Below are 56,832 nucleotides of genomic sequence, written 5' to 3' on the forward strand. Positions count from 1 at the left end.
TACGAGAAAGCCTCTCAAGAATCCTTCTTTTGCGGCTTGGCAATAGCCAATCAACTTATCTGCGATTCCCCTGCCCTTGTGGGGAGGGTCGCTGCGCAGCAGCGGGGTGGAGGTGCGGCGCCGACCGACCCGGACCTTCGGTCCGACCTCCCCACAGAGGGGCCCACAAGGGGAGGTAGGGGGCGCTGCCCGACTTATTATTCCGGCACTTTCCTGACAGCACCTTTGTCGGCGCTGGTGGCGAAGGCGGCGTAGGCGCGCAGCGCCGTCGTCACCTTGCGCTTGCGCTTTTCCTCAGGCTTCCAGGCATCCGCGCCCTTGGCCGCCATAGCCTTGCGGCGGGCGTCGAGCTCGGCCTCGCTGACGGCGAGATGGATCTTGCGGTTCGGGATGTCGATCTCGATCGTGTCGCCTTCCTGAACCAGGCCGATCAGCCCGCCCTCGGCGGCTTCCGGCGAGACGTGGCCGATCGAAAGGCCCGAGGTGCCGCCGGAGAAGCGGCCGTCGGTGATCAGCGCGCAGGCCTTGCCGAGGCCCTTCGACTTCAGATAGCTGGTCGGGTAGAGCATCTCCTGCATGCCGGGGCCGCCGCGCGGCCCCTCATAGCGGATGACGACGATGTCGCCCGCCTTGATGTCGTTGCCCAGGATCGCCTTGACGGAAGCGTCCTGGCTTTCGAAGACGCGGGCCGGACCGGTGAATTTCAGGATCGACTCGTCGACGCCGGCCGTCTTCACAATGCAGCCGTCGAGCGCCAGATTGCCCTTCAACACGGCGAGGCCGCCATCCTTCGAGAACGGCGTCTTGGCCGAGCGAATGACGCCCGTCTCGCGGTTCGTGTCGAGATCCTCCCAGCGGCGATCCTGGCTGAAGGCGACCTGCGTCGGCACGCCGCCGGGCGCGGCGCGGAAGAACTCGCGCACATTCTCTGCGGAAGTGCGGGCGATGTCCCAATGCTCGAGCGCTTCGCCCAGCGTTGCGGTGTGGACTGTCGGCAGATCGCGGTTGATCAGCCCGGCCTGGTCGAGTTGGCCGAGGATCGCCATGATGCCGCCGGCGCGGTGAACATCCTCCATGTGCACGTCGGACTTGGCCGGCGCCACCTTGCAAAGCACCGGCACTTTGCGCGACAGCCGGTCGATATCCTCCATGGTGAAGTCCACCTCGCCCTCATGTGCGGCAGCCAGAATGTGCAGCACCGTGTTGGTCGATCCGCCCATGGCGATGTCGAGGGCCATGGCATTCTCGAAGGCGCCCTTGGAGGCGATGCTTCGCGGCAGCGCGCTGTCGTCCTCCTGCTCGTAATAGCGCTGCGCGAGATCGACGATCAGATGGCCGGCCTCGACGAACAGCCGCTTGCGATCGGCATGGGTGGCCAAAGTCGAGCCGTTGCCGGGCAGCGAGAGACCCAACGCTTCGGTCAGGCAGTTCATCGAGTTGGCCGTGAACATGCCCGAGCAGGAGCCGCAGGTCGGGCAGGCCGAGCGCTCGATCACCTTGACGTCCTCATCTGAAATTCGGTCGTCGGCCGCGGCCACCATGGCGTCGACGAGGTCGAGCGCCTGCGCCTTGCCGCCCAGCACCACCTTGCCGGCTTCCATCGGGCCGCCGGAGACGAAAACGGTCGGGATGTTGAGGCGCAGCGAGGCCATCAGCATGCCGGGCGTGATCTTGTCGCAGTTGGAGATGCAGACCATGGCGTCGGCGCAGTGCGCATTGACCATGTATTCGACGGAATCGGCGATCAGCTCGCGCGACGGCAGCGAATAGAGCATGCCGTCGTGACCCATGGCGATGCCGTCATCGACGGCGATGGTGTTGAACTCCTTGGCGACGCCGCCGGCCTTCTCGATCTCGCGCGCGACGAGCTGGCCGAGATCCTTCAGGTGCACATGGCCCGGCACGAACTGGGTGAAGGAATTGACCACCGCAATGATCGGCTTGCCGAAATCACTGTCCTTCATGCCGGTGGCACGCCACAGGCCACGGGCGCCTGCCATGTTGCGGCCATGGGTGGTGGTGCGGGAACGGTAGGCGGGCATCGGTATTCCTTGCTGGCTGGCCGCGCTCAAACGTGGCGCGGCGGCGCTGTATTTCAGTCGGCAGCGGTTATAGCGGCCAAGGTCCGGCCTTGCCACAATTTTGCGCTGCGCCACGATTCTTCAGGAAATTTGAAAAATGCTGTCGGATCGCGCCGCGCCGAGCCGTCCTTGAGGCAGACGGTACGAAAGCCGCGCCAAATCGCCGGCGCGCCGTTGATAATGAGCCAACCTGAACAAGTCGGAGGAGCAAGATATGCAGAAGATCACCACCTTCCTTTGGTTCGACGGCCAAGCCGAGGAGGCCATGAACCACTATGTCGCCATCTTCAAGAATTCGAAGGTGCTTAGCGTCACGCGCTGGCCCAAGGGCCATCCCCAGGAAGGCCAGGTTCTGGTCGCCTCGTTCGAGCTCGACGGGGTGCAGTTCCAAGCCCTCAACGGGGGGCCGCAATACAAGTTCACCGAGGCGATGTCGCTGTCGATCGACTGCAAAACGCAGGAAGAAGTCGATTATTTCTGGGCCAGACTCACCGAAGGCGGCGGCGAACCGGGACGCTGCAGCTGGCTGAAGGACAAGTTCGGCGTTTCCTGGCAGGTCGTGCCGGAGCAGTTGCCGCGTCTGCTTCAGGACCCCGACAGAGCGAAGGCCGGGCGCGTGATGTCGGCGATGATGCAGATGGGCAAGATCGACATCGCCACGATCGAGGAAGCGGCGAAGGGGTGATTGCGCGTGAGTAGTGAACGGTGAATGGCGACTGGTGAGAATGCACGACTACTATTCACTATTCACTATCCACTATTCACCACAATCACGCCGCCTTGTCGCGGACCTGATAGTCCTTGACCGCGGCGAAGCGGATCGCTTTCCAGCGCTCGGCCTCGTAGTTGAGCGAGAAGGCGTGCTGGGCGAGGAAGACAGGATCGTTGTCGAGGTCGCGGGCGATGTCGCCGCGATGCGCCTCGATAAAGCGCTGGACATCCGCCCTGTCGTCGGCCGAGATCCAGCGGCAGACGGAGAAGCGCGACATCTCGAAATCCACCGGCAGCGTGTATTCGATGTTAAGCCGCTCCTTCAGCACATCGAGCTGCAGCGCGCCGACAACGCCGACGATGGCCGGCGAGCCGTCCTCAGGCGAGAACAGCTGCACGACGCCCTCCTCGGCCATCTGATGCAGCGCTTCCTTCAGCTTCTTGGCTTTCATCGCATCGCCGAGGCGGACACGGCGCAGGATTTCCGGCGCGAAGTTCGGCACGCCGCGGAACAGGATCTCCTCGCCCTCGGTCAGCGTGTCGCCGATGCGCAGCGTGCCGTGATTGGGTATGCCGACGACGTCGCCGGCGAAGGCCTCGTCGGCGGTGACGCGGGTGCGGGCGAAGAAGAATTGCGGCGCCGAGAGGCTCATCGGTTTGCCGGTGCGCACCAGCTTGGCCTTCATGCCGCGCTCCAGCTTGCCGGAGCAGACGCGGACGAACGCGATGCGGTCGCGATGGTTGGGGTCCATGTTGGCCTGGATCTTGAAGACGAAGGAGGTCATCTTCCCCTCCGTCGCCTCGACCGTGCGTTCATCGGCTGCCTGGGCCCGCGGCGGCGGCCCGTAGGCGCCGAGCGCCTCGATCAGGTCGCGCACTCCATAATTGCGCAGCGCCGAGCCGAAATAGACCGGCGTCAGATGGCCTTCGCGGAAGGCGTCTATGTCGAGAGGTCTGCACGCTTCCCGCGCGAGCTCCAGTTCCTCGATGAAGTCGTTGCGCTCGTTTTCCGGCAAAAGCCCGGCGACGCGATTGGAATCCGGGCCGTTTACGGGCGTGCGCTCCTTCTCGTCATCGCTCCGGCGCACCGCGTTCTGCGCCAGGTGATAGGTGCCCGAAAAGGTCTTGCCGCGGCCGATCGGCCAGGTAACCGGTGCTGTGTCCAGCGCCAGCTTCTGCTCGATCTCGTCGAGGATTTCGAACGGATCGCGGCTCTCGCGGTCCATCTTGTTGACAAAGGTGATGATCGGGATGTCGCGCAGCCGGCAGACCTCGAACAGTTTCAGCGTGCGCGGCTCGATGCCCTTGGCGGCGTCGATGACCATGACGGCCGAATCCACCGCAGAGAGCGTGCGGTAGGTGTCGTCGGCGAAATCCTCATGGCCGGGCGTGTCGAGCAGGTTGAAGACGTTGTCGTCATATTCGAAGGTCATCACCGAGGTGACGACCGAGATGCCGCGCTCGCGCTCGATCTTCATCCAGTCGGACCGGGTCTGGATGCGATCTTTCTTGGCCTTGACCTCGCCGGCAAGCTGGATGGCGCCGCCGAACAGAAGCAGCTTTTCGGTGAGCGTAGTCTTGCCGGCATCGGGGTGGGCGATGATCGCGAAAGTGCGGCGGCGCGAAACCGCCTGTTCGATGTCTTCTGCCAATTTTTGGAATCCTGTCTGTGGCGCGGGCTTCTAGCAGCGCATTTTGGGCGTGTCGACAGTTTCGGGCAGACCGGCACGGCCGAACAGCGTAGTCGATGTGGCCTGACAGAATCTTAGGCCGTTCAGGTTCGCTCGCGATGACGGTCCTGGCGGCCCAACCGGGTAGCTAAACGTATCTCCGCCCCCTCGATGCCGATGTCGCGCAGCAGATAGTCCGGCAATTCGTCCAGCGTGGCCCGACCCCTGCGATTTCGCAGGATGCGCGCAAGCACGCCTCCGCCGGAACGGCAGGTTTCGAAGATTCAACGAGGAACCGTCCGAGCGCGGAGTGGTTGGCCGCAAGCTCCTGTCCAAGGATGGTCATGGTTTATCCTCCTCTGTTTGAACGATGGAATCGGGAGGGCCAGACCTGCCCTCCCGAAGGTTTGGCCGACAGAAGATCAGGATCGATCGTGCTCGCAGCTGGCCTGCAGGCACTTCACGATCGGTCGCCCCGTCAGGCGGCGGCGTATGCCGTCGTCGGATCGAACAGGCGCTTCACCTGCGTGATCTTGGTGGCCGGGAAGCCGCTCATCTTGGCGTGGCGCTGAATGATCGCCTCGTCCTTGGCGAGGTAGACGCAGAAGGTCTTGTCATCCGCGACGAAGGATTCGACCCACTGAATGTCCGGGCCGAGCTCGGCGAGAACGGCGTTCGAGGCCTTGGAGGCGTCGCGAAGCTGCTCGCGCTCGAAGGTGCCGACCTTGGGAATTTCACGTTCGATGATGTATTTCTGCATTTCGCAATCTCCTTGATCTTGGGTTCAAATGCCTCCGGACGCTCGACCAGATTCGGTGCCGGTGACATCCCCGGGGCCGCTGGCTAAACTGCAGCTTGGCTCGCCGGGCAGACGGAGAATTGCGCAAGAGGCGGCCGACAGTCCTTACGCCGTCCTTATCTTCTTCCGATCCTTTGCCTAGTGCCGTTACAGGATTGCTGCCGATGGGAACTTATTGCTTCGGCGACTTCGAGCTTAATCAGGACGCTCGCTCCCTTCGTCTCGCCGGAAGCGAGATCGAGGTGCAGCCCCTGGTCTTCGATTTCCTCGCCATCCTGCTGCGGCACCGGGACCGGGCCATGAGCAAAGACGAATTGCTTGAAACGCTATGGCCGAGCGTGACAGTGACGGAAGCTTCGTTGCAGCGCGTGGCAAGCCTTGCCCGCGGCGTTCTTCGCCAGGGCGGCATGGAAACGGCGCTGCGCAACCTGCCCCGCTTCGGCTACCGGATTTGCCTCGACCTGCCGCCCATTTCGGCGAACGGGCCGGCCGGCGCGGGCGGCAAGCTTTCGAGCCCCGGTTCACCGGTTCTGTCGGCACGCGAAGCTGTTGCTGTCAGAAAATGGCACGAGGCCGCAGCCTGCTTCACCGAAGCGGATGCCGCTGGCGAGCTGCTGACGGCCGATCTCGAGGAATGGGCACTTGCGCTGGAGTGCATGGGGCGCCCGGCTGAAGCCATCCCGCTTCTGGCGCGCGCGGTGACTGCCTACGGCGTGGCCGGCGAGCGCTTGCGAGCGGCGTCCCCGGCAATCGGCCTGGCCAGGGTTCATCTGGAGAGAGGGGAACTTGCCGTCGCCAAGGGCTGGCACAAGCGGGCGGCGCAGCTGATCGATGGCGCAACCGACAGCAGGGAGCACGGCCTGTGGTGCTGGATGGGAGCGCGCATCATGGGCGCGGAAGCCGAGCCGGAGCAGGCGCTTGCGCTTGCCGAACAGGCTTTCGCGGTTGGCAGGGATCTCGAAGATCCGGTCGTGGAGTCGCTCGGGCTGATCTATCGCGGCTTTTTCAAGCTCTGCCTCGGTGAAACCAAATCCGGCCAGGAGGACCAGGATTTCGCCGCCGCGCTCGGCCTCTCCAGCGACGTGGACCCGGTCGTCGGCGGCATTCTCTACTGCAACATACTTTGGGCCTGCCGGAATTTTGGCGACTGGGCGAGGGCCAACCAATGGACCCTCGGTTATGAGGACTGGTGCAAGGGACATGGGCTTGAGGATCTGTCGGGCTCCTGCCGGCTGCATCGCGCCGAAGTGCTCGGCGTTCACGGCACGCTGAAGGAGGCTGAGGCGCTGGTACGCGCCGCGCTCGACCAGCTCGCCGTCGACGCCCCCTGGGCGACGGGCGATGCGCTGCGTGTCTTGGGTGACATTCATCTGGCTGCCGGAGATCTCACGGAGGCGGAAACAGCCTATCGGGCGTCCCATGCCGCCGGCTGGGATCCGCAGCCCGGCCTGGCGCTGCTGCAGCTGGAACAAGGCCAGGCCGAGGCCGCCTTCAGCGCTCTCGAGCGCTCCCTGGTCGGAAACGGCTGGCCGACGCTGCAGCGGCGAGGCATGGTCCTTGCCACTCTCGCCAAGGTGGCGGCGCGCACCAATCGTCTCGAGCGTGCAAAAGAAGTCATCACCGAGCTGGAGAGCCAGCCGCAGCGCTGGCCGATGGCCTCCATCCGGGCGCTGACCGCCGAGGCCAAGGCTGAACTTTTCATACGGGAAGGCCGCCTCACCGAGGCTGTTCGGGAGCTGCAGACCGCATGCTCGCGCTGGAGCGAGGTCGGCTCGCCGGTCAATGTCGCCGATGCGAGGCTTGCGCTCGCGGCGCTGCTCATTCAGCTCGGCGATCGTTCCGGCGCGGAGCTGGAACTCGGCACAGCGTTGGCGTTAGCGAAGAAGGTCGACTCTTCACGGCTCACGCGGCGCTGCGAAGAGCTGAAGGGCCTGGTTGTCGGGACGCAGAAGATAGCGGTGGGCGGCGCTTAGCCGCTTCTCGCTTGAGGTCTGGCCGGCGCGATGGCATGACGGGGAAATCTCCTCTGAAGGTTATGGCATGAGCAGCGCGAAACAAGTCATCGTCATCGGCGCCGGCATCATCGGCGCATCGATCGCCTGGCATCTGGCAAAGGCCGGAGCGCGGGTGACGGTCGTCTCGACAAGCGGCGCCGGCGGCGTCGCGACGCCCAATTCCTTCGCCTGGATCAACGCAAGCTGGGGCAACCCGGAGACCTATTTCCGGCTGCGTATCCGGGCGATGAACGAATGGAAACGCTTGGCGAATGATCTGCCGGGCCTGCCGCTTGCCTGGTGCGGCGGCCTGTGCTGGGACCTGCCGGCGGACAAGCTCAAAGCCTATGCGGCCGAACATGCGTCCTGGGGCTACGGCATCGAGCGGGTCGGCCGCGAGCAGGCGGCGCGGATCGAGCCCAACCTGACCGAGCTTCCCGATTTTGCGCTTCATGTCGCCGAGGAAGGCGTGGCCGAGCCGGTGGCGACCGCAACGGCGCTGCTGGCGGACGCAGAACGGCGCGGCGCGCGGCTCATTACGGGGACTGTCGATAGACTGACTCTATCGGGCGGCAGGCTCACCGGCGTCGTCGTTGCGGGTGAAACCATCGCCGCCGACGAGGTGGTGATCGCCGCCGGCGCCGGCGCTCCGGCGATCGCCGCGACGGCAGGCGTCCAGTTGCCGATCAAGACGCCGCCCGGTCTGATCGTGCATTCGCGACCCTACAGGAAGCTCCTCAACGGCCCGGTGCTGGCCGAGAGGCTGCATATGCGGCAGACGGCCGATGGCCGGATCATCGCCGGCTCGGATTTTGGCGGCGGCGATCCGGGCGAGAACCCGGAGGCAACCGCGCTTGAGCTTTTCGAAGCGGTGAAAGCGATGCTGCGCGGCGCCGACGGGCTGGAGTACGATTTCCACACAGTCGGCTATCGTCCTACTCCGATCGATGGTTTCCCAATTGTTAGCCGCGCCGACGGCGTAGGCGGCGTCTATGCCGCCGTCACCCATTCCGGCATCACGCTGGCACCCGCCATCGGCCTGTTTGCGGCCCGCGAAATCGTCGATGGCGAGCGCGATCCATTGCTCGCGCCTTATGCGCTGTCGCGCTTCGCTCAGTAGCCCGGCGGCCGGCGAAACCCGTCGGTCAGCGGCGCGATCGCCGCAGCGACGCCGAGCAGTCTCGCCTCCGACCAGCGCTTGCCGACCAGTTGCAGGCCGATGGGCAACCCGTTGCTGTCCTGCCCGCCTGGTATCGCCAGCGCCGGATGGCCGGAATAATTGAAGACCGCGCCATAGGCCGGCAGCATCCAATAGCTCTCGTCCTTGCCGTCGACCTTCAGCGGGCTGCCTGGCTTGCAGTGCGGAAAGGCCGTTGTCATGGCGACCGGGCAAAGCAAGGCATCACAGCTTTCGAAGAACCGCTCCCAAGCAAGAATCGACCGGTCGCGGCGAGCGAGCGCCGCGAACCAGCGCGACACCGGCGCAGGCTGTTCCGGCGGTTCCGGTTGCGCTGCCTCCAGCATCATGCCGATCAACTTGCCGCCCTCGGTGAGATCATCATGCAGGTCGAGCTTCGGCAGTTTGGCTTCCTCGACGTGCGCGCCGGCGGAAGCCAGCCTAGCAGCCAATCTCTCGACCGCGGCGCCGATCTCGGCGGCCACCGGAAAGCCGCGGAAGGTGCCGGCGAAGGCGATGCGCAGCGATTTCAGCTCGAGCCTCGGTATGGGATCAACCGGCACCGGCGCCAGATCGGTATCGCCGCCGTCCGGACCGGCAATGATCCGGTAAATCAGCGCCAGGTCCTCCAGATTGCGAGCAATCGGCCCAACACAGGACATCAAGCGGACGCTGCGCGGAATGCCGCCCGGATCGGGAAAAGCGCCGGCCAGCGAGACGCGATGCTCGGTCGGCTTCAGGCCGTAGACGCCGCAAAAGGCGGCGGGCAAGCGGATGGAATTCTGCATGTCGGTGCCGACCTCGAAGGGCATCATGCCCGTCGCGACCGCAGCCGCAGCGCCGCCGCTGGAGCCGCCCGCTGTGCGCGACGGATCCCAAGGGTTGCCGGTGCGGCCGAACAGCGGATTGTCAGATTGCCAGTCGCCCAGCATGGTGGCGACATTGGTTTTGCCGACCAGCACGCCGCCGGCTCTCTTTAGCCTGGCAACCACAGGGCTGTCCTGCTTGGGAACGTTGTCGGCAAATGGCGGGAAGCCGACCGTCGTCTTCATGCCAGCGGTCTCGTGCGCATCCTTCAGCGTGAACGGCACGCCGTGCAGCGGGCCGAGCGCGGCGCTGCGGGCCAGTGCCGCATCGGCTTCTCGGGCACGCTGAAGCGCGCCTTCCCGATCGAGGAGGACGACGGCGTTCAGAGCTTCGTTATGCCGGTCGATCTGCGCCAGATGCGCGTCGAGCGCCTCCACGGCCGAGATTCTCCGGCGGGCAATTGCTGCCGCGAGTTCGGTAGTCGAGGAAAATCCGATGTCCATGGTGCTGCACTCCGGCTGCTTGCCGCGCTGCGCCTTGAACATGGCGGATGAGACCGCGGCTTCAAGCCGAATTCAGCATTGTTAGGACAGCGGTGCTTGATCGAAATTGCGCCCACCTGTGGTCAGGGCGGCGCTGTCCCGCGACCTTCGCTACGTTTGGAGCTAGACGGCCAACGCGAACTTAGCAACGGTCGGCGCGAACGGCCGGATGTTTGTGCCGTCCCTTGTCATGGTGACAAAGCTCGACGGCGGGATCGCCTGCCATTCGCCGCCGTCGCGGTCGAACGGTTCGGAGACGATGCAGCGGCCGGCGCGGCTCGCGAATGCGCCGGTATAGAGCGTTGGCGCCTGGCCGTCGGTGGCGTAGCGCACGGCGTAGAGCGCCTCGCCATCGGAAAATGCCGCTGTCAGCTTCAGGGAGGGTTCGAGACCGGCGCGGCGCGAAGCCTCGAGAACGCGGCTGGTGGCGCGGGCTACCGCGCCTTGCGGGTCGGCGGACAGGCCTTCGTCGAGCATCAGCAGGAAGAAGAGTTCGGAATCAGTCGTCCCTTCGCGCTGGTCGAAGACAGCATCCGACAGCGAATTCTCAAGCGCGCGGCGGATCTTCTCGAAGCCGCCGATCTGGCCGTTATGCATGAACGACCAGCGGCTGGAGACGAAGGGATGGCAGTTCATGCGGCTGGTCGCGCCGCCGGTGGAGGCGCGCACATGGGCGAGGAACAGGCCTGATTTGATCTGCCGGCAGAGGCTTTTCAGATTGGGGTCCGACCAGGCCGGCAGGATGTCGCGGTAAAGGCCGGGCTCGGGACGATCGCCATACCAGGCGAGGCCAAAACCGTCGCCATTGGTCGGCGATTTGGCCTCCTGGGCGCAGTGGCTCTGGGCAATCAGCGAGTGGCAGGGCGCCGTGATGATGTCTTCGAGGAAGACCGCTTCACCAAGATAGGCCGCCCACCGGCACATCGCATTCCACCACTTATCAGGCGCGATCCATCAGAGCCTGAGGCTCCTTCACCGCGTGTGAGCTTCTGTTATTCGTGCGCTCATAGAGCTCACGGACGATTCGGCTGGCGGTAGTCTCGAACAGAAATGGCAAGAAAGCGTGAACGAGGGCGGCGCCCGCGGCCATCGACAGGCGGGAGCAGAACCAGGCGGCGAAGGCCATGTGGCCGAAATAGGTTTCGCCAACCTTGGCCGGGTGAGACGTAAAGAGCGCCGAAAACCGCGTCGTCATGGTGATCCCTCCTGCCGGGATGAGCCCCGATATTGTGTATCCTGCCACGAGTTGAAGGTTCATCGATCCCAAATTGTCCTTGTGTCTAGCCCTATTTTGGGACATTTATCCCAAGAATGGCATATGATATCGACGAAACTGATCGGAGATTGCTGGCCGAACTGCAGCGCGACGGCACGCTTTCCGTCGACCAGTTGTCGGAGCGCGTGGCCTTGTCCCGCAACCCCTGCTGGCGGCGCGTGAAGCGGCTGGAGGAGGAGGGCGTCATTACTGGGCGCGTGGCGCTGGTCGATGCCGACAAGCTTGGACTCGGGCTTTCGGTGTTCATCCTGATCCGCACGTCGAACCACGACCCGGACTGGCTGCAAAATTTCCGGGCGGCGGTGACGGGCTTTGCGGAGATCACCGGCGTCTACCGCATGTCGGGCGACCTCGACTATGTGCTGAGAGCCCGCGTCGCCGACGTGAAAGCCTATGACAGGCTCTATCAGCGGCTGATCGCCAAGGTGCCGCTGTCGGACGTCTCCGCTTCCTTCGTCATGGAGGAGATCAAGGAGACGACCGTCGTTCCGGTGGAGTTGCGCTGACGCGGAACCGCATTGAAAGAAAGGCGTTGATAGCGTCGCGGCCGGGTTGACCGAATCGGCAGCCGCGCCGATAGGAATGGGCTCATGCGCACGGCTGTCTATCCTTCCTCCGTCATCGGCCCCACCGTCGGTTTCGTCAGGCTTCCGCATGGCGAGGGCTTGCCGCTGCCGGCCTATGAAAGCGCGGGCGCGGCCGGGATGGACCTGCGAGCCGCGGTGCCGGAAGACCGGCCGCTGCTCATCCTGCCCGGAAAACGCGCGCTGGTGCCGACCGGGCTGATCGTGGAAATCCCGGAAGGCATGGAAGGCCAGGTGCGGCCGCGCTCCGGCCTCGCCTTCAAACATGGACTGACCGTGCTCAACACGCCCGGCACCATCGACAGCGATTACCGCGGCGAGGTGAAAGTGCTGCTCGTCAATCTTGGCGATGAGGACTTCGCGGTGACGCGCGGCATGCGGATCGCGCAGATCGTGTTTGCGGCAGTCACGCAGGTGGCCGGCGAAGAACGGGCGCTCGCCGGCGGCACGGCGCGCGGCGCCGGCGGTTTCGGATCGACCGGCACCGCCTAGATGCACGTCCCAAAACTGGTCATCTTCGATTGCGACGGGGTTCTGGTCGACACCGAGAACCTTGCCAATCGGCGCCTCGCCGACTGGCTTTGTGAACCGGGCTTTCAAACCACATTCGAATATTGCCGCAAGACCTTCTCGGGCCGCAGCATGGCCTCGGTGCAGAAAGAGATCGAAGAGGCGACCGAGGCCCGGCTCGGCGCCGACTTCGTCGAACGCTGGAACGCCGGCCTGCCGGATCTATTCGCGCATGGCGTCGAGGCGATCCCTCACGTGCGCGATTTCATCGAAAAGGTGCGCGCCGCCGGTATTGCCTATTGCGTCGCCTCGTCGGCGCGGGTTTCGAAGATGCATATCACGCTCGGGCAGACCGGCTTGTTGCCGCTGTTCGAGCACGCCATGTTTTCCTCGACCATGGTCGGGCGCGGCAAGCCGTTCCCGGACCTCTTCCTGCATGCGGCAAAGACGATGGGCTTCGCGCCGGTCGACTGCATCGTCATCGAGGACAGCGTCGCCGGCACCCAGGCCGGCATTGCCGCCGGCATGCGCGTGTTTTCCTATCACGCCGATCCATTCTCGGACCGCGACGGGCTGGCGGACGCCGGCGGGATCCTGTTCGACGACATGCGGGACCTCGCAGGACTGGTGCCGATCCTTTGATCGGACACTGGAGCGGTTCCGCTTTCGTCGAATTGCCGACCCGCTCTATGATTTAGTTTACGCAATTCCGGACGGAAAACTGGTTCACATTCTTCCTGGAATTGCTCCGGGCTGTGCGGCGAAATCTTCCGTGCTAGCGTGCAGCCGTCAAACAGCCGGCGGCTCCCACCCCATGAAATTCACCCTGCTTCGCCTCGCCCTCGCTCTTGTGCTTCTGTTATGGTTTTGGGGCCCGGCGAGCGCGGAAAATGTCAGCTTTCCGGACTTTGCCAGCGCCATCCCGGGCCACAAGGACGTCACCTATCTCGATCTGGCCAGGATGGTCATCCCCGATCTGGCGTTGAACGCCGATGGCTTCTACCACGGCGGCTTGCCGATCGAAATGCGCCATGTCGCCGGTCCGGACAGCGGTGGCTCGCCGCCTGAGACATCAAGCCTGCCCAATGCTGCGGTGCTGGCCATCAAGGCCGGCGGCAAGGACCGGCTGACCATGTTGTTCGATCTCGGCGACTCTCCCGACAGCGCCGAGGGCTATGCGATGCTGGCGCTCTACGATCTGACCGGCGGCAAGCCGGCGCTGCTCGACGCGGTCAATGTCGCCGTCGATCGCAGCACCTATTTTCGCGAACCGAACAAACTGTCGGTCAGCGCCGGTGACGATATCCTCATGACCATGAGCACGCATTTCAATTCGAGCCAGGGCTATGTGATCACGCCGTTGATCATGGTGCGCAACGACAAGTTCGAACTGATCGACATGATCTACACGTTCGATGAAAGGCTATGCACCTACAGCCGCAAGCAGGACATCGCTTTTAAGGCCATTGCCGGTGGCCGGCCGCATGCAGCCATCAAGGTGACGGTGACCGATGCCACGATACCAAGCGGCGAAAGCTGCGACGATGCGGCGCCCGAGGCGTCCTCGAAAGACATTTCAGTCATCTATCATTGGGATAAGAAAGCGTCGCGCTACGTGGCGGGTTCAGACGCCCTCAAAAGGTTGTCAGCAGAGAACGAGAAACGCTTCTGAGCCGATCGCATTCGTTTGCCCGAGCGGGGCGACCGCGATAAATTCCCCGCACGACCCATGATTGAGGACCCGCCATGGACAAGGGCAAGATTTTTCGCGATCTGCACGCCTCGACGTTCGTCATGCCCAATCCCTGGGATGTCGGCACGACCAAGCTTCTGGCTTCCTTCGCCTTCAAAGCGCTGGCCACGACCAGCGCCGGCTTCGCCTTCTCGCGCGGTCTGCCCGACGGCGCGGTGACATTCGAGGCCATGATCCACCATTGCCGCGAAGTGACGGCGGCAACCGACCTGCCGGTTTCGGCCGATCTCGAGCGCGGCAAGGGCGACAGCGCCGAGCAGGCGGCAGAAACCATCTTCGCGGCGGAAGCCGCCGGCCTTGCCGGCTGCTCGATCGAGGACCATACCGGCGATCACGAGAATCCGATCTACGAGTTCTCGCATGCTGTCGAACGCGTCGCCGCGGCCGCCGAGGCGGCGCGCGCCCTGAAGCACGATTTTGTGTTCACCGCGCGGGCCGAGAATTTCCTTTGGGGCAAGACCGATCTCGACGACACGATCAAGCGTCTGCAGGCTTTCGAGAAAGCCGGCGCCGACGTGCTCTACGCGCCGGGCCTGAGCGACATCGACGCGGTGCGGACGGTCTGCTCCGCGGTCAGCAAGCCGGTCAATGTCATGGCGCGACCGGGCTTCACCGTGGCCGACCTTGCTGCGGCCGGCGTAAAACGCGTCTCGCTCGGGCCATGGCTGACGAATTTCGCCTTTGGCATGCTGGAAACCGCTGCGCGGGAAATCCAGCAGGACGGCACCTTCGGCTTCACCCGTTCGGCGATGCCGTTCGGCAAGCTGCAGGCGCTGTTCCGCGGGGGCGGTACCGAGCAGGATTAGTGCGTTCAGCGTTTCACGGAAACACCGAACCGCTCTATCCCCTTGTTGCGCATTTCCGGACGAAAAACCGCTACGCGCTTTTCCTGAGATTGCGCTGGACCGGGTCCCGCGCCGAAACCGCCTTGTGCAGATGCACCATCATGGCGGCGGCAAAGAGCGGCGTCAAAAGGTTGAGCAGCGGCACGGCAAGGAAGACCGCGATCAGCAGTCCGGCCAGGAATACCGTGCCCGCATACTTCCGGCGCAGCGCCTTGGCTTCAGCCTCGGGGCGGAAGCGCATGGCGGCGAACTCGAAGAATTCGCGACCCAGCAGATATCCATTGGCGATGAAGAAGGCGGCGAGGTTGATGCCCGGCACGAGGAGCAGCAGCAGGGCGACGATGTTGCCGAGGATCACGACGCCAAAGAACTTTATCGCCAGCGCCAGCGACTGCAGCAACGGCACGGCGCGGCCGGGCGGATCGCCGGGATAGTCGGTGCGCTCGACCACCTCGGCGATATCGTCGAGGAACAACCCGGCGACGATTGCCGTCACGGGTGCCACGAGCAGCGCCATGCCCATTGCCAACAGGATGCCGGCGATGATGCCGCTCAGCCATCCTGCCCAGGACGGCAGGCCGGGCACAAATGTCTGCAGCCACGGCCATGCCAGCCATTCGAGCAGGCTCTCGATGCCGAACCACAGCGCCCCCAAGGCGAGCAGCGTCAGGCCCAGCGTCTTCAGGAAGACGGAGCGGAATTCAGGTGAGAACAGCCGGCTGGCGGCAGCGCGCGCGGCATCGAGGATCACGGCAGGTCCAAGCCCTTACAGAGGAGCAACGATCCCGAGATAGGCGGGCTTGCTAAGCGGCGCAACTAAGCGCGTCGCGTCGACGCGCCTTAGGTTTTGTCTCGATGCATGTCGTTCTCCCAAAACCGCCATGCACTTTTGGGCGACATGCATTATTGCGCAAGCTTGGCCTGTCTGGCCGGAATGGTCATCGCCGCGACGCCAACGACGACGAAGCCCATGCCGAACCAGGCGCTCGGCCCGAGGCTTTCGCCCAGAAAGACGGCGCCGATGCCTACGCCGATCGGCACGCGCAGATAGGCCTGCGAAGTGGTGCCGACCGAGCCCAGCGTGTGGATAAGCCGGAAGAAGATCGAAAAGGCGAGCGCGGTGGAGAAGACCGAAAGCCCGAAGAGCGCCAGGATCGATTCCGTCGACGGCGTCAACGTCCAGGGCCGGTCGAAGACGAGGCTCAAGGGGATCAGGATCGCGGCGCCGCAGACCATCGAGCCGGCGGCCGGCACCATAGGATCCAGACCTCTGAAGTTTCGGCCAAAGATGGCGGCACCGGCATAGCAGACGGTGGCGGCGACGACCGCAATCTGCGCCCAGAGCTGATGGCCGATGCCGCCCAGCGCCTCAGTGCCGACGATGAGGCAAATGCCGGCGATGCCGGCGCCGACGCCGACCAGCTTGCGCAATGTCACCGGCTCGTGGCGGGTGATCAGCGTCGTCAGCAGGAAGGTGAAGATCGGCGATGTCGCGTTGAGGATTGTGGCAAGGCCGGCGTCGATCGAACGTTCGGCGGCGGCGATCAGCGTGAACGGGATGACGCTGTTGAGGCAAGCCTGGAACATGAAGCGGCGCCACATGACCACCTCCCGCGGCATGGCAAGGCCGCGCCAGCGAATGAGGCCAAGCAGAATGCCGCCGGCGATCAGCGTGCGCCCGGCGATGAAGGTCACTGGCGGGATCGTCTCGACGCCGATCTTGATGAAGGTGTAGGAGGCACCCCACAACACCGCCAGCAGGCCAAGCAGCGCCAGCTCGGTCGTCATCTCGGTCTTATCGGACATGGGATTTCGCGCCTTCAGCCTGTTTCGACGGTCCGTTCTAGCTCACACCGCGGCTTAGATGTTTCGATGACGCTCCAACCATAGCCGCCGTCGCCTCTAACGATATGGTCCAGTTCGGCGCGACGGCTGCCGCAGCAACCGGCCGGAAGTCGGCGAAGCGGAAACCGGTGCCGATTTTCGGGGTAGGCAAAGCGGCTGCGAGCCGCTAGACCCGCGCGCGGCCGGCGTGGCAGAAAGCCGGACAATCGTTGCGCGGAGACATTGATGCCGGAATATGACGTGCTTTGCATCGGCAATGCCATTGTCGACATCATCGCGCAATGCGACGAGGCCTTTCTGGAAACCAACGGCATCATCAAGGGCGCGATGAACCTCATCGACACCAGGCGCGCCGAGCTGCTCTACAGCCGCATGGGACCGGCCATCGAAGCTTCGGGCGGCAGCGCCGGCAACACGGCGGCGGGCGTGGCGAGCTTCGGCGGCCGCGCCGCCTTTTTCGGCAAGGTGTCGAACGATGCGCTCGGCGACATCTACAGCCATGATATCCGCGCCCAGGGCGTGGCCTTCGACACCAAGCCACTGCAAGGCGAGCCGCCGACGGCTCGCTCGATGATCTTCGTCACGCCGGACGGCGAGCGCTCGATGAACACCTATCTCGGCGCCTGCGTCGAGCTGGGGCCGGAAGATGTCGAGGCCGACAAGGCGGCCGGCGCCAAGGTCACCTATTTCGAGGGTTATCTGTGGGATCCGCCGCGCGCCAAGGAAGCGATCCGGCAGACCGCGAGGCTGGCGCATGCGGCGGGGCGCGAAGTGTCGATGACGCTGTCGGATTCTTTCTGCGTCGACCGCTACCGCGACGAGTTCCTCGATCTGATGCGCTCCGGCACGGTCGACATCGTCTTCGCCAACAGCCACGAGATCAAGTCGCTCTACCAGACCGCTTCCTTCGAAGACGCGCTGGCGGCAATACGCAAGGATTGCAAGATCGCCGCCGTCACCCGCTCGGAAAAGGGCTCGGTGATCGTGCGCGGCGACGAGACCGTCACTATCCGCGCGACCACGATCAAGGAACTGGTCGACACGACCGGCGCGGGCGACCTCTATGCCGCCGGTTTCCTCTATGGATACACGACCGGACGCAGCCTCCAGGACTGCGGCGACCTCGGCTCGCTGGCGGCCGGGCTGGTTATCCAGCAGATCGGCCCGCGACCGCGCCAGAATCTGCGCCGCGAAGCGGAACAGGCGGGCCTGCTTTAGTTCCGCCGCGTCATCCCGGTCGGGCGCCAAATGAACCCGGCTGTCGCGCCGCTGTCATAGATCGCTCCTAGAGGCACATTGGGCGTTCTGCGACTGACATTTCAGGACGGCCGCAGCAGTTGGGGTGTCAAAAATGCAAGACAGCAACCTTCACGGTCGCTGCGTCCGTCACCATTGCGATAGCCGCTTTCCGCTGTAGCCGTTCAACGACGGCACAGTTTGGGAGAAGCGCGACGCGCAAGACAGATGCATGACCAGATTTCAGAATCCGCCTGAAGGAACTTCGCAAGACGCCTTGGCCGGACTTGTGGCCGAGGCTGTGCGACAGGCTCTGATGCAGCATGGCGTCCTAATGGAGGCGGAGGCGCTGATCTGCGCCACCGCTATGGCCGGCGGTGTTGCCGCCGCCCTTCCGTTCCTGCCGCAGGCGCAGCGGCTTGCCATCACCTCCTTCAAGGGCAGTTGGACCGGGCTCGCCTCCGAATTCTTCCGCGCGATGGCGGAGAAGATCGCGCGCGCCGAGCCGCGCGACGCAGGCAGCAGGGACGAAAATCCGAAGATCGGGGCCGGCAAGCCCATCGCCCGGCCCTTTGCCGAGCTGGTCTCCGAGCTGCAGTCGATGCTGATCGAAGACTGGGCCGGCGAGGTCGCAGGTTCGACCTATCTGGAAGAGAAGTTCCGCATACCTCGCTCGACGCTGCACCGCTGGCAAAGGCGCCGTGAGGTCGTCGCGCTGCGCAAAGGCGGCCGCAAGCATGTCTTCCCGCTCGCCCAGTTCATCGACGGCAGGCCGGCCCCCGGCATAAGCGAGGTGTTGGCGGCCATCACCAATCCGAGATTGGCCTGGTTCTGGCTCGCTCATCCCTGCCCCGAACTGGATGGCCGCGTCCCCGTCGAAATGCTGCGCGAGAGCTCGGCACGTTGAAGACCTACACCGAAACGCGCTTCAACTTCGGTGACAAGAACCTGGTCACCTCCAACGGTGAGGTTGACACCAACCCCGCTGCCAACAAGGCGCCCGACCTGCATTTCGCCTGGATCCAGCTCGGCGGCCTGCGCGTCGGTAAGGACGAAACGTCTTATGACCAGTTCGTCGGTTACGCGGGCAATGTCATCCAGGACACGATCATTCCGTACGGCGTCAAGGACACCAACGTCGTCAGTTACTACTTCGATGTGGACGGCGGCTTCTCGGGCGTCATCTCGCTCGAAGAGGGCTCCGGCGTGACCGGCACGATCGACAGCTACGTTCCTCACGTCGTCGGCGGCTTGAAGTACAAGGGCGACTGGGGTGCGATCACCGGCGTCGTCGCCTATGACAGCAATTACGAGGAAGTCGCCGGCAAGGTTCGCTTGGACGTCAATGTCAGCAAGGAACTGACTTTGTTCGTCATGGGCGGCTACGGCACCGACGACAACCTCAATGACAATGCCGGCAACGCCATCGATGCCAGCGGTCGCGGCTTCTACAAGCCGTGGGGCGGCAATTGGGCCGTCTGGGGCGGCGGCACCTACAAGTTCAACGACAAGACGGCGTTCAATCTCCAGGCTTCGGCCGACGACGACAAGAACTACGCTTTGGCGGCGAACGTCGCCTACACCATCGTGCCGGGCTACACGATCACGACCGAAGTCGACTGGAACCACTTCGGCCACTTCTACGACGGCACTCCGTTCGGCAACTGGACCAAGGCCGACAAGAAGGACAGCGTCGGCGGCATCGTCCGCTTCCAGCGCAATTTCTGATCGAAAGCTGCGACCCAAACAGAAAGGCCCGCGGCATCGCCACGGGCCTTTTTGCTTTTGAGTTCGGCAAAGGGCGGGGCGCGGCGGCCGCCCGTCAATTCCCCGCCGTATAGGCCGCGATCGCCGCCATGTTGACGATGTCTGAGTCCTTGGCGTTGAGCGAGACGATCTGCACCGGCTTGTTCAGACCGACCAGCAGCGGGCCGATGACGGTCGAGCCGCCGAGTTCCTGCAGCATCTTGGTCGAGATCGAGGCCGAGTGGAAGGCGGGCATGACCAGCACATTGGCCGAACCGGTCAGCCTGATGAACGGGTACTGCGCCATGGCGCGCGGGTTCAGCGCCACGTCGGCGGCCATCTCGCCGTCATATTCGAAGTCGACGCGGCGCTTGTCGAGGATGCGCACCGCCTCCTGCACCCGCTCGGAGCGCTCGCCCTGCGGATGACCGAAGGTGGAGTAGGCGAGCATGGCAATCCTCGGCTCGTAGCCCATGCGGCGGGCAAAGCCGGCCGCCTCCTCGGCGATGTCGGCGATCTGCTCGGCATTCGGCATGTCGTGCACGGCGGTGTCGGCAACCAGCACGGTGCGACCCCTTGCCAGCACGATCGAAACGCCGATCACGCGGTGGCCTGGCTTGGCGTCGATGACGCGGCGCACGTCGTCGAGCGCGGTGGAATAGTTGCGGGTCACGCCGGTGACGATGCCGTCGGCGTCGCCCAGCGCCACCATGCAGGCGGCGAAATGGTTGCGGTCGTTGTTGATCAGGCGCTGACAGTCGCGGAACAGGTAGCCCTTGCGCTGCATGCGTTCGTAGAGATAGTCGGTGTAGATCCCATTGCGGCGCGACAGCCTGGCATTGATGATCTCGAGGCCTTGCTTGTTGAGTTCGATGCCGGCGTTGCGGGCATTCTCCTTGATGACGTCGTCGCGGCCGAGCAGGATCGCCGTGCCCAGCCTCTGGTTCACATAGGAGACGGCGGCGCGCATCACCTGCTCCTCCTCGCCTTCGGCGAAGACGATGCGCTTGGGCTGGCGGCGGACGCGGTCGTAGATGCGCTGCAAGGTCGAGGCGATCGGATCGCGGCGGGCGGAGAGCTCATGCGCGTAGCGGTCGAGATCGAGGATCGGCTTGCGGGCGACGCCGGACTCCATCGCGGCCCTGGCCACGGCAAGCGGGATCGCCGAGATCAGGCGCGGATCGAAGGGCACCGGGATGATGTAGTTGGGGCCGAATTTCGGCCGGTTGCCCTGATAGGCGGCGGCGACGTCGTCGGGCACGTCCTGGCGCGCCAGCTCGGCCAGGGCGCGTGCGGCGGCGATCTTCATCTCGTCATTGATGGTGGTCGCCCTAACATCCAGCGCGCCGCGGAAGATGTAAGGGAAACCCAGCACATTGTTGACCTGGTTCGGGTAATCCGAGCGGCCGGTGGCCATGATGGCGTCGGTGCGAATCTCGCCCACTTCCTCGGGCGTGATCTCCGGATCCGGATTGGCCATGGCGAAGATGATCGGGTTCTTTGCCATCGACTGCACCATGGCGGGGGTCAGCGCGCCCTTGGCGGAGAGCCCGAGAAACACGTCGCAGCCGTCCAGCGCCTCGGCGAGCGAGCGCGCCTCGGTCTTGACCGCATGCGCCGACTTCCACTGGTTCATGCCTTCGGTGCGGCCCTGGAAGACCACGCCCTTGGTATCGCACAGGATGATATTTTCCGGCGAAAAACCCATCGCCTTCATCAATTCGATACAGGCGATGCCCGCTGCGCCCGCGCCGTTGCAGACCATTTTCGTGGTCTTCATGTCTCGGCCGGTGATCTCCAGCGCGTTGATCAGCCCGGCAGCCGAGATGATGGCGGTGCCGTGCTGGTCGTCGTGGAAGACGGGGATGTCCATCAGCTCGCGGAGCCGCTGCTCGATGATGAAGCATTCCGGCGCCTTGATGTCCTCGAGATTGATGCCGCCGAAGGAAGGTCCGAGGAAGCGCACGCAGTTGATGAACTCGTCGGCGTCCTCGGTCGCCACTTCGAGGTCGATCGAATCGACATCGGCGAAGCGCTTGAACAGCACCGACTTGCCTTCCATGACCGGCTTCGAAGCCAGGGCGCCGAGATTGCCAAGACCGAGGATTGCAGTGCCATTGGAGATGACGGCGACCATGTTGCCGCGCGTCGTATAGTCGAAGGCGCGGCTTGGATCCTCCGCGATTGCGCGCACAGGAACGGCGACGCCCGGAGAATAGGCGAGGCTCAGATCGCGTTGCGTGGCCATCGGCTTGGTGGCGACGATCTCCAGCTTGCCCGGCCGACCCATGGCGTGGAATTCGAGCGCCTCCTGCGCGCTGACGGAGGGCCCGCTGCTTTCGGTTTTCCTGGCCATGATGCTTTTGATTTCCTCGCCTGTGCGGCACCGCTTGGGACGGCTGCTTGCTTATGGTTCCCACCGATTAAGGCTACACGCGGCGACTGTAAACCGACAAGCCGGGCGAAGCTGCTTCAACGCAGAAGGCCGGCAATGCGGCGGACCGATTGACGGCGAGCTGGCAGCATGGCTCGCGCTTTCCCCTGCTTTTCGAGCCTCCGGCATTAAACCGCCCTGCCACATCTGCTAGCGTTCGGGCATGAACATGCACATGCCGACCGATACCGACGCCCAGGAAACGACGACGCCGGCGCCCACCATGGGCGGCGTCACACCGATGATGGAGCAGTATATCGAGATCAAGGCGGCGAACCCGGATTCGCTTCTGTTCTACCGCATGGGCGATTTCTACGAGCTGTTCTTCGACGACGCCGAAAAGGCGAGCCAGGCGCTCGGCATCGTGCTCACGCGGCGCGGCAAGCACCAGGGCCACGACATCCCGATGTGCGGCGTGCCGGTGCATGCGGCGGACGATTATCTGCAGAAGCTGATCGCGCAAGGCTTCCGCGTTGCCGTGTGCGAGCAGATCGAGGACCCGGCGGAAGCCAAGAAGCGTGGCTCGAAATCGGTGGTGCGCCGCGACGTGGTGCGGCTGGTCACGCCGGGCACCATCACCGAGGACAAGCTGCTTGCACCCTCGGAGTCGAGCTTCCTGATGGCGCTGGGGCGAGTGAAGGGCGGCAATGCAGCCAGCCAAGGCAGTTTCGCGCTTGCCTGGATCGACATCTCGACGGGCGCGTTTCGGGTGGCTGAAACCTCGGCCGAACGGCTGCTTGCCGACATTTTCCGCGTCGATCCGCGCGAGCTGATCGTCGCCGAGCCGGTGTTCCATGACGCGGAGCTGCGGCCGGTCTTCGACGTGCTCGGCCGGGTCGCCAACCCGCAGCCGCCGTCGCTGTTCGATTCGGCGTCGGCCACGGGTCGCATCGCCCGCTTCTTCGAGGTGGCGACCCCGGACAGTTTCGGCACTTTTTCGCGTGCCGAGCTGTCGGCGATCTCGGGCGCCATCGCCTATGTAGAGAAGACGCAGAAGGCCGAACGGCCGCCGCTGTCGCGGCCCGAGCGCGAGGAGAACGGCTCGACGCTTTTCATCGACCCGGCGACGCGCGCCAATCTGGAACTCCTGCGCACGCTATCCGGCAGCCGCGAAGGCTCGCTGTTCAAGGCGATCGACCGAACCGTGACCGGGGGCGGGGCGAGACTGCTCGCCGACCGGCTGATGGCGCCGCTGACCGACCCGGCATTGATTTCCGCTAGGCTGGATTCGGTGTCGTTCTTTCGCGCCGAAGCGCGGCTTTGCCAGGGATTGCGAACGAACCTGAAAAGTGTCGCCGACATGCCGAGGGCGCTCTCCAGGCTGGCGCTCAACCGCGGCGGCCCGCGCGACCTTGGGGCGCTCAGCGCCGGCTTCGAGGCCGCGGGCGCGATCGCCGCACTGTTTGCGACGACGCCGCTCCCCGCCGAACTCGCCGCGGCGCTCGCGGCGATCCATGGCTTGCCCAAGGCGCTCGCCCGCCATCTCGGCGAGGCGCTCGACGACGAATTGCCGCTCATCAGGCGCGACGGCGGCTTCGTGCGATCAGGCTACAATGCCGAACTCGACGAGATGCGGGCGTTGCGCGATGAGTCGCGAAAGGTGATCGCCGGGCTGGAGCGCTCATTGATCGAAGAGACCGGCATCCGCTCGCTGAAGATCCGGCACAACAATGTGCTCGGCTACTATATCGAGGTGACGGCCAACCATCATTCGATCATGACCGGCAGCGACGCTGCGAAGGCGCGCTTCATCCATCGCCAGACCATGGCCAACGCCATGCGCTTCACCACGACGGAACTGGCGGAGCTGGAATCGAAGATCGCCAATGCCGCCGATAAGGCGCTGAGCATCGAGCTTGCCACCTTCGACCGGCTGACGGCTGAAGTGGTGAGCGAGGCCGACAGCATCCGCGCCGGGGCCGAGGCACTTGCAGTCCTCGACGTATCGTCGGCCTTGGCGCTGCTTTCCGAAAGGGAGGGCTGGTGCCGGCCGGTCGTGGATTCCAGCCTCGCCTTCGAGATTGCCGGCGGCCGCCACCCGGTGGTCGAACAGGCGCTCAGGCGATCAGGCGAAGGTCCGTTCGTCGCCAATGACTGCGACCTCTCGCCTGAAAACGGGGCAAAGGCCGGCGCCATCTGGCTGCTCACCGGCCCGAACATGGGCGGCAAGTCGACCTTCCTGAGGCAGAACGCGCTGATCGCCATCCTTGCCCAGACCGGCTCCTTCGTGCCGGCCGAAAGCGCCCATATCGGTGTCGTCGACCGGCTGTTCTCGCGCGTCGGCGCCTCGGACGATCTCGCGCGCGGCCGCTCGACCTTCATGGTCGAGATGGTCGAGACCGCGGCGATCCTGAACCAGGCGGGGGAGCGGGCACTGGTCATCCTTGACGAGATCGGCCGCGGCACCGCGACCTTCGACGGTCTGTCGATCGCCTGGGCGGCGGTCGAATATCTGCATGAGAAGAACCGTTGTCGTGCGATCTTCGCCACGCATTTCCACGAGATGACGGCGCTGGCCGGCAAGCTTTCGCGGCTTTCCAACGTCACCATGCGGGTCAAGGAATGGGAAGGCGACGTCGTCTTCCTGCACGAGGTCGGCAAGGGTGCCGCCGACCGTTCGTACGGCGTGCAGGTGGCTCGGCTCGCCGGACTGCCGGAAGCGGTGGTGGCGCGCGCCAAGCAAGTGCTGCACCAGCTCGAGGAAGGCGAAGTTTCCGGCAAGACCAACCGGCTGGTCGACGATCTGCCGCTGTTTTCGGTGGCGGTGAAGCGCGAAGCGCCGAAGCCGGCGAAGAACGATGTCCTGGGCGAAGCACTGGGCGCGATCAATCCGGACGAGATGACGCCAAGGGAGGCGCTGGAGGCGCTCTACAGGCTGAAGGGGCTGGCGGCGAAATAAGGCTTTCCAGCGTCATTGCGAGCGCGCCTAGATCATCTCCAGCCCGCGCTTGCGCGTCGGCGGCGGGAAGGCGCGGTCAAGTTCGGCAAGGTCTTCCGCCGTCAGGACGATGTCGAGCGCCGCAGCATTCTGGCGGACGTGCTCCTGCCGGCTGGCCTTCGGGATGGCAACGACGCCTTTCTGCGTCATTACCCAGGCAAGCGCGATCTGCGCGGCGGTGGCGTTGTGGCGGGCGGCAACGGCGTCGAGTCTGGCGTTGCGCGCCAGCGCGCCCTGCTCGACCGGCGAATAGGCCATCAGCGGGATGCCGCGCTCAAGGCTCCAGGGCGCGAGGTCGAATTCCGGACCGCGCCGAGAGAGATTGTAGAGGACCTGGTTGGTTTGGACGTGGGCGCCGGAGGGTAGGCCGACCAGTTCCTCCATCTCGTCGGTATCGAAATTGCTGACGCCCCAATGGCGGATCTTGCCGGCCGCCTTCAAGGCCTCGAAGGCTCCGATCGTTTCCGACAGCGGCACGCTGCCCGGCCAGTGCAGCAGATAGAGGTCGATGCGGTCGGTGGCGAGCCGTTTCAGACTGTTCTCGCAGGCCCGCTTGACGCCGGCGCGCGAGGCGTTGGACGGCAGTACCTTGGAAACCAGAAAAGTCTCGTCGCGGCGTCCGGCGATGGCTTCCGCCACCACCTCCTCGGCGCCGCCGCCGGCATACATTTCCGCCGTATCGATAAGCGTGATGCCGAGATCCAGCCCAAGCCTCAGCGCCGCGACCTCGTCGGCGCGGCGCCGGCCGTCCTCACCCATCTTCCACGTGCCTTGACCCAGCACCGGAACGGCTTCGCCTGACGGCAGGAAAGTGGTTCTGATTTTAGAAGACATGGCCCGCTCCGCGTGAGGCTGGATCGCAGCACAAGCATGGCCGAAAATCCAGGCCGAAGTCCTCGCCTTCGTCCGGGATTTCCGGCGCGGGGAACTAGTTCACCGGATGCTTGGCAAGCCAATCCTGCATTTTTTTGATCTCGGCTTCCTGCGCCTTGACGACGTTCTCGGCGAGCTTGCGGATTTCCGGGTCCTTGCCGTTGGCGATCACCACCTTGGCCATGTCGATGGCTCCCTGGTGATGCGGGATCATGCCGCGGACGAAATCGACATCGGCATTGCCGGTGTAGTTGAGCATCATGTCCTTGTGCATCTTGTCCATGGCCGCCTTGTAGCCAGCGGTTGCGGGGCTGTCCGCGCCCATGGCCATCCCGGACATGTCGTGCTTCATTTCGTCCGATTGCGCGGGCACGCTTTCGAGGAACACCGCGATCAGCATTCCCGCCGCCATCAGCAGCAGCACAATCTTCTTGGCCAAGGTCATCCAATATCTCCTGTTGAATGGAATGTCGTATTTGGGGGCGTCGCTCAGAGTTTCAACGTTCTCAGCCGCAGCGCGTTGCCGATCACCGAGACCGACGACAGGCTCATCGCCGCCGCCGCGATCATCGGCGACAGAAGCATACCGGTGAGTGGGTAGAGCACTCCGGCGGCGACCGGCACGCCAAGCACGTTGTAGAGGAAGGCGAAGAACAGGTTCTGGCGAATGTTGCGGATCGTCGCCTGGGCCAGTGTGCGGGCTCTGACGATGCCGTTGAGATCGCCCTTGACCAGCGTGATGCCGGCGCTTTCGACCGCGACGTCGGCGCCGGTGCCCATGGCGATGCCGACATCGGCTCCGGCAAGCGCCGGCGCATCGTTGACGCCGTCGCCGGCCATGGCGATGCCGGCGCCCCTGGCGCGCAGTTCGTCGACAAGTGCCGCCTTCTGATCCGGCAGCAGCCCGGCGCGGACCTCGTCGATGCCGAGCCTGCCGGCGATCGCTTTTGCCGTGCGCTCGTTGTCGCCGGTCGCCATGATGATCCTCAAGCCCTTGTCGTGCAGCGCCTTGATCGCCTCGGCCGTGGTTGCCTTGACCGGATCGGCGACGGCAACCAGGCCGGCAAGCTTGCCGCCGACGGCAACGAACATCGCCGTCTTGCCTTCGGCCTGCAGCGCCTCCGCGCTGGCGGAAACGGGCGCGGTGTCGACGCCGAGGTCGGCCATCATCGCCGCATTGCCAAGCGCAACCTTCCTGCCGGACACGTTACCGGCAACGCCCTTGCCGGTTATCGCCTCGAAGTCCTCGGCACCTGCAAGCTTGGCGCCGCGTTCGGCGGCACCTTCGACGATCGCCTCGGCGAGCGGGTGTTCCGAGCCCTTTTCGAGCGTCGCGGCGAGCGCCAGCAATTCATTCTCCGCAATGCCTTCGGCGGCGACGACATCGGTCAGCCGCGGCCGGCCCTCGGTCAAGGTGCCGGTCTTGTCGACGATCAGTGTGTCGACGGAGGCGAAGCGCTCCAACGCCGCCGCTTCCTTGATCAGCACGCCGGCATGCGCGCCGCGGCCGGTCGCAGTCATGATCGACATCGGCGTGGCCAAGCCGAGCGCGCAGGGACAGGCGATGATCAGCACCGACACCGCCGACACGATGGCGAAGGCCAGGCTGGGCTCGGGGCCGAAGAGCGACCATACAATGAAGGCGATGATCGCCACCAGCACGACAGCCGGCACGAAGTAAAAGGAAACTCGATCTGCCAGCCCCTGGATCGGCGCGCGCGAGCGCTGCGCCTTGGCGACCATTTCGACGATGCGCGAAAGCGTGGTCTCGGCGCCGACCTTTTCGGCACGCATGATGAGGGAGCCGTTCTTGTTGAGCGTGCCGCCGGTGAGCGAATCGCCCTCCGACTTCTCGATCGGCAGCGGCTCGCCGGTGATCATCGATTCGTCGATGGCCGAGCGCCCCTCGAGCACGATGCCGTCGACCGGCACGGCGTCTCCGGGGCGGATACGGAGCCTGTCCCCGGTCTTGACGCTGTCGAGCGGCACGTCCTTTTCGGTCCCGTCAGCGCCGATCAGGCGCGCCGTCTTCGGCGCGAGGTCGAGCAAGGCGCGAACGGCCGAGCCCGTGCGCTCGCGGGCTCTGAGTTCCAGCACCTGGCCGAGGAACACCAGCGCGACGATGACCGCGGCCGCCTCGAAATAAACCGGCACGCTGCCGTCATGGCCGCGAAATTGGTGCGGGAAGACATCCGGGAACAGCGTCGCGACAAGGCTGAAGAGATAGGCAGCGCCGACGCCGAGCGAAATCAGCGTCCACATATTGGGACTGCGGTTGAGCAGCGATGCCCAGCCACGATGGAAGAACGGAAACGCCGCCCACAGCACGACCGGACTCGCCAGCGCCAGCTCTGCCCATGTCTTCGTGCGGCCGTCGACGAAGCTTTCGAAGCTGACGCCGAGCATCGGCGCCATTGCGATGATGAGAAGCGGCAGCGAAAGCACGGCGCTGACCCAGAAGCGGCGGGTGAAATCGACAAGCTCCGGATTCGGGCCTTCGTCCCCGGACGGCACGCCCACCGGCTCCAGCGCCATACCGCAGATCGGGCAGGAGCCGGGCCTGTCGCGAATGATCTCGGGATGCATCGGACAGGTGTATTGTGTGCCCTTAGGCATCGGCTGCGGCGCAGGCCGGCCGGCAAGATACTTTGCCGGCTCGGCTTCGAACTTGTCCTTGCATCCGGCCGAACAGAAATAGAAACCCTGCCCCTCGTGTCGGACAAAATGCCTGGCGCTAGCGCGGTCGACATTCATGCCGCAGACGGGATCGGTGGCCGTCAGATATTTGTCCGGCTCGGCCTGGAACTTCGTGCGGCAGCGCTCGCTGCAGAAATGAAAGGTCCTGCCGCCATGCTCGGCCGCCGGATCGACCGCCATGCCGCAGACGGGGTCGCGAATCACCGCTTCGGTCGCAGGCCGAGCATTCTTCCCCGAACAGCAGGATGCGCCGTGCGCATGATGATGGTTATGGTCGGAATGGGTCATCAGCAAATGCCTCGGAACTCTCGGATTGAGGCGGAGGTAGTCCTTCCAGTAACTGGAAGGTCAAGGGTCAGTTTCGATTTTTTAGTCTAGAAAGTTGATCGGCTGAGCGTCGAACGCACCTTCCGCGTGATGGAATTCGGCCTGTCGCACGCCCCATACACAGCGCGAAGAAAACGCGCTATAGACGCCGCCGAATGGCCAAGATCTCCCTCAAACTCGACGAAATCATCGATGGCGACGCTTTGCGCCGCGACATGACTGCGCTGACGGCGCCGAGCGCAGGCGACGGCTCCGGCAAGGCTGCCCGCACAGCGGTTCTCCAACTGCTCAAGGGCAAGCTCGCGGAAGGGCGAACGATCGCCGAGGCGATGCTGAAGCAGGATGGCGGCGGCCATGCCTGCGCCGAGCGGCTGTCGCATCTGATGGACGAGTTGATCCGGGCGCTTTACGATTTCGCGGCCACCCACGTCTACCAGGTCAAGAACCGCTCCGCCGCCGAGCGCATGGCGGTCGTCGCGGTCGGCGGCTACGGCCGCGGCACGCTGGCGCCGGGCTCCGACATCGACCTGTTGTTCCTGCTCCCTTACAAGCAGACGCCGTGGGGCGAGCAGATCGTCGAATACATGCTCTACATGCTGTGGGACATGGGGCTGAAGGTCGGCCACGCCACCCGCAACATCGAAGAGTGTCTGAGGCTCTCGCGCACCGACATCACTATCCGCACCTCGATCCTGGAAGCGCGCTTCCTGTGGGGCGAACGCAAGCTCTACGACGAACTGCTCACCCGCTTCGACCACGAAGTGGTGCGCACCACCGGACCCGAATATGTGCAGGCCAAGCTCGCCGAACGCGACGAGCGCCACGCCAAGGCGGGCGAGAGCCGATACCTCGTCGAGCCCAATGTCAAGGACGGCAAGGGCGGCTTGCGCGATCTGCAGACGCTGTTCTGGATCGGCAAATACTTCTACCGCGTGCGTACCGGCCAGGAACTGGTCGAGAAAGGCGTCTTCACCGAAGCCGAGTATCGCGAGTTCCAGAAGGCCGAGGACTTCCTATGGGCGGTGCGCTGCCACATGCATTTCCTCACCGGCAAGGCGGAAGAGCGGCTGCATTTCGACATCCAGCGCGAGATCGCCGAGCGGCTGGGCTACACCACCCATCCCGGGCTGTCGGCGGTCGAGCGCTTCATGAAGCACTACTTCCTGGTCGCCAAGGATGTTGGGGATCTCACTCGCATCTTCTGCGCCGCGCTCGAGGAAGAGCAGGCCAAGCATGTGCCCGGCTTCAACCGCATCTTTCTCACCTTCTCGCGGCGCAAGCGCAAGCTTGCCGGCACGTCCGACTTCATTGTCGACAACCACCGCATCAACATTGCCGACGACAGCGTGTTCGAACGCGATCCGGTCAACCTGCTTCGGCTGTTCTGGTTCGCCGACAAGCACGGGCTGGAGTTCCACCCCGACGCGCTGAAGCTGCTGACCCGGTCGCTCGGCCTGGCCAACAAGTCGCTCAGGCGCGACGAGGAGGCCAACCGGTTGTTCCTCGATATCCTGACCTCGGACCGCAATGCCGAGCTCAATCTCAGGCGCATGAACGAGGCCGGACTGCTCGGCAAGCTGATCCCCGACTTCGGCAAGATCGTCGCCATGATGCAGTTCTCGATGTACCACCATTATACGGTGGACGAGCATCTCATCCGCTGCATTGGCGTGCTGGCCGAGATCGAGCGCGGCGACGGTGCCAAGGTGCATCCGCTGTCGCACTCGCTGATGCCGGGGCTGAAGAAGAGCCGCGAGGCGCTCTATGTCGCGGTGCTCTTGCACGACATCGCCAAGGGCCGGCCGGAGGACCATTCGGAGGCCGGCGCCAGGATCGCGCGGCGCATCTGTCCGCATATGGGGCTGTCGGCCGCCGACACCGAGACCGTCGCCTGGCTGGTCGAAAACCATCTCGTGATGTCGATGACGGCGCAGACGCGCGACCTCAACGACCGCAAGACGATCGAGGATTTTGCCTCGATCGTGCAATCGGTGGAGCGGCTGAAGCTGCTTCTGATCCTGACCGTCTGCGACATTCGGGGCGTTGGGCCCGGCGTGTGGAACGGCTGGAAGGGACAATTGCTGCGCACGCTCTATTTCGAAACCGAGTTGCTCTTGACCGGGGGCTTCTCCGAAGTGTCGCGCGCCGAGCGCACCTCCGCCGCGCGCGAGCGGCTCGCCGAGGCGCTTTCCGCATGGCCGGCGAAGGAGCGCAAGCGCTATGTCGCCCAGCACTACGAAAACTATCTGCTGACCGTCGACCTGCCCGACCAGTTGCGCCACGCCGAATTCGTCCGCGAGGCGGATGTGGCCGGCAGGAAGCTCGCCACCATTGTGAAGACGCATGAGTTCGAAGCGGTAACCGAGATCACCGTGCTGGCGCCGGACCATCCGCGCCTGCTGTCGGTGATCGCCGGCGCCTGTGCCGCGGCCGGCGGCAACATCGTCGATGCGCAGATCTTCACCACCTCTGACGGGCGGGCGCTGGACACCATTTTGATCTCCAGAGAATTCGATCGCGACGAGGACGAGCGGCGGCGGGCCGAACGCGTCGGCAAGCTGATCGAGGACGTGCTGTCCGGCAAGAGCTGGCTGCCCGAGATGATCGAGAAGCGCGCCAAGCCGAAGCGCGGCGCCAAGGCCTTCCGCATTCCGCCGCGCGCCGAGATCCGCAACACGCTGTCGAACCGTTTTTCCGTGATCGAAATCGAGGGGCTGGACCGGCCCGGCCTGCTCTCAGAGGTCACCGGCGCGCTGTCGGACCTATCGCTCGATATCGCCTCGGCCCACATCACCACCTTCGGCGAAAAGGTCATCGACACCTTCTATGTCACCGACCTTACCGGCCAGAAGATCGACAGCCCGACGCGCACGGCCACGATCCACAAGCGGCTGATCGACACACTCGAAGGCAACGCGCCCGAACGCAACGGCAAGGCCAAGGCGGCGGCCGCCGAGTGATCATCACCATCCATTTGACGCAATTCCGCAGGCAGTCATCCTCCGCATGAGCCTTGTCAAAAAATTCGCCACCGTCGCCTCCGGCACGCTGATGAGCCGCGCGCTGGGTTTCGGCCGCGAGATGCTGATGGCGGCGGCCCTCGGCACCGGACCGGTCGCCGACGCCTTCAACGCCGCCTTCCAGTTTCCCAACACCTTCCGCCGGCTGTTCGCCGAAGGCGCCTTCAACGCCGCCTTCGTGCCGCTGTTCGCCAAGGAGATCGAAACGCACGGCACCGACGGCGCAAAGCGCTTCTCGGAGGAAGTGTTCGGCGTGCTGTTCTCGGCGCTTCTGGCGCTCACCATCGCCATGGAACTGGCGATGCCGCTGATCGTCCGCTATCTGGTGGCGCCGGGCTTTGCCGACATTCCGGGCAAGTTCGAGACGACCGTCCGGCTGGCGACGATCATGTTTCCCTATCTGATCTGCATGTCGCTCGGCGCCATGATGGCCGGCATGCTGAACTCGCTGCGCCGCTATTTCGCCGCGGCCATCGCCCCCGCTTTCCTCAACATCATCCTGATCAGCGTGCTCGCCTATGCCTGGTATCATGGGCTCGACGCGCATGATGTCGGCTTCGGCCTATCCTGGGGCGTGCTGGCGGCGGGCATCGTGCAGCTCGCCATCGTCTGGGTAGCGGTGCGCCATGCCGGCATCTCGATCGGCTTCCGCCGACCCAAGATGACGCCGAACGTCAAGCGGCTCCTGATCCTGGCGCTGCCGGCCGCTATTACCGGCGGCATCACCCAAATCAACCAGCTGATCGGCACGGCGATTGCCTCCGGGCAGAACAGCGCCGTGTCATCGCTCGCCTATGCCGATCGCATCTACCAGCTGCCGCTCGGCGTCGTCGGCGTTGCGGTGGCGATCGTGCTGCTGCCGGAGCTGTCGCGTGCTTTGAAATCGGGCAATCTGATCGAGGCGGCCAATCTGCAGAACCGCTCGGTCGAGTTCACGCTGTTCATGACCTTGCCGGCGGCCGCGGCGCTTTGGGTGATGTCGGAGCCGATCGTGCGGCTGGTCTATGAGCGCGGCGCCTTCGCCGCCAACCATTCGACGCCGATCGTCGCCTCGATCCTGGCGATCTTCGGCCTCGGCCTGCCGGCCTTCGTGCTGATCAAGGCCTTCACGCCCGGCTATTTCGCGCGCGAGGACACGCGCACGCCGATGATCTTCGCCGCCATCTCCGTCGGCGTGAACGTCGCCACCGCGCTGAGCTTGTTTCCTTCGATGGGCGCGCCGGGCATCGCCGTCGCCTCGGCCGTCGCCGGCTGGGTCAACGCGGCTTTGCTGCTCGGCATGTTGATAAAGCGCGGCCACTGGGGTCGTGACATACCGCTCTTGAAGCGCATTCCCCGGCTGGTGCTGTCGGCTGTTGTGATGGCGGTCGCGCTCTATTTCGCCGAGCACTATTTCGCGGCAAGGCTCGGACCCGGCTCGCCGCTGGTGATCAAGGCGACGACGCTGCTCGCGCTTGTCGGCGGGGGTGCGGCGCTCTACTTCATCACCGCCTTCGGCACCGGCGGCGCCGATTTCGGCATGATCCGTCGGAACGTGAAGCGCGGCACGGGGAAATCTGCGCCGCGGAAATCGAACACCGGCTTGGACGAATAACTCGAGCTGGCCTTCAGCAACACCGGTCTTGATCCCGCATTCGCCTTCGTCCATAAGCCCGCCGTCGCAAGACTTTCGCCGCGCGCGGTTTCCAGCCGCATGATTGGCTCCAAAAAGTCTGCAACTTTTTGGAATCATGCGTATACGGCCCTCCACAAGCCATGAGGAAATCATGTCCGCCTTCAAGCCCCTCGTCTTCTCGGGCGTCCAGCCGACCGGCAATTTGCATCTCGGCAACTATCTCGGCGCCATCAAAAAATTCGTCGCCCTCCAGGAACAGTCCGACTGCATCTATTGCGTCGTCGACCTGCATTCGCTGACGGCGCAGCTCGTGCACCAGGACCTTGGCGACCAGACGCGCTCGATCACCGCCGCCTTCCTCGCATCGGGCATCGACCCCAAGAAGCACATCGTCTTCAACCAATCGCGAGTCATCCAGCACGCCGAGTTGGCCTGGATCTTCAACTGCGTGGCGCGCATCGGCTGGATGTACCGGATGACGCAGTTCAAGGACAAAGCCGGCAAGGACCGCGAGAACGCCTCGCTCGGCCTGCTCGCCTATCCGAGCCTGATGGCCGCCGACATCCTGCTCTACCGCGCCACCCATGTGCCCGTGGGCGAGGACCAGAAGCAGCATCTGGAATTGACCCGCGACATCGCGCAAAAATTCAACAACGACTTCTCGGAAAAGATCGCGGCGCTCGGCGTCGGCGTCGAGATGCAGGTCGGCGAAGAGACGGTGAACGGCTACTTCCCGATCACCGAACCGGTGATCGGCGGTCCTGCGGCGCGCATCATGAGCCTGCGCGACGGCTCGAAGAAGATGTCGAAGTCGGACCCGTCGGACCTGTCGCGCATCAACCTCACCGACGATGCCGACACAATCTCGAAGAAGATCCGCAAGGCCAAGACCGATCCGGAGGCCTTGCCGAGTGAAGTCGACGGGCTGGAAAGCCGGCCGGAAGCCGAAAACCTGGTCGGCATCTATGCCGGCCTCGCCGAAATTTCCAAAGCCGACGTGCTGAAGGAATATGGCGGCCAGCAGTTTTCCGTGTTCAAGCCGGCGCTGGCCGACCTTGCGGTCGAAAAGCTCGCGCCGATCGCCTCGGAGATGCGCCGCATCGAGGGCGACCGCGCCTATGTCGACGCCGTGCTCAAGGACGGCGGCGAGCGCGCCCGCGCGATCGCCGAAGGCACGATGAAGACGGTGCGCGACATCATCGGCCTGTTGCAGGACTGATCGGTCCTCGCTGGTTGACTGGGATCGCCATACCGGCCGGCGGCTTGCCGCCGGTCCGTGGCGGTGGCAGATTGCGGCCGAATTGATACCGAGCGGACAGACATGGTTTCCAAACGCCTCAGCCGTGAAGCCGGACATCGCCGCAAATTCCTGGCGATCATCGACGATACGCCGGAATGCGAGCGCGCGGTCGCCTACGCATCGACGCGCGCACAGAGCACCAGCGGCGTGCTGGTCCTGCTCTATGTGATCGAGCCGGACGATTTCCAGCATTGGCTGGGGGTTGAGAAGATCATGCGCGAGGAAGCCAACGCGACCGCGCGCGCGGCGCTCGACACCTATGCCAGCAAGGTGCGCCAGAAGGTCGGCATCGAGCCGGAACTGGTGGTGCGCGAAGGCAAGCCGACCGAGGAAATCCACAAGCTCATCGAGGAAGACCAGGACATCGCCATCCTGGTGCTGGCGGCCGGCGCCGGCAAGGAAGGTCCGGGGCCACTGGTGAGTGCGGTGGCCGGCCGGGGCGCCGCCTTTCCCATCCCGGTCACCGTGGTGCCGCAGAACCTCTCCGACGAGGAAATCGAGAGCCTGGCCTGAATTGGGAAGGCCCCTCCTGCCCGATTGGGACGTCGCCGATCCGCAGATACACATCGATGTTATCACCCAGCCCATAGCCCTTGGCCCGTGTCGGCGGCGCGCCATTTGGAATGGTCACGGAAACGGCCATTCCAAAGGAGCGCCGGTGGACGAATCAACCCGGAAAGCAGGGCGTAGCGGCACGTCAAAGCCGCGAAACGCTGGGACTGGATCACCGGTGCAGCAGCGCTCGCAGGCAGCGCGATCGCAGCAAAAAGCCCGGCAGACGCCTCATGCGCAGCAGGAGCGCAGGCACCGCGTGCTCGCCAAGGGGCACCCGGCCATGGTGGACAGCATCGCCGGGGCGATTACGGTCAAGAATCTCGATCTCTACTATGTCGTCGCTCCCGACGCCCAGATACCGCTGAAGGGCGAGCACGGCTTCGGGCTCTATTTCCACGACTGCCGTTTCCTCGGCGGCTATGAGATGACGCTGGGCGGTTTGCCGCCGATCGTGTTGGCCTCGACCGCGCAAAGAGGTTACGCCGCGCTTTTCGAACTGGCCAATCCCGACCTGCATTGCGATGGGGGGCGACTGATCCCCAAGGACGAGCTCGGCATCCGCTGGGAGCGCATTCTCGATGCGGAGCAAACATGCCTGCGAGAGGTTCTGACCATCCAGAATTTCGGCCACGAGCCGCATGGCTTTCCGCTGGCCCTGCACTTCGGCGCCGGCTTCGAGGACATTTTCAATGTGCGCGGACTGGTGCCGAAGAACCTCGGCAGGTGCGAGCGGCCCGCCTGGCGCGACGGCAGCCTCCACTTTGTCTATCACGGCGCCGACCACGTCCGCAGAACGGCAGCAATCGGTTTTTTGCCGGCACCCGATGCCATGCACAGAACGGCGGCCGAGTTCCGGTTCGATGTGGCCCCAGGAGAAAAGCGCACCATCGCGATCACCATAGAATTGAGGGAACTGTCGGAAGAGCCGGAGGCCGAGCAAATGAGCCAGCACCCGGCGTTTGCTCTCGAGGGCTTTGCCGGGACGGTTCAGGCGGATACTGAAAAATGGCTGGAGCAACACACGAAGTTCGACAGCGACAGCCTGCTGCTCAACAGCATCATGGACCGTTCGCTGCGCGATCTCGCGGTGCTCAGGTCGGATCTTGGCAACAGGGAGTATTTCGCAGCCGGCGTGCCGTGGTACGTCGCGCTGTTTGGACGCGACAGCCTGATCGTCGCGCTCGAGATGCTCGCCTTCCAGCCGGAGATCGCCGCCCAGACGCTGCGCCTTCTCGCCGGCTATCAGGGACGCCGAACGGATCGATGGCGAGAGGAGCAGCCCGGCAAGATACTGCATGAGCTGCGCGTCGGCGAGCTCGCTCGCGCGGGCAATGTCCCACATGCCAGATTCTACTGCACGGTGGACGCGACCCCGCTCTTCCTGCTGCTTCTCGGCCGCTATGCCGCGTGGACAGGCGACGTGGGTCTCTTCCGCGAACTGCGGGAGCCGGTGGAAAAGGCCTTGGGCTGGATCGCCAAGGCCGGAGACGGGCATGGCGAAGGCTATGTCAAATACCGGACCATCTCGGAAAGCGGTCTCGTCAACCAGGGGTGGAAGGATTCGGCCGACGCGATCGTCAGGACCGACGGCAGCATCGCCAGGCCGCCGATCGCGCTGGTCGAGGTGCAGGGCTATGTGTTTGCGGCCAAGCATGCCATCGCCGATCTCTACGAACGCATTGGCGAGCGCAACAGCGCCAGGCAGCTTCGCGGCGAGGCCGAAAAGCTTCGGACACGGTTCAACCGCGACTTCTGGTGCGAGGACCTGGACACTTTCGCGCTGGCGCTCGAGGCGCGCGGCCGCCCGGTCGCGGTCGTTTCCTCCAACCCGGGCCATGCGCTGTGGACCGGTATCGCGGATCGGGGCAAGGGCCGCCGAACCGTCCGGCGGCTGATGCAGGACGACATGTTCAACGGCTGGGGCGTGCGCACGCTCTCGAGCGCGGAGCGGCGCTACAATCCCGTCGGATATCATCTCGGCACCGTCTGGCCGCATGACAATGCGCTGCTGGCGGCCGGCTGCCGGCGGTATGGCGAGGACGGCGCGGCGCTGAGGACCTTCACCGCCATTGTCGAAGCGGCGATGCACTTCCGCCATCACCGGCTGCCGGAGGCGATGGCGGGCTTTCAGCGCAACGATTTCCAGGTGCCGGTGCACTATCCCGTGGCCTGCCACCCGCAGGCATGGGCAGCGGGCGCGGTGCCGTTCCTGGTGACCACCTGCCTCGGCCTGGAGCCCGACGCCTTCGCAAACAGGCTGCGGATCGTGCGGCCGCGACTGCCCGATTTCGTCAGCCGCATCGAGCTTCGCGGGCTGCGGGTCGGCGAGGCAAGCGCCGACCTCGAATTCATGCGCACGGCGGACGGCGCCGAGGTGAACATCCAGAAGACGAGTGGACAACTCAGCGTGGAAGTCGGAGGATAGGCTTGCCGTGGCGAAGCGCTCCGCCGGGGCAAAAACATTCCGCCAGCCAGCCGTTCGGGCGACGCGTTTCGCTTGAATGTCCAGCCGATAGAGCCTATTTAGAACTATTCCAAACTATCGGCCCGGAAGGGCCTGGAGATATCCATGTTCATCCAGACCGAATCGACGCCGAACCCGGCGACGCTGAAATTCCTGCCCGGCAAGGAAGTGCTGCGCGACGGCACCGCCGACTTCCGCGACGCCGAAGGCGCCGCGCAGGCTTCGCCGCTGGCCGGCCGGCTGTTCGAGATCCCCGGCGTCACCGGCGTCTTCTTCGGCTACGACTTCATCACCGTGACCAAGGACGGTCCCGACTGGCAGCACCTGAAGCCGGCGATCCTCGGCGCCATCATGGAGCATTTCATGTCCGGCGCGCCGGTCATGGCTTCGGCGGCCCCGGCCAACGATGCCGGCCAGGCCGGCGAGTTCTACGACAAGGCGGATGAGGAGCTGGTGCTGACCATCAAGGAGCTGCTCGACACCCGGGTGCGCCCGGCGGTCGCGCAGGATGGTGGCGACATCACCTTCCGCGGCTTCGAGAACGGCACCGTGTTCCTGCACATGAAGGGTGCCTGTGCCGGTTGCCCGTCGTCGACGGCGACGCTGAAGCACGGCATTCAGAACCTGCTTCGGCATTTTGTTCCGGAAGTGCAGCAGGTCGAGCAGGTCGCCTGATAATTCTGCTCCGCCGGCCGCCTGTTGCGGTTTCTGAGCTTCTCGGCGGAGTGAATTTTCTCCAACCGCAAAAACAAAAAACCGGGCCCCAACAGCCCGGTTTTCTGTCTTTGGACGTCTTGTTGTTGCCTAGACGGTCCGCGCACGCAAGCTTTTGTCCGCGGCCATCGTGATCACATCACGATGACCTTGGCGCCGACCGAAGTGCGGTCGTAGAGATCGATAATGTCCTGGTTCATCAGGCGGATGCAGCCCGACGACATCGCCTTGCCGATGGAGAACCACTCCGGGCTGCCATGCAGGCGGTAGCCCATGTCGCCGCCCTTGTTGAACAGATACATGGCGCGCGCGCCGAGCGGGTTCTTCAGGCCCGGCTCCATGCCGCCCGCGAATTTGGCGAGTTCGGGCTGGCGCTTGATCATCGGCGCCGGCGGCGTCCAGGTCGGCCATTCGCGCTTCAGCGCGATATGGGCGGTGCCGTGCCACTCGAAGCCCTCGCGGCCGACACCGATGCCGTAGCGCATGGCCATGCCGTCACCCTCGACGAAGTAGAGGAACTTGTTCTGGGTGTCGACGATGATGGTGCCGGGCTTCTCGGGAGTGTCGTAGCGCACTTCCTGCCGGCGGAAGCGGGCCGGAACCTTCTCGATCGGTATGCGCGGCAGCTGATAGCCGGCATCGGTCATCGCGCCATAGTTGTTGGTGAAGATTTGCCCGCCAATGGTGCTGCACCCGCTGATCGCGGTCGACAGCGCAAGGGCGGCGACGATTGCAAACGACTTCAAGCGCATGAATAGGTCCGACGCCCCGCCTTTTATCAGCGGCACGAGTCGGCCGCTTTCTCACCATCATTCATGCTGGCATTTCTTTTGCTTGCCAAGCGTGCACTGCCTATATGCATGACCTTCCCTGCCGGTAAGTGCCGAACTGCGGCATTTCGGCAACAGGGGTCCCAGGATTGTGAAGTAAAATCAACGGGGCAGCCGGAAAGGCTGCCGGAAACAGGAGAGCGCCATGAATGTCGGTGATGCCGCCGAGCGTTCCGGCCTGCCGGCCAAGACCATCCGCTACTATGAGGAGATCGGCCTGATCCTGCCGGCGCGGGCCGAAAACGGCTACCGCGACTACTCGCGCGACGACGTGCACCGGCTGGCCTTCTTGCGCCGCGCCCGCAACCTCGGCTTTTCAATCGATGATTGCAGGCAGCTGATGGCGCTTTATCAGGACCGCGACCGCGCCAGCCATGACGTGCGCGAAATCGCCAGCGCCCATGTCAGGGCGATCGAGGAAAAGGTGCGCGAACTGCAGTCGATGCGCGCGACGCTGCAGAAGCTGATCCACGCCTGCCACGGCGACGACCGGCCGGACTGCCCGATTTTGGATGACATGGCGGGGGCGGCGTGAAGTCGCCGACCGGAGCTAGACAAGTATCCGATCTCTATCTTAGCTCTTGAGCCAGAAACAAATCCTCGGCAGGAGTGCTCCACCCGTGAAGGGATACTGGCTCATCGTCGGCACCGAGATTTCGGATCAGGAAGCGCAAGCCGAATACGCCAAGCTTTGGAAGCCCATCGGCGAGAAGTATCAGGCACGCAGCAATCCTTCGAAAGTGCCGCCCCTGCTGGTGGAGGCGCGCGATGCTGGTCGGGTGATCGTCGTCGAATTCCCATCATTGGAAGCTGCCAAGGCCTGCTATGACGACCCGGCTTACGAGGAAGCGAAGCGGTTTGCGCTGCAGGCGTCGAACCGCGTGCTGCTCATCTTCGAAGGGGATCTGGGGGAGGCTGGATGAGGCGCTCTACAATGAAGCGTCAATCATCGGCATTACTTGGGCGATCACCGATTGGCCTGTAACGCTGATTGCGTTCGGCTTAGGATTTTTTTGGGGTTCATACTGCGGATGCAGCAGGGTAGCAACACTCTCAAGTGTTGCGGTGGTCTGTGAAATATATAACCGCCCGCGCCTTTCGCCCTCGTTTAGGTGGGCGACGGAGTTGCCCGGGTCCGTATTATCTGGGCCGAAATAGCGCCATTTGATTTCGCCTGTGACGCCATATTTGGTCTTTATCCTGCGCACTTCGTCTGCAATGCCATGCCATTGGGCCTCATGCATGATAAGACCGGCTATGACAAAATAGGGCCTATTGCCCACGCGGCAGGGTTTTGGGCGGGCTACCACTCTCGTCAATAAAGCAAAGGTGCATTCTGCAATGTCAGGCAAACCCGCTGAAAAGAGTCAAGTTGAGAAGTTCCGCGAACTGGCGCGGGAGATTGAAACCGTCGATTCCGAAGAGCCGTTGAACGCGGCGATTAGGAAAGCGGCAAAGTCCCCGCCGCCGCCTAAGCACGACGAGAAAGCGGGAAAGAAGCCTCGCTAGCCCCTTGGTCGTCATCATAAGACTTCCACCAAGTGCCGCGCAGGATGCTGGCGATATCCCGATCCTGTGTGGGGTGACGCATCCGGTGAGGATCGAGCAACGGTTCGGTTTCTATGAGCCGCCGTCGTGAGCGTTCGATACACTCTCTCGATCTGGCGATTAGAAGGCTGTCCTGATCGGAATACAGCGCGTGCGGGAGATTGTTGGGAGACATTAGCGTGGCTCCAGTCTTATGCAGACGGGAGCGCTAGATCGCTGTCTCTCAGCCGCCGATGTCCGTTGGGTCGTTACCGGCGATAGTGGTCAACATACCGGAACCCAATTCGGTTCCCGAATTAATTGTGCGTCTGGGTCTGTCAAATATACAATCGCCCTTTAGTAGGCGATTATCTGGTTGACAAACCAAGAGTGTGATAGGAATATAATCCGGACAGACCGGCTGAGCATATCCAGAGGAACAAACCTGGCTCCCAGACGATTGTTGACGGCAGTCATGTTCGCTTTTGGGTCCAGCAGATAGCCCGTCGCCACATCCTCCCGGCGTCGGGCTGTTCTATGGAACCAAATCGGGCTTCGGTCTATTGTCATTACATCGCCGGTAACGACCCAACGGACATCGGCGGCTGAGAGACAGCGATCTAGCGCTCCCGTCTGCATAAGACTGGAGCCACGCTAATGTCTCCCAACAATCTCCCGCACGCGCTGTATTCCGATCAGGACAGCCTTCTAATCGCCAGATCGAGAGAGTGTATCGAACGCTCACGACGGCGGCTCATAGAAACCGAACCGTTGCTCGATCCTCACCGGATGCGTCACCCCACACAGGATCGGGATATCGCCAGCATCCTGCGCGGCACTTGGTGGAAGTCCTACGAGGCCGAAGACGCAGCATGACCTTGCGTTAGCTGGCGCTAATATCGTGAACGAATGGTGAATCGGGTGGAGCGTCACTCCAAACCGAGAAGGCGGCTCAATTGGAAAGCGGCCTCGCTAGACTCGATCCGGGCCAGCACTTCAAGGTGGAATGGGTCAGAGCGCTTCGTTCGATACAGGAAGTATCCACCAAGATGTTCATATCCCGGTCCGGCGATGCTTGCCTGTTGGCGCGATAACGGCGATATATTCAGAGTTGATTCGGCGTCAGCATTCCCGCTGTAGAAGTGCATTTCGGCATTGAGGGGGTCGTATGAAAAAGACGCATCGGGTGGTGAAGACTGCCGAGATCCCGGTTCAATATCTGGCTGACTATATGGCTTCGTCGAACCAGGTGCGGCGCGGGATCGTGCAGAAGTCAAAATACAAATCCTTAGCGCGAGTTTTCCAACACCAAATCGCTCGCAAAACGATATCAGATCACATTCTGGAGGGGAATCCCCTGCCGGGCGACCTGAAAGAAAAAGCCGAAGACATCCGCAATCTGCTTGCGGATAGCGATTTCGACACTCAGCTGCACAACTATAATGCCGAATTTGTCGAGGCATTTGCGGATGTCTCCGATAAGCTCGACCTTTCATGGTTCCAGTTGCAAGCGCCACAGAAGCCAGAGCATCCCAGCTACAACGGCACGACGGTAAAGTTCACTCCAAGCCTGCTCACCTATCGGAAGACCAAGGCAAACACTCATAAGATCGGCGGCATCATGTACCGCTACGCCAAGGCTTCGCCAGTACCGAAGGAAGCCGCCGAGTTTCAGGCCGCTTTCATGTACGGCTTTTTCACGACAAATCCGTTTGTCGAGGAAGCGAAACCGGAGGATGCGCTATGCGTTGTCTTCGATGCGGTCAACGGCATGACCTACAATTCGCCAGCCAAGGCGATCTACAAGTTCAATGAAATGAAGGCCGTTTGCGGCGATATCGCCGAAAAATGGGATAACATTCCGCCGCCAGCCGGGGCCGTTCTTTAGTCCTTGCCGTCCTTGCCGTCCTTGCGCTTGCGGCGCGCCAGTTCCTTTATCTGCTCATTGGTGAGCTTTGGCGCGTGGGCGATCTTATTGACGACAGCCTCAAAGGCCGCGTCGGACTGGTCTGTTTTAAGGTCGCGCGCCGCTTCCTTAAACTTGTCGAGTTGACTCTTGGGCTTTTCCTTGATTCCCATGCTCGATGCCTTGTTCCTTTTCAGCCTATGTTGATGAAGCGGGAGACGAAGGTTTCGGGAAACTACGCCTTCCCGGAACAACCGGCCAATCTCGTTGGCTTGGCGTCGGGGCCGTACTTGTTTCCGAAAGCAATGACCGCTTCATGCCATCATGGCGCGACGAAATCGTATCACTTTTCCCTAAGAAAAAGAATCAGCGGGATCTACATTTCCGATACCTAAATCACCACCAGCGCGTTGCCGCCTGCAACATTCTTCGTGAGAAGCCTCTCGGGATTTGCGTAATAGCATCCAACAAAGAGACCATCCTCGATAGCGAGGAGCTTGAGGTTTTTAAGCGAAAGCAGCACCTCTATAACTACCTTGTTCGCTGGCTTTTGGAGCGGCTTACCGCCGCTTGTAGGGAGAAGGCGCGGCTAGAGGGCAATGGGCCGGCCAGCCTTTTTGTCACCTTCTCTCGTCGTGCCGGCACCGACTACCAAGTGATGCGAGACTACTTTGAATTCATGAGGGATGGCCGGGAGCTGATGACGCCTGTGCGGTCGATAGATTGGGAAGTTTTCGACCCCGCAAACATACGGGTTGAAAATCATGCGGTGAGGGCCGGGTTGCAGATTGCGGATGTCGTCACCAGCGCGACTTGCGCGGGACTTGAGCCAAACGAGTACGGAAACATTGAGCCACGTTACGCCCTATCTCTGAAAGCACGATATCTTAGGGAGCGGAAACGCATCTTGAATTGCGGTCTTACCCTAATCCCCCCAATAGGGCGCTCCCCGCTCAGTGAAGAGCAGGGAGCGTTCATCGCTGATTTAAATAGGTGACAGGCCCCCGGACCCCTGATCCACATTGCTAGAATGCTGCTGCCCGAAGGCAACTCGGGGTAACTCCAGCGCTTGCCTGCCATGCCAAATATGACATTTTTCCTATCGCGTTTCAATGCCGTTTTGACGAAAAGTAAGCCGAATCAATTGGTTAGGGCGTAACCCATTGATAACGACTCACTTTTTCTTTCGTCGCGAGTATCGCCAGAGTGGCAATTCGAGCTGCACCGGCTTGCGGTAATGCTTGCACTTATCGTCAAGCAGGTCTGCGATAAGTGAGGCGCTTACCCTTCACGCCATTCAGCGCGATGAATGCGCGGGTGCCATCATCGACGCCAAGGGCAACGCGGTTCGAATAGCGGAAATCGAACTCGGCCAAGTAGCGGTGCAGATGGTGTTCGCTGCAATGCTGATAGACGCCCTTCATGCCGCGCTTGAAGATCGAAAAGAAGCCTTCGACGGTGTTGGTGTGGACGTTGCCGCGAACATATTCGTCCCTGGAATGCGTGACGAATTCATGCGAGGCGAAATCCTGGCTGGCGCGGCGATAGATGCCGCTCTCGTCGGTCATGAGCGCGCTTTCCTTGGCGATGTTGGCGCGGACGATAGGCATGACATTGCCCATGCGCGCGGTATCGACATGGAAGGAACGGGCCTTGCCGCCGCGCTCGACCAACGTGACGACCGTGTTCTTGTGGGCGCTGCCGCCGCGCTTGACGGGAGAGCCCTGCAAACGACCGATATAGGTTTCGTCGGCTTCAACGAACTTGCCGCCGCCGCCCATCGGGGAAAGCTCGCCAGAGGCCATAGCAAGGCGAATGCGATGGCACAGGAACCAAGCGGCCTCATAGGTGCATTCGAGTATGCGGTGCATCTGGTGGGCGCTGATACCCTTCTTAGAGGCGCACATTAGGTGGATGGCCTGTAGCCACTTGGTGAGCGGCAAATGGCTTTCCTCGAAGATCGTGCCCATGCGGACGGTGAACTGCGAGCGGCAAGCGCTGCACTTGTACAGGCCGTGACGCTCGACGCCGTTCGGGTTCTTTTTGGACGGCTTGGTGCGAACGCCCTTCAAAGCGTAGTGACGATCAACGCTACCGCACTTGGGGCAAACGGGACCGTTCGGCCACAGTATGGATTCGACATGCTCGAAAGCCTTGGCTTCGTCATGGAATTCGGGGCGGGACAGAACGGACATGGCGATAACTCCTTGGAATCGTTATCGCAGTTCCGTTTGGGTTTGTCAAACATATAATCGCCCTTTAGTATCGGGTTCAAACCGTGAACAAAATCTGGCATGGTGCCTGCCATGCCTATCGTTTCCGCGATTCCCCTCAACCCGCTGATCGACGGCCGCCAGTCGGAGCGCGCCATGCTGGTGCGGCGCGGCGTGCAGCGTCTGCTGACCCAAATGGGCGCGCATGTGCTGCCAGAGCTATCCCTGGCCACCGGCCGGCGGGCCGATCTTGTCGCGCTGACCCGGCAGGGCGACATCTGGATCATCGAGATCAAATCCTCGATCGAGGATTTTCGCGTCGATCGCAAATGGCCGGACTACCGGCTGCATGCCGACCGCTTCTTCTTCGCCACCCATCCCGGCGTGCCCGCGGAAATCTTTCCGGAGGAATGCGGCTTCATCCTCTCCGACGGCTATGGCGCGGAGATCTTGCGCGAGGCGCCGGAGCACCGCATCGCGGCCGCGACGCGCAAGGCATTGATGCTCAGGATCGCCCGCGCCGGCGCGGCGCGGCTCTTGGCGGCGGAGCTTGCCGGCGTGGCGGTGCCGGCGCTGGATGGCGAGAGTGAATAGCACCATGTCCTCGCCCCCGCGAAGGCGGGGAGAGGAACGGGGCGTTGCGGTCTGGCCTACTCCACATCCTCTTCCGCCCCACCCGTCGCTGGCGCCATCAGCAGCACCGCCGCGCCGACCAGCGCGGCGATCAGCGAGCCGGCGAGGATGCCGACCTTCACCGCGTCCTGAAGGGCGGCGTCATTGGCGAAGGCGAGCAGGCCGATGAACAGGCTCATGGTGAAGCCGATGCCACACAGAAGCGAAATGCCGATCATGTGCAGCCAGCCGGCATTGGCCGGCAGGTCGGCGAGGCCCAGCCGGATGGCGAGAGCCGAGGCGCCGAAGACGCCGACCAGCTTGCCGACGACGAGGCCGGCGGCGACGCCCAGCGTCAGAGGCTCGACCAGCGCGGCAACGCTCAAGCCGCCTAGCGAGACGCCGGCATTGGCGAAGCCGAAGATCGGGATGACGATGAAAGGCACGAGCTTGTGCAGGCCGTGTTCCAGCCGGTGCAGCGGCGAGTGTTCGACGTCGTGACCGATGCCGGGCGAACGCTCGAGCGGGATGGTGAGCGCCAGCGCCACGCCGGCAAGCGTCGCATGCACGCCCGACTTCAGCACCAGCACCCAAAGCGCCGCGCCCAGTACGAGATAGGGCAAGAGGTTCATCACCCGCATGCGGTTGAGCACGATCAATACGGCGATGACCGCGAAGGCGGCGCCGAGATAGGCGAGCGACAGGCCGCTGGTGTAGAACAGCGCGATGATGATGACGGCGCCGAGATCGTCGATGATGGCCAAAGCGGTAAGAAACACTTTCAGCGAGGCCGGCACGCGGCTGCCGAGCAGCGACAGCACGCCGAGCGCGAAGGCAATGTCGGTGGCGGTGGGGATCGCCCAGCCGGGAAGCGCCGCCTGGTTGTCGCGGTTGACCAACACATAGACCAGCGCCGGAAACACCATGCCGCCGGCCGCGGCGATGCCCGGCAGCACGCGGCGCGGCCAGGTTGAGAGCTGGCCGTCCAGCATCTCGCGCTTGATCTCCAGCCCGACCAGCAGGAAGAACACCGCCATAAGCCCGTCATTCACCCAGTGCGAGACGCTGAGCGGACCGAGATAGGCGTGGAGGGCGGCGAAATAGGTTTCGGCGAGCGGCGAGTTTGCGACGATGAGCGCAAGGGCGGCGGCCGCCATCAGGATGATACCGCCGGCCGCCTCGCCGTCGAGGAATTCGCGAAGCATCGATTTCGGCCGCTCGTCGCGCATGCCCCCTCCGTCACATGGCCCGCCGGCCGGTTGTCCTTCGCGATGATGCTCAAACGCGCACGACGGGGCAAGCAATGGACCGGTCGGCCACCGTCGCCCTCCTTGCAAGCGCCGGCGCCGCCCCTCACCTGTCTGCCGGCATCCTCTCCCCGTATGACGGGGAGAGAGGCGCTCTCATCGCGGTTTTCGCCAATCGCCAGCGTTGCTAGGCGGCAGCCAGCGCTGCCTTCGACACTCGCCATCGGCAGCACCGTACGCGCGTTTAAGCAGGTTACCGCGGCGCCCGCTTTGCCAGAATCCGCTGCAGGGTGCGCCGGTGCATGTTGAGCCGGCGCGCGGTCTCGGAGACGTTGCGGTCGCACATTTCATAGACGCGCTGGATATGTTCCCAGCGCACGCGGTCGGCCGACATTGGGTTTTCCGGGGGTGCTGCCCGCTCGCCCGCGGTGCGGGTCAGCGCGGCGAAGACGTCGTCGGCATCGGCGGGCTTCGACAGGTAGTCGACAGCGCCGAGCTTCACCGCCGTCACCGCGGTGGCGATGTTGCCGTAGCCGGTCAGGATGATGGTGCGGGAATCGTCGCGCTTCTCGCGGATGGCGGCGACCACGTCGAGGCCGTTGCCGTCGCCGAGCCGCATGTCGACCACCGCATAGGCCGGCGGGCGGGCGCGCGCCTTGGCGACGGCCTCTTCCACGCTTTCCGCCGTCTCGACCGCGAAGCCCCTGGTTTCCATGGCGCGGGCAAGCCGGGTGAGAAATGGCTTGTCGTCGTCGACGATCAGCAGCGAGGTGTCCTCGCCTTCTACCATTGCGCCGGTGGGTTCTTCTGCGCTCATTTGCGTCAGCATCCTACTGCCTTACTTTTACGCAGATACAATTCTGCAACAGCAATGTCCAATTTTTACACCCGGCAACAAAGCTGCCATGCGCCAAATGCATAGGCTCACGCATTGTCGAATGCGGTGCCCGGGGCATGCTCGGGATTGAGGAAGACGCCGCGAGGCCAGGTGATCTGCACCACCGCCCCCTCGCCGAGCCCGCTCGAATTGCGAAAATCGATCGTCGCGCCCGAGCGCTCCAGCAACGTCTTGGCGATGAAAAGCCCGAGCCCGAGGCCGCCGCCGGCCTCTGTCCCCTGGCGCGTCGACATATAGGGCTCGCCGATGCGGTCGATGATTTCCGGCGGGAAGCCCGGCCCGTCGTCAATGATCGAGAAGGAGACCTCCTCACCGTCCCAGTTCCAGCTGACGGTGACCGTGTTCTTGGCGAAGTCGACGGCGTTCTCGACCAGATTGCCGAGCCCGTAGATGACGCCGGGGCTGCGCTGCCCGACCGGCTCCGGGCCGATGCGCTCGCCGGGGCGCAGCCGGATCGAGATGCCGAAGTCGCGGTGCGGCGCCGTCACTTCCTCGACCAGCGAGGTCAGCGGCAGGCGCGAAAGATGCGCCTCGCCTTCCGAGGACAGGCTGGTCAGCCGCTTCAGGATCTCGCGGCAACGCTCGCTCTGCGAGCGCAGCAGCTTCACGTCCTCGCTGAATTTCGGATCTTCTCCCAGCGCCTTTTCCATTTCCTTGGCGACGACGGTGATGGTGGCCAAAGGCGTGCCGAGCTCATGCGCGGCGGCCGCCGCGAGGCCATCGAGCGCCGAAAGATGCTGCTCGCGCTGCAGCACCAGCTCGGTGGCGGCGAGCGCGTTGGCGAGCAGGCGTGCCTCGGCCGCGACGCGGAAGGCGTAAATCGCGGTGAAGGCGATCGAGGCGAACACCGCCATCCACATGCCGGCGACATAGATGAAGGGCATCGACAGCGGCGCGCCTTCGTACCAGGGCAGCGGCAGATGGAAGAACACAAGCAGCGTGGCCGCCGCGATGACCAGCGCGCCGAGCACCGCGGTGAGGCGCAGCGGCAGTGATGCGGCGGAAATGACGACGGGCACCGAGAGCAGGACCGAAAACGGGTTGGTCAGGCCGCCGGTCATATAGAGCAGGCCGGCGAGCTGCAGGCTGTCGATGGTGAGGATGACGAAGGCCGAGAGCGGGGTCAGCCGATGCGCCGCGGGATAGCGGAAGGTGAGCCAGAGGTTCATCCAGGCCGAGCAGGCGATCAGCGCGAAGCACAGCGAGACCGGAAGCGGGAATTTCAGCCCGTAGCCGACGACGAGCACCGCGATGCTCTGGCCGACAATGGCCAGCCAGCGCAGGCGGATCAGCGTGTTGAGCCGCAGCCGCTGGCTCTGCTGGGAATCGGGCGCGCGCAAAATATTGATCATCGACTTACGATTATAGCCGCAGGAGGGTGAGCGCTAGTAGCGCTGTGACTGCGACTTGACCGGTCAGCGGCCGTTGTTTCGGTTCACCATCATGAGGGCTTGATGATTGGCCTAGGCCCCTCGCGACTTCGTCATCCACGGGCGGAGCGACGCGAAGCGGAGCGCAGGCCCGAGGAGATCCATTCCGTGACTTCGAAGTTTTGCGATGGTTCAGAATTCTGTTCCGCTGCATTTTACGGTCAAGGTAACGGAATGGATCCTCGGGTCTACCGCGTCGCTTCGCTCCTTGCTCCGCCCGTGGATGACGAAGTGATGGGCGTTTGCGCCAATCGCCAACGCACGTTGCCCACTAACGCGAATGGCCCGCCGAAAGCGGCACGAACCTATGTCCCGCGCGGCTTGGCGCGGCTGGTGGCGGCCGCCAGCAGCGGGTTTTCCGGCCAGACATGCTTAGGATAGCGACCGCGCATATCGGTGCGCACATCCGCCCACGAGCCGCGCCAGAAGCCGGGCAGATCGCGCGTCGTCTGGATCGGGCGATGCGCCGGCGACAACAGCTCCAGAGTCAGCGGCACCGTACCGCCCGCGACCGAAGGATGGCGATCGAGGCCGAACAGCTCCTGCACGCGGATCGCCAGCACCGGCCATTCGCCGTCATAGCGGATCGGCACATGGCTGCCCGAGGGCGCGTCGAAATGGGTCGGCGCCAGCGCGTCCACCTCGCGCTGCAGGTCGTGCGGGACCAGCGACATCAGCCCCGCCGCAAGCGCCGTCGGCCTGATCGCCGCGAAGGAGGCCTCGCCGGCAAGGAAAGGCAGCAACCAGTCGTCGAGACGGTCGAGAAGCGCCTGGTCCGAGACGTCGGGCCAGGGAGAACCGAGGCCGCGATAGAGCCAGCCGAGCCGCTGGCGCAGCGTTTCCGCCTCCTTGCCCCAGTCGAGCAGCGACAGGCGGTGCTCGCGCAGGGCGTCCAGCATGGCCCGATCGGCCTCGGCACCGGAAGGTGCGGGCAGCATGCGCTCGGAAAGGGTGATGGCGCCAAGGCGAGCGGTCTCGCGCACGCGCACGACGCGGCGCTCGCGGTCGAAACTCGTCTCGCGCTTCGTCTCGATGCGGTCGGCAAGCGCGGTGCGGATAAGGGCCTCGTCGACGGGCGCGGCGGCGGTGATACGGGCATTCTGCGCCTTGCCCTGCAGATCGGCGACGACCAGCCAACTCTCGCCGGCAAGCGGATCGGCAGCATCGACCATCGCGCCGGAACCGTTGGCGAGCACGAAGCGGCCGCGCTCGCCGCGGGCTCTGGCGACACGATCCGGCCAGGCATGGATCAGCAAGGCGCCGGGCGCGGCTGGCGAGTCTGCCCTTGCCCCGCCTGCCTGCTTGGCCAGGCGTGCGGCAAGTTGCCGGGCGGCACCGGCGCGCGGCGATTTTTCGGCGCGGAAGCGGATCAGCCGCCGTTCCAAATCTGCGCTGTCGCCGCCAAGCCCGCGCTCCGTCAAAAGCACGGCAAGCATCGCCGCTTCCTGCGCCTGCCCGATCTCAGCCGCTTCGGCCACCATGTGCGCGAGCCGCACGGGCACAGCGAGCTTGCGCATCGCCGCGCCCGCCTCCGTCAAGCGGCCGGCGTCATCGATTGCATGCAGCGCTTTGAGCAACACCCTCGCTTCGTTGAGCGCCGGCGCCGGCGGCGGGTCGAGGAAGGACAGGCTCGACGGATCGGCGACGCCGAAAGCGGCGCAGTCGAGCAACATGCCGGAAAGGTCAGCCTCGAGGATTTCCGGCGGTGTGAAGGCGGGCAGCGCCGCCGTCTGCTCGGCACGCCACAATCGGATGGCGACGCCCGGCTGCGTTCGTCCGGCCCGGCCGGCCCGCTGATCGGCGGAAGCCTTGCTGACGCGCACCGTTTCCAGCCGGGTCAGGCCGCTTGCCGGCTCGTAGCGCGGCAGGCGCGACAGGCCGCAATCGATGACGACGCGCACGCCGTCGATGGTGATCGAGGTCTCGGCGATCGAGGTCGCCAGCACCACTTTACGGCGGCCAGGCGACGCCGGCTTGATCGCGGCATCCTGCGCCCTGTTGTCCAACTGGCCATAGAGCGGAACGATGTCGGTATCGGCACCGAGGCGATCTTCTAGCCGCTCTGCGGTGCGCTCGATCTCGCGCTGTCCGGGCAGGAAAGCGAGCACGCTGCCCTGCTCGGCGGCTAAAGCCGAGCGAACCGCCTTGGCCATCGCGTCCTCGACCGCCATGCCGGCCGGCCGCTCGTCATAGCGGATGTCGACCGGGAAGGCGCGGCCCTCGCTTTCGACCACCGGCGCCCCGGCCAGTAGTTTTGCGACGCGCGCGCCGTCGAGCGTCGCCGACATCACCAGCAGGCGCAGATCCGGCCGCAGCGCGCCCTGAACATCGAGCGCCAGCGCGAGGCCGAAATCGCCGTCGAGCGAACGCTCGTGGAATTCATCGAAGATTACCGCCGCAACGCCGGGCAGTTCGGGATCGTCGAGGATCATGCGCGACAGCACGCCTTCGGTGACGACGAGGATCTTTGTCCGCGCTGAAGTGCGGTTCTCCATGCGCATCGCGTAGCCGACTGTACCACCCGGCTCCTCGCCGACAAGCTCGGCCATGCGACGGGCGGCGGCGCGGGCTGCCAGCCTGCGCGGCTCCAGCAGCACGATCCTGCCTTCGCCGAGCCAGGGCGCGTCGAGCAGCGCCAGCGGCACCAGCGTCGTCTTGCCGGCACCGGGCGGCGCCACCAGCACGGCGCTGTTGCGCCCGGCGAGCGCCTCGCCGAGCACCGGCAGCACGGCGGATACCGGGAGTTCCGGCAAAATTCCTCTGTTCATGGCGTCCGCATATCAGCGGCCACGGTGAGCGCGCAACCTGTCCCGGAATTGCCTAAAGCCTGGTGCGCGTGAACGGGTTCCAGCGCACGGTGCCCAGCCGTACCTCCTCGCGAACCATGGTCAGCAGGCCCGAGGCGCCGAGCACTGCAAGGCCGGCCAGCGTCAGCAGGTCGGGATCTTCCTGGAAGAACAACGAGCCCAGCACCACCGCCCAGACGATCTGCGAATAGTGCGTCGGCGCGATCCGGTTGGCAGGCGCGTATTTGGCCGCGAGAAGCTGCAACAGCTGACCGCCGGCGGTGAAGGCGCCGGCCATGACCAGCCAGATCAGCTGCCTGCCATCCGGCAAGGTGAAGGACGTTGCCGCCACGCCGAGGCCATTGAACAGCAGGCCATAGCCGACAAGCACGCCGAGCATCGTCGTGCGCTTCTCCTGCTGCGCCAGCGACCGCATCAGGATGACGCTGGTAGCGGCAAGAAAGGCGATGGCGAAGGCCGCGAGGTGGCCGAGATGAAGTTCGCGGAAACCCGGCCTGACGACCAGCATGACCCCGGCAAATCCGGCGACCACGGCAAGCCATCGCCACGGCCCAACCTTCTCCCTCAGGATGAGAGTGGAGAGGATGGTGACGAACAAGGGCGCCAGGAAAATCAACGCGTAGACTTCCGCCAGCGGGATGGTGGTGAAGGCATAGACGCTGAGCACGCCCGATGCGATGCCCGCCCAGGCGCGGGCCTGCACGGCCCAGGGCCGGCTGGTGCGCCAGAAGTCGCGCCAGCGCTCATCGGCAGGCCTTGTGAAGAACAGGAAACAGCCGGCAAACAAGGTTACGAAGAAGCCGATCTCGAAGACGGTGAACTGCCCGCCCAGGCTCTTGATGACGGCATCGCTCCACGAATAGCTTGCATAGGCGATGAGGGCGAGCAGGATTCCGTTCGGCACGTTCCAATTCCGGGAGAAAAGAAGTGAAGATACTGGCGCTGGGGGCTCATCCCGACGATATCGAGATATTCATGTTCGGTACGCTGGCCGCCTATGCCGCGCTAGGCGCAGAGCTGACTTTTGCGATAGCCACGGACGGAGCCAAGGGCGGCACGGGCGATCCGAAGGCGCTTGTCAAAGCGCGGCGCGAGGAAGCGACCGAGGCGGCCACCCTGCTCGGCGTCACACCGCGTTTCCTCGATTTCCCCGACGGGGCGCTGGTTGCGGATGCCGCATTGATCGGCACACTCAAGGCGCTGATCGGCGAGGTGCAACCCGACCTCGCGATCACGCATGCGCCGAACGACTATCACGGCGACCACCGCGCGCTGTCGGATGGCGTGCGCATCGCGGCGTCCTTCGAGGTACCGGTGCTGCATGCCGACACACTGGGCGGCACAGGTTTCTCGCCGTCGCATTACGTCGACATTTCCAGCCACTGGGACCTCAAGGCGCAGGCCATTCTCGCGCATCGCTCACAGGGGCCCGAGCATTATCTCAACGGTGCACGCATGCAGAACGCGTTCCGCGCCGGCCAATGCAACGGCGCGCCCGGCGCGCTGGCCGAGGCGTTCCGGTTCGAGCCCCTCTTCCCCTTTGCCGACATCCGCGAGCTGCTGCCTCCGGCGCCGCGGATCCGGCCGGTCACGGTGGGCCCGAAGAGCGTCAAGTAGCCGGCTGAAGCTACGAGCCGCCAAGGCACCAACAGTTATTCCCCAACGATTTCAAGCACCGCCTTCGTCATGCTGCGGCGCAGCAACGAATTCGCTTGCGTTGTTTAGTAAAAAGAGCATCACTAAACAAATTACTAAACATCGGCGGCGCGACGCGCGCCATGTTCAGGCCCTCGGAGGAGCGAGGTTGAGGCTTTTGAAACCGTCATCCGGACGCGTTTCGCAAATGGGAGGTAAGGCATGAAATCGACCTTGAAACTGGCGTTGGGACTGGCCTCGGCGGCACTCGCGTCGACCGCCGTCTCGAACGCGGCGCATGCGGAAGACCTGACGCTTTGCTGGGCGGCCTGGGATCCGGCCAACGCGCTCGTGGAACTGTCCAAGGACTTCACCAAGGAAACCGGCATCGGCATGAAGTTCGAATTCGTGCCGTGGACCAACTATGCCGACCGCTTCCTCAATGAGCTCAACTCACACGGCAAGCTCTGCGACCTGATCATCGGCGACAGCCAGTGGATCGGCGGCGCGGCCGAGAACGGTCATTACGTCAAGCTGAACGACTTCTTCGACAAGGAGAAGATCAGCATGGACGACTTCGTGCCGGCGACCGTCGTCGGCTATTCCGAATGGCCGAAGAACACGCCGAACTACTGGGCGCTGCCGGCCATGGGCGACGTGGTCGGCTGGACCTATCGCAAGGACTGGTTCTCGCGGCCGGAACTGCAGAAGGAGTTCAAGGAGAAGTATGGCTGGGACCTCGACCCGCCGACGACCTTCGACCAGCTCAAGCAGATCGCCGAGTTCTTCCAGAAGCGGCAGATCGACGGCAAGACCGTCTATGGCGCCTCGATCTACACCGAGCGAGGCTCGGAAGGCATCACCATGGGCGCCATGGACGTGCTTTACAGCTACGGCTTCCAGTATGAGAACCCGAAGAAGCCCTATGAGATGGACGGCTTCGTCAATTCCGAGAAATCGGTGAAGGGGCTGGAATTCTACAAGGCGCTCTATGATTGCTGCACGCCGCCCGGCGCCTCCAACAGCTACATGGGCGAAGGCGTCGATGCCTTCAAATCCGGCCAGGTGGCAATGCACATGAACTTCGCCTTCACCTGGCCCGGCCTGCAGAAGGACGAGAATGTCGGCGGCGACAAGATCGGTTACTTCGCCAATCCGAAAGGTCCCGACGGCGACCAGTTCGCGCAGCTCGGCGGCCAGGGCATTTCGGTGGTTTCCTACTCCGACAAGCAGGAATCGGCGCTGAAATACATCAAGTGGTTCGCCAACAAGGACGTGCAGGCCAAGTGGTGGTCGCTCGGCGGCTATTCCTGCCTGAATTCCGTCGTCAAGGATCCGAAGTTCCCGTCCAGCCAGCCCTATGCGCAGGCCTTCCTCGACTCCATGGCGATCGTGAAGGACTTCTGGGCAGAGCCGAGCTACGCGCCGCTGCTGCAGGCCTCGCAGAAGCGCTTCCACGACTATGTCGTCGCCGGCCAGGGCTCGGCCAAGGATGCGCTCGACGGCCTCGTCAAGGACTGGACGCAGATCTTCCAGGACGACGGCAAGATGTAAGGCTCCTCCCGAGCAGGTGCGTCCCGTGCCGCCTTGGCACGGGACGCAGTTCAGATAAATTTCATCGCCGAGGCTGACCAGTGACCGATGCAGGACTAACCATGCTCAATCGGACTGCGGACAACGCTGCGCGGGCCACACCCGAGCCGTTGGCCAAGAAGATCCGAGGCATCAGCGACAAGGGCCTCGCCTGGCTGTTCATTTCGCCGACGATCCTTCTGCTTTTAGCCATCAACATCTTCCCGCTCTTCTGGGCGATTTACCTCTCCTTCACCAATTACCGCGCCAACCGCCCGAACGAAGTGGTCAAGAATCTCGGGCTTTCCAACTACAGGCGCATCCTCGGCGACCAGGATATCTGGATCGCAATGCAGACGACGGCGCATTTCGTCTTCTGGACCATCCTGCTGCAGACGGTGCTCGGCTTCACGCTCGCCTGGCTGATCGACCGGAAATTCCGCGGCCACGCCTTCTGGACCACGATCATCCTGGTGCCGATGATGCTGTCGCCGGCGGTGGTCGGCAATTTCTGGCGCTTCCTCTACGAGCCGCAGATCGGACTGTTCGCCTACGCCATCTCATTCCTCACCGGCATCCCGCCGACGAATGTCCAGATGCTGTCCAATGTCGAGCTGGCGCCATGGGCGATCATCATCGTCGACTCCTGGATGTGGACGCCTTACGTGATGCTGATTTGCCTCGCGGGCCTGCGCTCCATCCCAGAATACATTTATGAAGCGGCCGAGGTCGACCGCGCCTCCAACTGGCGGCAGTTCTGGTCGATCACCCTGCCGATGGCGCTGCCCTTCATCATGCTGGCCGTGCTGTTCCGCGGCATCGAGAACTTCAAGATGTTCGACATGGTCAACCTGCTCACCGGCGGCGGACCGGGCTCGACCACCGAGGTCGCCTCGATCACGCTGAAGCGGCAGGCCTTCGAAAGCTGGCGCACCGGCTATTCCTCGGCCTTCGCCATCGTCCTGTTCGTCGCGGTGTTCGGCCTTGCCAACATCTACGTCAAGGCACTCAACAAGGTGAAGCAGAGATGAGCCTGACCGCCGCCCATTCCGTTGTCGCACCTTCGACGAACTCGAAGCGGATCGCCGGCGTGCTCGTCGTCGGCTACGCGCTGATCTCGATCGTGCCGCTCTTGTGGATCTTCGCCACCAGCTTCAAGACGCCGCCGGATTCGATCGCCTATCCGCCGAAGATCGTCTTCCAGCCTAGCATCGAAGGCTACTGCAACCTGTTCACGACCCGCACCAGGCAGACGCCAGAATACATCAACGCGCTCGGACCGGCGACCGGCTTCTGCGACGAGACGGTGCGCAAGCGCAACATGGTGATCGCCGGCCCGTCGAACTTCCTGCCGCGCTTCGTCAACTCGCTGATCATCGCCTTCGGCTCGACCTTCTGCGCGGTGTTCCTCGGCACGCTCTCGGCCTACGGCTTCTCGCGCTTCAAGGTGCCTTTGGCAGACGACCTCCTGTTCTTCATCCTGTCGACGCGCATGATGCCGCCGATCGCCGTCGCGATCCCGATCTATCTGATGTACCGCGAGCTCGGCCTCTCCGACACCGCGCTCGGCATGATCCTGCTCTACACCGCGGTCAATGTCTCGCTGGCGGTCTGGCTGCTCAAGGGCTTCATCGACGAGATC

The 56,832-nt window shown here is 63.8% G+C and carries 49 protein-coding genes and 1 pseudogene (1 of these 50 only partly in view); 28 read left to right on the forward strand and 22 right to left on the reverse strand.

Going from position 1 to position 56,832, the window contains the following annotated elements; translation table 11 throughout:
• Positions 1-197: 197 nt before the first annotated feature.
• Positions 198-2,042 carry a dihydroxy-acid dehydratase gene (ilvD, locus tag P9254_RS10965; RefSeq protein WP_278054746.1) on the reverse strand — a complete coding sequence of 615 codons (1,845 nt, stop codon included), beginning with the start codon at positions 2,040-2,042 and terminating at the stop codon, positions 198-200.
• Between the two features lie 253 nt (positions 2,043-2,295).
• Here ilvD and P9254_RS10970 point away from each other — a divergent pair, with 253 nt between their 5' ends.
• Positions 2,296-2,766: a VOC family protein gene (locus P9254_RS10970; protein ID WP_067324344.1), complete on the forward strand. Its 471-nt coding sequence runs from the start codon at positions 2,296-2,298 to the stop codon at positions 2,764-2,766.
• A gap of 85 nt (positions 2,767-2,851) precedes the next feature.
• On the opposite strand, the gene P9254_RS10975 is transcribed toward P9254_RS10970, so the two are convergent.
• The 3 genes from P9254_RS10975 to P9254_RS10980 all read right to left on the reverse strand — a co-directional run bounded on the left by P9254_RS10975 (position 2,852) and on the right by P9254_RS10980 (position 5,222).
• The gene (locus P9254_RS10975; protein WP_095780207.1) at positions 2,852-4,444 is read right to left on the reverse strand and encodes a peptide chain release factor 3; all 1,593 of its coding nucleotides are present in this window, start codon (positions 4,442-4,444) and stop codon (positions 2,852-2,854) included.
• Between the two features lie 122 nt (positions 4,445-4,566).
• Positions 4,567-4,716, reverse strand: a complete 150-nt coding sequence (locus tag P9254_RS29060) for a DUF1127 domain-containing protein (protein ID WP_278086216.1) — start codon at positions 4,714-4,716, stop codon at positions 4,567-4,569.
• Positions 4,717-4,940: 224 nt separating this feature from the next.
• Positions 4,941-5,222, reverse strand: coding sequence for a DUF4242 domain-containing protein (locus P9254_RS10980; protein ID WP_067003570.1), 282 nt, complete (start codon positions 5,220-5,222; stop codon positions 4,941-4,943).
• Between the two features lie 203 nt (positions 5,223-5,425).
• Here P9254_RS10980 and P9254_RS10985 point away from each other — a divergent pair, with 203 nt between their 5' ends.
• Both P9254_RS10985 and P9254_RS10990 read left to right on the forward strand, forming a co-directional pair.
• Entirely contained in the window at positions 5,426-7,234 is a 1,809-nt protein-coding gene (locus tag P9254_RS10985; RefSeq protein ID WP_278054749.1) for a winged helix-turn-helix domain-containing protein, read from the forward strand.
• Between the two features lie 67 nt (positions 7,235-7,301).
• Entirely contained in the window at positions 7,302-8,375 is a 1,074-nt protein-coding gene (locus tag P9254_RS10990; RefSeq protein WP_278054751.1) for an NAD(P)/FAD-dependent oxidoreductase, read from the forward strand.
• On the opposite strand, the gene P9254_RS10995 is transcribed toward P9254_RS10990, so the two are convergent.
• The 3 genes from P9254_RS10995 to P9254_RS11005 form a co-directional block, all read right to left on the reverse strand.
• A complete protein-coding gene (locus tag P9254_RS10995) occupies positions 8,369-9,742 on the reverse strand; it encodes an amidase (RefSeq protein ID WP_127215006.1) in 1,374 nt (457 codons plus the stop codon). The two genes, P9254_RS10990 and P9254_RS10995, sit on opposite strands and share 7 nt — an antisense overlap.
• Before the next feature lie 162 nt (positions 9,743-9,904).
• Complete coding sequence (locus P9254_RS11000; RefSeq protein ID WP_278054754.1) at positions 9,905-10,705, reverse strand: class II glutamine amidotransferase; 801 nt, start codon at positions 10,703-10,705, stop codon at positions 9,905-9,907.
• 16 nt (positions 10,706-10,721) lie between these two features.
• The gene (locus P9254_RS11005; protein ID WP_095799471.1) at positions 10,722-10,976 is read right to left on the reverse strand and encodes a DUF6356 family protein; all 255 of its coding nucleotides are present in this window, start codon (positions 10,974-10,976) and stop codon (positions 10,722-10,724) included.
• Positions 10,977-11,092: 116 nt separating this feature from the next.
• On the opposite strand from P9254_RS11005, the gene P9254_RS11010 reads away from it, so the two are divergent.
• The 5 genes from P9254_RS11010 to P9254_RS11030 all read left to right on the forward strand — a co-directional run bounded on the left by P9254_RS11010 (position 11,093) and on the right by P9254_RS11030 (position 14,710).
• Complete coding sequence (locus tag P9254_RS11010) at positions 11,093-11,563, forward strand: Lrp/AsnC family transcriptional regulator (RefSeq protein WP_278054756.1); 471 nt, start codon at positions 11,093-11,095, stop codon at positions 11,561-11,563.
• Between the two features lie 84 nt (positions 11,564-11,647).
• Positions 11,648-12,133 (forward strand): dUTP diphosphatase, encoded by a 486-nt coding sequence (gene dut / locus P9254_RS11015; RefSeq protein ID WP_278054758.1) that lies wholly within the window; start codon positions 11,648-11,650, stop codon positions 12,131-12,133.
• A complete protein-coding gene (locus P9254_RS11020; RefSeq protein ID WP_278054759.1) occupies positions 12,134-12,793 on the forward strand; it encodes an HAD family hydrolase in 660 nt (219 codons plus the stop codon).
• 172 nt (positions 12,794-12,965) lie between these two features.
• A complete protein-coding gene (locus tag P9254_RS11025) occupies positions 12,966-13,823 on the forward strand; it encodes a hypothetical protein (protein WP_278054761.1) in 858 nt (285 codons plus the stop codon).
• Between the two features lie 74 nt (positions 13,824-13,897).
• Positions 13,898-14,710, forward strand: a complete 813-nt coding sequence (locus tag P9254_RS11030; protein ID WP_278054763.1) for an isocitrate lyase/PEP mutase family protein — start codon at positions 13,898-13,900, stop codon at positions 14,708-14,710.
• Positions 14,711-14,780: 70 nt separating this feature from the next.
• On the opposite strand, the gene P9254_RS11035 is transcribed toward P9254_RS11030, so the two are convergent.
• Both P9254_RS11035 and P9254_RS11040 read right to left on the reverse strand, forming a co-directional pair.
• Positions 14,781-15,500 carry a sulfate transporter family protein gene (locus P9254_RS11035; RefSeq protein ID WP_278054765.1) on the reverse strand — a complete coding sequence of 240 codons (720 nt, stop codon included), beginning with the start codon at positions 15,498-15,500 and terminating at the stop codon, positions 14,781-14,783.
• 152 nt (positions 15,501-15,652) lie between these two features.
• A complete protein-coding gene (locus tag P9254_RS11040) occupies positions 15,653-16,555 on the reverse strand; it encodes a DMT family transporter (RefSeq protein WP_278054767.1) in 903 nt (300 codons plus the stop codon).
• Positions 16,556-16,819: 264 nt separating this feature from the next.
• Between P9254_RS11040 and P9254_RS11045 the strand changes: the two genes are divergently transcribed.
• From P9254_RS11045 to P9254_RS11055, 3 genes and pseudogenes are all read left to right on the forward strand, one after another.
• Positions 16,820-17,812: an adenosine kinase gene (locus tag P9254_RS11045; protein ID WP_095780199.1), complete on the forward strand. Its 993-nt coding sequence runs from the start codon at positions 16,820-16,822 to the stop codon at positions 17,810-17,812.
• Positions 17,813-18,062: 250 nt separating this feature from the next.
• Entirely contained in the window at positions 18,063-18,737 is a 675-nt protein-coding gene (locus tag P9254_RS11050) for an antitoxin Xre/MbcA/ParS-like domain-containing protein (RefSeq protein ID WP_278054769.1), read from the forward strand.
• Positions 18,722-19,558: pseudogene (locus P9254_RS11055) on the forward strand (porin); the annotation flags it as partial. The gene P9254_RS11050 and the pseudogene P9254_RS11055, both read left to right, overlap by 16 nt.
• Before the next feature lie 94 nt (positions 19,559-19,652).
• Here P9254_RS11055 and P9254_RS11060 read toward each other — a convergent pair.
• Positions 19,653-21,932, reverse strand: coding sequence for an NADP-dependent malic enzyme (locus P9254_RS11060; protein WP_067324316.1), 2,280 nt, complete (start codon positions 21,930-21,932; stop codon positions 19,653-19,655).
• Between the two features lie 253 nt (positions 21,933-22,185).
• On the opposite strand from P9254_RS11060, the gene mutS reads away from it, so the two are divergent.
• Positions 22,186-24,909: a DNA mismatch repair protein MutS gene (mutS, locus tag P9254_RS11065; RefSeq protein ID WP_278054772.1), complete on the forward strand. Its 2,724-nt coding sequence runs from the start codon at positions 22,186-22,188 to the stop codon at positions 24,907-24,909.
• Between the two features lie 27 nt (positions 24,910-24,936).
• Here mutS and P9254_RS11070 read toward each other — a convergent pair whose 3' ends face one another.
• The 3 genes from P9254_RS11070 to P9254_RS11080 form a co-directional block, all read right to left on the reverse strand.
• Positions 24,937-25,782 carry an aldo/keto reductase gene (locus tag P9254_RS11070; protein ID WP_067324312.1) on the reverse strand — a complete coding sequence of 282 codons (846 nt, stop codon included), beginning with the start codon at positions 25,780-25,782 and terminating at the stop codon, positions 24,937-24,939.
• Between the two features lie 94 nt (positions 25,783-25,876).
• Positions 25,877-26,266, reverse strand: coding sequence for a CopM family metallochaperone (gene copM, locus P9254_RS11075; RefSeq protein ID WP_067324310.1), 390 nt, complete (start codon positions 26,264-26,266; stop codon positions 25,877-25,879).
• 44 nt (positions 26,267-26,310) lie between these two features.
• Positions 26,311-28,806: a heavy metal translocating P-type ATPase gene (locus P9254_RS11080; RefSeq protein ID WP_278054775.1), complete on the reverse strand. Its 2,496-nt coding sequence runs from the start codon at positions 28,804-28,806 to the stop codon at positions 26,311-26,313.
• A 194-nt stretch (positions 28,807-29,000) separates the two neighbouring features.
• On the opposite strand from P9254_RS11080, the gene P9254_RS11085 reads away from it, so the two are divergent.
• From P9254_RS11085 to P9254_RS11110, 6 genes are all read left to right on the forward strand, one after another.
• Complete coding sequence (locus P9254_RS11085; protein WP_067324306.1) at positions 29,001-31,805, forward strand: [protein-PII] uridylyltransferase; 2,805 nt, start codon at positions 29,001-29,003, stop codon at positions 31,803-31,805.
• A gap of 46 nt (positions 31,806-31,851) precedes the next feature.
• Complete coding sequence (murJ, locus tag P9254_RS11090; protein WP_095799240.1) at positions 31,852-33,459, forward strand: murein biosynthesis integral membrane protein MurJ; 1,608 nt, start codon at positions 31,852-31,854, stop codon at positions 33,457-33,459.
• Between the two features lie 172 nt (positions 33,460-33,631).
• Positions 33,632-34,699: a tryptophan--tRNA ligase gene (gene trpS, locus P9254_RS11095; protein ID WP_067003531.1), complete on the forward strand. Its 1,068-nt coding sequence runs from the start codon at positions 33,632-33,634 to the stop codon at positions 34,697-34,699.
• 102 nt (positions 34,700-34,801) lie between these two features.
• The gene (locus tag P9254_RS11100) at positions 34,802-35,293 is read left to right on the forward strand and encodes a universal stress protein (RefSeq protein WP_067003529.1); all 492 of its coding nucleotides are present in this window, start codon (positions 34,802-34,804) and stop codon (positions 35,291-35,293) included.
• 217 nt (positions 35,294-35,510) lie between these two features.
• On the forward strand, positions 35,511-37,760 hold the full coding sequence (locus P9254_RS11105) for an amylo-alpha-1,6-glucosidase (RefSeq protein ID WP_278054780.1): 2,250 nt from the start codon (positions 35,511-35,513) through the stop codon (positions 37,758-37,760).
• A 144-nt stretch (positions 37,761-37,904) separates the two neighbouring features.
• Positions 37,905-38,474: a NifU family protein gene (locus P9254_RS11110; RefSeq protein ID WP_067003527.1), complete on the forward strand. Its 570-nt coding sequence runs from the start codon at positions 37,905-37,907 to the stop codon at positions 38,472-38,474.
• Between the two features lie 173 nt (positions 38,475-38,647).
• Here the strand turns inward: P9254_RS11110 and P9254_RS11115 are convergent, their stop codons facing one another.
• A complete protein-coding gene (locus P9254_RS11115; protein ID WP_067003525.1) occupies positions 38,648-39,265 on the reverse strand; it encodes a L,D-transpeptidase in 618 nt (205 codons plus the stop codon).
• Positions 39,266-39,488: 223 nt separating this feature from the next.
• On the opposite strand from P9254_RS11115, the gene cueR reads away from it, so the two are divergent.
• Together cueR and P9254_RS11125 are read left to right on the forward strand one after the other, a co-directional pair.
• The gene (gene cueR / locus P9254_RS11120) at positions 39,489-39,878 is read left to right on the forward strand and encodes a Cu(I)-responsive transcriptional regulator (protein WP_067003523.1); all 390 of its coding nucleotides are present in this window, start codon (positions 39,489-39,491) and stop codon (positions 39,876-39,878) included.
• A gap of 46 nt (positions 39,879-39,924) precedes the next feature.
• On the forward strand, positions 39,925-40,266 hold the full coding sequence (locus P9254_RS11125; RefSeq protein ID WP_278054784.1) for a DUF1330 domain-containing protein: 342 nt from the start codon (positions 39,925-39,927) through the stop codon (positions 40,264-40,266).
• Between the two features lie 6 nt (positions 40,267-40,272).
• On the opposite strand, the gene P9254_RS11130 is transcribed toward P9254_RS11125, so the two are convergent.
• Positions 40,273-40,587 carry a hypothetical protein gene (locus P9254_RS11130; protein WP_278054786.1) on the reverse strand — a complete coding sequence of 105 codons (315 nt, stop codon included), beginning with the start codon at positions 40,585-40,587 and terminating at the stop codon, positions 40,273-40,275.
• A 97-nt stretch (positions 40,588-40,684) separates the two neighbouring features.
• On the opposite strand from P9254_RS11130, the gene P9254_RS11135 reads away from it, so the two are divergent.
• Together P9254_RS11135 and P9254_RS11140 are read left to right on the forward strand one after the other, a co-directional pair.
• Positions 40,685-40,852, forward strand: a complete 168-nt coding sequence (locus P9254_RS11135) for a hypothetical protein (RefSeq protein WP_278054787.1) — start codon at positions 40,685-40,687, stop codon at positions 40,850-40,852.
• 1,186 nt (positions 40,853-42,038) lie between these two features.
• Positions 42,039-42,758 (forward strand): hypothetical protein, encoded by a 720-nt coding sequence (locus P9254_RS11140; RefSeq protein ID WP_278054788.1) that lies wholly within the window; start codon positions 42,039-42,041, stop codon positions 42,756-42,758.
• Here P9254_RS11140 and P9254_RS11145 read toward each other — a convergent pair.
• Positions 42,755-42,949, reverse strand: a complete 195-nt coding sequence (locus tag P9254_RS11145; RefSeq protein WP_278054789.1) for a hypothetical protein — start codon at positions 42,947-42,949, stop codon at positions 42,755-42,757. The two genes, P9254_RS11140 and P9254_RS11145, sit on opposite strands and share 4 nt — an antisense overlap.
• A 5-nt stretch (positions 42,950-42,954) precedes the next feature.
• On the opposite strand from P9254_RS11145, the gene P9254_RS11150 reads away from it, so the two are divergent.
• On the forward strand, positions 42,955-43,773 hold the full coding sequence (locus P9254_RS11150) for a DUF3800 domain-containing protein (RefSeq protein ID WP_278054791.1): 819 nt from the start codon (positions 42,955-42,957) through the stop codon (positions 43,771-43,773).
• A 256-nt stretch (positions 43,774-44,029) separates the two neighbouring features.
• On the opposite strand, the gene P9254_RS11155 is transcribed toward P9254_RS11150, so the two are convergent.
• On the reverse strand, positions 44,030-44,971 hold the full coding sequence (locus P9254_RS11155; protein WP_278054793.1) for an IS1595 family transposase: 942 nt from the start codon (positions 44,969-44,971) through the stop codon (positions 44,030-44,032).
• A 111-nt stretch (positions 44,972-45,082) separates the two neighbouring features.
• On the opposite strand from P9254_RS11155, the gene P9254_RS11160 reads away from it, so the two are divergent.
• A complete protein-coding gene (locus tag P9254_RS11160; protein ID WP_164746772.1) occupies positions 45,083-45,583 on the forward strand; it encodes an MmcB family DNA repair protein in 501 nt (166 codons plus the stop codon).
• A 56-nt stretch (positions 45,584-45,639) separates the two neighbouring features.
• Here P9254_RS11160 and nhaA read toward each other — a convergent pair whose 3' ends face one another.
• From nhaA to P9254_RS11185, 5 genes are all read right to left on the reverse strand, one after another.
• Entirely contained in the window at positions 45,640-46,830 is a 1,191-nt protein-coding gene (gene nhaA, locus P9254_RS11165) for a Na+/H+ antiporter NhaA (RefSeq protein ID WP_278054796.1), read from the reverse strand.
• Between the two features lie 271 nt (positions 46,831-47,101).
• A complete protein-coding gene (locus P9254_RS11170) occupies positions 47,102-47,665 on the reverse strand; it encodes an ActR/PrrA/RegA family redox response regulator transcription factor (RefSeq protein WP_040974834.1) in 564 nt (187 codons plus the stop codon).
• Between the two features lie 107 nt (positions 47,666-47,772).
• On the reverse strand, positions 47,773-49,098 hold the full coding sequence (locus P9254_RS11175) for an ActS/PrrB/RegB family redox-sensitive histidine kinase (protein ID WP_095799233.1): 1,326 nt from the start codon (positions 49,096-49,098) through the stop codon (positions 47,773-47,775).
• 383 nt (positions 49,099-49,481) lie between these two features.
• Positions 49,482-51,944: an ATP-dependent helicase HrpB gene (gene hrpB / locus P9254_RS11180; RefSeq protein ID WP_278054798.1), complete on the reverse strand. Its 2,463-nt coding sequence runs from the start codon at positions 51,942-51,944 to the stop codon at positions 49,482-49,484.
• A gap of 52 nt (positions 51,945-51,996) precedes the next feature.
• Positions 51,997-52,887, reverse strand: a complete 891-nt coding sequence (locus tag P9254_RS11185; protein ID WP_095824309.1) for a DMT family transporter — start codon at positions 52,885-52,887, stop codon at positions 51,997-51,999.
• 23 nt (positions 52,888-52,910) lie between these two features.
• Here P9254_RS11185 and P9254_RS11190 point away from each other — a divergent pair, with 23 nt between their 5' ends.
• The 4 genes from P9254_RS11190 to P9254_RS11205 form a co-directional block, all read left to right on the forward strand.
• Positions 52,911-53,600 carry a PIG-L deacetylase family protein gene (locus tag P9254_RS11190; protein ID WP_278054800.1) on the forward strand — a complete coding sequence of 230 codons (690 nt, stop codon included), beginning with the start codon at positions 52,911-52,913 and terminating at the stop codon, positions 53,598-53,600.
• Positions 53,601-53,840: 240 nt separating this feature from the next.
• Entirely contained in the window at positions 53,841-55,172 is a 1,332-nt protein-coding gene (locus P9254_RS11195; protein WP_278054801.1) for an ABC transporter substrate-binding protein, read from the forward strand.
• Positions 55,173-55,273: 101 nt separating this feature from the next.
• Entirely contained in the window at positions 55,274-56,221 is a 948-nt protein-coding gene (locus tag P9254_RS11200; RefSeq protein WP_278054802.1) for a carbohydrate ABC transporter permease, read from the forward strand.
• A protein-coding gene (locus tag P9254_RS11205) for a carbohydrate ABC transporter permease (protein WP_067003501.1) crosses the window boundary here: on the forward strand, positions 56,218-56,832 show its 5' portion. It continues 336 nt past the right edge of the window; the window shows 615 of its 951 coding nt (coding positions 1-615); the start codon lies at positions 56,218-56,220; its stop codon lies off the right edge, out of view. The genes P9254_RS11200 and P9254_RS11205 overlap by 4 nt, the downstream gene beginning before the upstream one ends.

It is taken from the genome of Mesorhizobium sp. WSM4983 (genome assembly GCF_029625765.1).
In the GTDB taxonomy this organism is placed as follows: Bacteria; Pseudomonadota; Alphaproteobacteria; order Rhizobiales; family Rhizobiaceae; genus Mesorhizobium.

What these genes read in the sequence shown, in the direction of transcription:
- P9254_RS10990 (WP_278054751.1), top strand. Translation starts at nt 7,302, where the DNA reads ATGAGCAGCGCGAAACAAGTCATCGTCATCGGCGCCGGCATCATCGGC.
- P9254_RS11155 (WP_278054793.1), bottom strand. Translation starts at nt 44,971, where the DNA reads ATGTCCGTTCTGTCCCGCCCCGAATTCCATGACGAAGCCAAGGCTTTC.
- P9254_RS11170 (WP_040974834.1), bottom strand. Translation starts at nt 47,665, where the DNA reads ATGAGCGCAGAAGAACCCACCGGCGCAATGGTAGAAGGCGAGGACACC.
- P9254_RS11200 (WP_278054802.1), top strand. Translation starts at nt 55,274, where the DNA reads ATGCTCAATCGGACTGCGGACAACGCTGCGCGGGCCACACCCGAGCCG.
- P9254_RS11140 (WP_278054788.1), top strand. Translation starts at nt 42,039, where the DNA reads ATGAAAAAGACGCATCGGGTGGTGAAGACTGCCGAGATCCCGGTTCAA.
- P9254_RS11135 (WP_278054787.1), top strand. Translation starts at nt 40,685, where the DNA reads ATGTCAGGCAAACCCGCTGAAAAGAGTCAAGTTGAGAAGTTCCGCGAA.
- P9254_RS10980 (WP_067003570.1), bottom strand. Translation starts at nt 5,222, where the DNA reads ATGCAGAAATACATCATCGAACGTGAAATTCCCAAGGTCGGCACCTTC.
- P9254_RS11130 (WP_278054786.1), bottom strand. Translation starts at nt 40,587, where the DNA reads ATGCATGAGGCCCAATGGCATGGCATTGCAGACGAAGTGCGCAGGATA.
- P9254_RS11145 (WP_278054789.1), bottom strand. Translation starts at nt 42,949, where the DNA reads ATGGGAATCAAGGAAAAGCCCAAGAGTCAACTCGACAAGTTTAAGGAA.
- P9254_RS11110 (WP_067003527.1), top strand. Translation starts at nt 37,905, where the DNA reads ATGTTCATCCAGACCGAATCGACGCCGAACCCGGCGACGCTGAAATTC.
- P9254_RS11025 (WP_278054761.1), top strand. Translation starts at nt 12,966, where the DNA reads ATGAAATTCACCCTGCTTCGCCTCGCCCTCGCTCTTGTGCTTCTGTTA.
- P9254_RS11030 (WP_278054763.1), top strand. Translation starts at nt 13,898, where the DNA reads ATGGACAAGGGCAAGATTTTTCGCGATCTGCACGCCTCGACGTTCGTC.
- P9254_RS11080 (WP_278054775.1), bottom strand. Translation starts at nt 28,806, where the DNA reads ATGACCCATTCCGACCATAACCATCATCATGCGCACGGCGCATCCTGC.
- cueR (WP_067003523.1), top strand. Translation starts at nt 39,489, where the DNA reads ATGAATGTCGGTGATGCCGCCGAGCGTTCCGGCCTGCCGGCCAAGACC.
- P9254_RS11000 (WP_278054754.1), bottom strand. Translation starts at nt 10,705, where the DNA reads ATGTGCCGGTGGGCGGCCTATCTTGGTGAAGCGGTCTTCCTCGAAGAC.
- P9254_RS11175 (WP_095799233.1), bottom strand. Translation starts at nt 49,098, where the DNA reads ATGATCAATATTTTGCGCGCGCCCGATTCCCAGCAGAGCCAGCGGCTG.
- P9254_RS11150 (WP_278054791.1), top strand. Translation starts at nt 42,955, where the DNA reads ATGCCTTGTTCCTTTTCAGCCTATGTTGATGAAGCGGGAGACGAAGGT.
- P9254_RS11005 (WP_095799471.1), bottom strand. Translation starts at nt 10,976, where the DNA reads ATGACGACGCGGTTTTCGGCGCTCTTTACGTCTCACCCGGCCAAGGTT.
- murJ (WP_095799240.1), top strand. Translation starts at nt 31,852, where the DNA reads ATGAGCCTTGTCAAAAAATTCGCCACCGTCGCCTCCGGCACGCTGATG.
- P9254_RS11115 (WP_067003525.1), bottom strand. Translation starts at nt 39,265, where the DNA reads ATGCGCTTGAAGTCGTTTGCAATCGTCGCCGCCCTTGCGCTGTCGACC.
- P9254_RS11010 (WP_278054756.1), top strand. Translation starts at nt 11,093, where the DNA reads ATGGCATATGATATCGACGAAACTGATCGGAGATTGCTGGCCGAACTG.
- nhaA (WP_278054796.1), bottom strand. Translation starts at nt 46,830, where the DNA reads ATGCGCGACGAGCGGCCGAAATCGATGCTTCGCGAATTCCTCGACGGC.
- P9254_RS11020 (WP_278054759.1), top strand. Translation starts at nt 12,134, where the DNA reads ATGCACGTCCCAAAACTGGTCATCTTCGATTGCGACGGGGTTCTGGTC.
- P9254_RS11085 (WP_067324306.1), top strand. Translation starts at nt 29,001, where the DNA reads ATGGCCAAGATCTCCCTCAAACTCGACGAAATCATCGATGGCGACGCT.
- P9254_RS10970 (WP_067324344.1), top strand. Translation starts at nt 2,296, where the DNA reads ATGCAGAAGATCACCACCTTCCTTTGGTTCGACGGCCAAGCCGAGGAG.
- trpS (WP_067003531.1), top strand. Translation starts at nt 33,632, where the DNA reads ATGTCCGCCTTCAAGCCCCTCGTCTTCTCGGGCGTCCAGCCGACCGGC.
- copM (WP_067324310.1), bottom strand. Translation starts at nt 26,266, where the DNA reads ATGACCTTGGCCAAGAAGATTGTGCTGCTGCTGATGGCGGCGGGAATG.
- P9254_RS11160 (WP_164746772.1), top strand. Translation starts at nt 45,083, where the DNA reads ATGCCTATCGTTTCCGCGATTCCCCTCAACCCGCTGATCGACGGCCGC.
- P9254_RS11070 (WP_067324312.1), bottom strand. Translation starts at nt 25,782, where the DNA reads ATGTCTTCTAAAATCAGAACCACTTTCCTGCCGTCAGGCGAAGCCGTT.
- P9254_RS11060 (WP_067324316.1), bottom strand. Translation starts at nt 21,932, where the DNA reads ATGGCCAGGAAAACCGAAAGCAGCGGGCCCTCCGTCAGCGCGCAGGAG.
- ilvD (WP_278054746.1), bottom strand. Translation starts at nt 2,042, where the DNA reads ATGCCCGCCTACCGTTCCCGCACCACCACCCATGGCCGCAACATGGCA.
- hrpB (WP_278054798.1), bottom strand. Translation starts at nt 51,944, where the DNA reads ATGAACAGAGGAATTTTGCCGGAACTCCCGGTATCCGCCGTGCTGCCG.
- P9254_RS11045 (WP_095780199.1), top strand. Translation starts at nt 16,820, where the DNA reads ATGCCGGAATATGACGTGCTTTGCATCGGCAATGCCATTGTCGACATC.
- P9254_RS11050 (WP_278054769.1), top strand. Translation starts at nt 18,063, where the DNA reads ATGACCAGATTTCAGAATCCGCCTGAAGGAACTTCGCAAGACGCCTTG.
- P9254_RS10995 (WP_127215006.1), bottom strand. Translation starts at nt 9,742, where the DNA reads ATGGACATCGGATTTTCCTCGACTACCGAACTCGCGGCAGCAATTGCC.
- P9254_RS10985 (WP_278054749.1), top strand. Translation starts at nt 5,426, where the DNA reads ATGGGAACTTATTGCTTCGGCGACTTCGAGCTTAATCAGGACGCTCGC.
- P9254_RS11195 (WP_278054801.1), top strand. Translation starts at nt 53,841, where the DNA reads ATGAAATCGACCTTGAAACTGGCGTTGGGACTGGCCTCGGCGGCACTC.
- P9254_RS11100 (WP_067003529.1), top strand. Translation starts at nt 34,802, where the DNA reads ATGGTTTCCAAACGCCTCAGCCGTGAAGCCGGACATCGCCGCAAATTC.
- mutS (WP_278054772.1), top strand. Translation starts at nt 22,186, where the DNA reads ATGCCGACCGATACCGACGCCCAGGAAACGACGACGCCGGCGCCCACC.
- P9254_RS11040 (WP_278054767.1), bottom strand. Translation starts at nt 16,555, where the DNA reads ATGTCCGATAAGACCGAGATGACGACCGAGCTGGCGCTGCTTGGCCTG.
- dut (WP_278054758.1), top strand. Translation starts at nt 11,648, where the DNA reads ATGCGCACGGCTGTCTATCCTTCCTCCGTCATCGGCCCCACCGTCGGT.